The organism is Pseudomonas sp. D4002 (genome assembly GCF_013385665.1).
Classification (GTDB): domain Bacteria; phylum Pseudomonadota; class Gammaproteobacteria; order Pseudomonadales; family Pseudomonadaceae; genus Aquipseudomonas.
The window spans coordinates 44,419-100,517 of record NZ_JACAPN010000030.1 but is presented as its reverse complement, the minus strand read 5'-3'; the positions used below and the strand labels follow the sequence as shown (position 1 = coordinate 100,517).

The 56,099-nt window shown below is 61.3% G+C and carries 54 protein-coding genes (1 of these 54 running past the window's edge); 25 read left to right on the top strand and 29 right to left on the bottom strand.

What is annotated here, in order from left to right; translation table 11 throughout:
* The 3 genes in view from HX824_RS21945 to HX824_RS21935 are tightly spaced (at most 24 nt apart) and all read right to left on the bottom strand, a layout consistent with a single transcriptional unit that may run on beyond the window.
* On the bottom strand, positions 1–312 hold the 5' portion of the coding sequence (locus tag HX824_RS21945; RefSeq protein WP_177028429.1) for an aldo/keto reductase. The gene continues 681 nt to the left of window position 1, outside the view; 312 of the gene's 993 nt are visible here — the first part of the coding sequence; its start codon is at positions 310–312; its stop codon lies beyond the left edge, outside the window.
* 24 nt (positions 313–336) lie between these two features.
* A complete protein-coding gene (locus tag HX824_RS21940; RefSeq protein WP_102605912.1) occupies positions 337–927 on the bottom strand; it encodes a flavodoxin in 591 nt (196 codons plus the stop codon).
* Complete coding sequence (locus HX824_RS21935) at positions 924–1,913, bottom strand: aldo/keto reductase (RefSeq protein WP_003209745.1); 990 nt, start codon at positions 1,911–1,913, stop codon at positions 924–926. Before HX824_RS21935 ends, HX824_RS21940 begins: the two co-directional genes overlap by 4 nt.
* A gap of 316 nt (positions 1,914–2,229) precedes the next feature.
* On the opposite strand from HX824_RS21935, the gene HX824_RS21930 reads away from it, so the two are divergent.
* Complete coding sequence (locus tag HX824_RS21930) at positions 2,230–3,543, top strand: phospholipase D family protein (protein WP_102605913.1); 1,314 nt, start codon at positions 2,230–2,232, stop codon at positions 3,541–3,543.
* A gap of 217 nt (positions 3,544–3,760) precedes the next feature.
* On the opposite strand, the gene HX824_RS21925 is transcribed toward HX824_RS21930, so the two are convergent.
* Both HX824_RS21925 and HX824_RS21920 read right to left on the bottom strand, forming a co-directional pair.
* Positions 3,761–4,090 (bottom strand): DUF6124 family protein, encoded by a 330-nt coding sequence (locus HX824_RS21925; RefSeq protein ID WP_032899015.1) that lies wholly within the window; start codon positions 4,088–4,090, stop codon positions 3,761–3,763.
* A gap of 358 nt (positions 4,091–4,448) precedes the next feature.
* Entirely contained in the window at positions 4,449–5,675 is a 1,227-nt protein-coding gene (locus HX824_RS21920; protein ID WP_003209751.1) for an MFS transporter, read from the bottom strand.
* A gap of 354 nt (positions 5,676–6,029) precedes the next feature.
* Between HX824_RS21920 and HX824_RS21915 the strand changes: the two genes are divergently transcribed.
* Complete coding sequence (locus HX824_RS21915; RefSeq protein ID WP_177039828.1) at positions 6,030–6,725, top strand: hypothetical protein; 696 nt, start codon at positions 6,030–6,032, stop codon at positions 6,723–6,725.
* 245 nt (positions 6,726–6,970) lie between these two features.
* Positions 6,971–8,230 carry a serine hydrolase gene (locus tag HX824_RS21910; RefSeq protein WP_177055058.1) on the top strand — a complete coding sequence of 420 codons (1,260 nt, stop codon included), beginning with the start codon at positions 6,971–6,973 and terminating at the stop codon, positions 8,228–8,230.
* Positions 8,231–8,364: 134 nt separating this feature from the next.
* On the opposite strand, the gene HX824_RS21905 is transcribed toward HX824_RS21910, so the two are convergent.
* The 3 genes from HX824_RS21905 to HX824_RS21895 all read right to left on the bottom strand — a co-directional run bounded on the left by HX824_RS21905 (position 8,365) and on the right by HX824_RS21895 (position 10,684).
* A complete protein-coding gene (locus HX824_RS21905) occupies positions 8,365–9,174 on the bottom strand; it encodes an AraC family transcriptional regulator (protein WP_177055057.1) in 810 nt (269 codons plus the stop codon).
* A gap of 5 nt (positions 9,175–9,179) precedes the next feature.
* Entirely contained in the window at positions 9,180–9,719 is a 540-nt protein-coding gene (locus HX824_RS21900; RefSeq protein WP_177055056.1) for a YbhB/YbcL family Raf kinase inhibitor-like protein, read from the bottom strand.
* A 101-nt stretch (positions 9,720–9,820) separates the two neighbouring features.
* Entirely contained in the window at positions 9,821–10,684 is an 864-nt protein-coding gene (locus HX824_RS21895) for a LysR family transcriptional regulator (protein ID WP_177019879.1), read from the bottom strand.
* Between the two features lie 113 nt (positions 10,685–10,797).
* Between HX824_RS21895 and HX824_RS21890 the strand changes: the two genes are divergently transcribed.
* Positions 10,798–11,406, top strand: a complete 609-nt coding sequence (locus tag HX824_RS21890) for a LysE family translocator (protein ID WP_003215589.1) — start codon at positions 10,798–10,800, stop codon at positions 11,404–11,406.
* Positions 11,407–11,423: 17 nt separating this feature from the next.
* On the opposite strand, the gene HX824_RS21885 is transcribed toward HX824_RS21890, so the two are convergent.
* Positions 11,424–11,996, bottom strand: a complete 573-nt coding sequence (locus tag HX824_RS21885) for a helix-turn-helix domain-containing protein (RefSeq protein ID WP_177055055.1) — start codon at positions 11,994–11,996, stop codon at positions 11,424–11,426.
* A 309-nt stretch (positions 11,997–12,305) separates the two neighbouring features.
* Between HX824_RS21885 and HX824_RS21880 the strand changes: the two genes are divergently transcribed.
* A complete protein-coding gene (locus HX824_RS21880) occupies positions 12,306–13,169 on the top strand; it encodes a sensor domain-containing diguanylate cyclase (RefSeq protein ID WP_008434731.1) in 864 nt (287 codons plus the stop codon).
* On the opposite strand, the gene HX824_RS21875 is transcribed toward HX824_RS21880, so the two are convergent.
* Together HX824_RS21875 and HX824_RS21870 are read right to left on the bottom strand one after the other, a co-directional pair.
* Positions 13,166–13,792, bottom strand: a complete 627-nt coding sequence (locus tag HX824_RS21875; RefSeq protein ID WP_102605918.1) for a LysE family translocator — start codon at positions 13,790–13,792, stop codon at positions 13,166–13,168. The two genes, HX824_RS21880 and HX824_RS21875, sit on opposite strands and share 4 nt — an antisense overlap.
* Positions 13,793–13,887: 95 nt before the next feature.
* On the bottom strand, positions 13,888–14,514 hold the full coding sequence (locus tag HX824_RS21870; protein ID WP_177055054.1) for a glutathione S-transferase family protein: 627 nt from the start codon (positions 14,512–14,514) through the stop codon (positions 13,888–13,890).
* A gap of 145 nt (positions 14,515–14,659) precedes the next feature.
* Between HX824_RS21870 and HX824_RS21865 the strand changes: the two genes are divergently transcribed.
* Together HX824_RS21865 and HX824_RS21860 are read left to right on the top strand one after the other, a co-directional pair.
* Entirely contained in the window at positions 14,660–14,821 is a 162-nt protein-coding gene (locus HX824_RS21865) for a DUF2986 domain-containing protein (protein WP_081253170.1), read from the top strand.
* 46 nt (positions 14,822–14,867) lie between these two features.
* Positions 14,868–15,398, top strand: a complete 531-nt coding sequence (locus HX824_RS21860; protein ID WP_177049882.1) for a hypothetical protein — start codon at positions 14,868–14,870, stop codon at positions 15,396–15,398.
* 62 nt (positions 15,399–15,460) lie between these two features.
* Here HX824_RS21860 and HX824_RS21855 read toward each other — a convergent pair whose 3' ends face one another.
* The 6 genes from HX824_RS21855 to HX824_RS21830 all read right to left on the bottom strand — a co-directional run bounded on the left by HX824_RS21855 (position 15,461) and on the right by HX824_RS21830 (position 20,969).
* On the bottom strand, positions 15,461–15,877 hold the full coding sequence (locus tag HX824_RS21855; RefSeq protein WP_008434724.1) for an addiction module antidote protein: 417 nt from the start codon (positions 15,875–15,877) through the stop codon (positions 15,461–15,463).
* 1 nt (position 15,878) lies between these two features.
* Positions 15,879–16,196 (bottom strand): type II toxin-antitoxin system RelE/ParE family toxin, encoded by a 318-nt coding sequence (locus HX824_RS21850; RefSeq protein ID WP_008434722.1) that lies wholly within the window; start codon positions 16,194–16,196, stop codon positions 15,879–15,881.
* Positions 16,197–16,384: 188 nt separating this feature from the next.
* Positions 16,385–17,950, bottom strand: a complete 1,566-nt coding sequence (locus HX824_RS21845) for a DHA2 family efflux MFS transporter permease subunit (protein ID WP_177049885.1) — start codon at positions 17,948–17,950, stop codon at positions 16,385–16,387.
* Complete coding sequence (locus HX824_RS21840) at positions 17,947–19,056, bottom strand: HlyD family secretion protein (RefSeq protein ID WP_177049887.1); 1,110 nt, start codon at positions 19,054–19,056, stop codon at positions 17,947–17,949. The genes HX824_RS21845 and HX824_RS21840 overlap by 4 nt, the downstream gene beginning before the upstream one ends.
* 22 nt (positions 19,057–19,078) lie before the next feature.
* Positions 19,079–19,600: a helix-turn-helix domain-containing protein gene (locus HX824_RS21835; RefSeq protein ID WP_008434717.1), complete on the bottom strand. Its 522-nt coding sequence runs from the start codon at positions 19,598–19,600 to the stop codon at positions 19,079–19,081.
* Between the two features lie 184 nt (positions 19,601–19,784).
* Positions 19,785–20,969: an MFS transporter gene (locus HX824_RS21830; RefSeq protein WP_134326311.1), complete on the bottom strand. Its 1,185-nt coding sequence runs from the start codon at positions 20,967–20,969 to the stop codon at positions 19,785–19,787.
* 94 nt (positions 20,970–21,063) lie between these two features.
* Here HX824_RS21830 and HX824_RS21825 point away from each other — a divergent pair, with 94 nt between their 5' ends.
* The 4 genes from HX824_RS21825 to HX824_RS21810 all read left to right on the top strand — a co-directional run bounded on the left by HX824_RS21825 (position 21,064) and on the right by HX824_RS21810 (position 26,278).
* Positions 21,064–21,957 carry a LysR family transcriptional regulator gene (locus tag HX824_RS21825; protein ID WP_023658741.1) on the top strand — a complete coding sequence of 298 codons (894 nt, stop codon included), beginning with the start codon at positions 21,064–21,066 and terminating at the stop codon, positions 21,955–21,957.
* 252 nt (positions 21,958–22,209) lie between these two features.
* A complete protein-coding gene (locus tag HX824_RS21820) occupies positions 22,210–22,665 on the top strand; it encodes a (2Fe-2S)-binding protein (protein WP_008434715.1) in 456 nt (151 codons plus the stop codon).
* A complete protein-coding gene (locus HX824_RS21815) occupies positions 22,665–24,917 on the top strand; it encodes a molybdopterin cofactor-binding domain-containing protein (RefSeq protein WP_177008662.1) in 2,253 nt (750 codons plus the stop codon). Before HX824_RS21820 ends, HX824_RS21815 begins: the two co-directional genes overlap by 1 nt.
* 17 nt (positions 24,918–24,934) lie before the next feature.
* On the top strand, positions 24,935–26,278 hold the full coding sequence (locus tag HX824_RS21810; RefSeq protein ID WP_003215611.1) for a cytochrome c: 1,344 nt from the start codon (positions 24,935–24,937) through the stop codon (positions 26,276–26,278).
* A 139-nt stretch (positions 26,279–26,417) separates the two neighbouring features.
* On the opposite strand, the gene msrA is transcribed toward HX824_RS21810, so the two are convergent.
* The 7 genes from msrA to HX824_RS21775 all read right to left on the bottom strand — a co-directional run bounded on the left by msrA (position 26,418) and on the right by HX824_RS21775 (position 33,158).
* Positions 26,418–26,924: a peptide-methionine (S)-S-oxide reductase MsrA gene (gene msrA / locus HX824_RS21805; RefSeq protein ID WP_003215613.1), complete on the bottom strand. Its 507-nt coding sequence runs from the start codon at positions 26,922–26,924 to the stop codon at positions 26,418–26,420.
* A complete protein-coding gene (locus HX824_RS21800) occupies positions 26,921–28,408 on the bottom strand; it encodes an MFS transporter (protein ID WP_177055053.1) in 1,488 nt (495 codons plus the stop codon). The genes msrA and HX824_RS21800 overlap by 4 nt, the downstream gene beginning before the upstream one ends.
* A gap of 201 nt (positions 28,409–28,609) precedes the next feature.
* Entirely contained in the window at positions 28,610–29,080 is a 471-nt protein-coding gene (locus tag HX824_RS21795) for an Lrp/AsnC family transcriptional regulator (protein WP_003215617.1), read from the bottom strand.
* Between the two features lie 27 nt (positions 29,081–29,107).
* Entirely contained in the window at positions 29,108–30,415 is a 1,308-nt protein-coding gene (locus tag HX824_RS21790; protein WP_177036117.1) for an FAD-binding oxidoreductase, read from the bottom strand.
* Between the two features lie 83 nt (positions 30,416–30,498).
* Positions 30,499–31,338 (bottom strand): transporter substrate-binding domain-containing protein, encoded by an 840-nt coding sequence (locus HX824_RS21785; protein WP_003215621.1) that lies wholly within the window; start codon positions 31,336–31,338, stop codon positions 30,499–30,501.
* Positions 31,339–31,412: 74 nt separating this feature from the next.
* Positions 31,413–32,177 carry an amino acid ABC transporter ATP-binding protein gene (locus HX824_RS21780; protein ID WP_023658742.1) on the bottom strand — a complete coding sequence of 255 codons (765 nt, stop codon included), beginning with the start codon at positions 32,175–32,177 and terminating at the stop codon, positions 31,413–31,415.
* 15 nt (positions 32,178–32,192) lie between these two features.
* Positions 32,193–33,158 carry an amino acid ABC transporter permease gene (locus HX824_RS21775; protein WP_177055052.1) on the bottom strand — a complete coding sequence of 322 codons (966 nt, stop codon included), beginning with the start codon at positions 33,156–33,158 and terminating at the stop codon, positions 32,193–32,195.
* Between the two features lie 215 nt (positions 33,159–33,373).
* Here HX824_RS21775 and HX824_RS21770 point away from each other — a divergent pair, with 215 nt between their 5' ends.
* Entirely contained in the window at positions 33,374–33,781 is a 408-nt protein-coding gene (locus tag HX824_RS21770) for a VOC family protein (protein ID WP_003215625.1), read from the top strand.
* Positions 33,782–34,249: 468 nt separating this feature from the next.
* Here the strand turns inward: HX824_RS21770 and HX824_RS21765 are convergent, their stop codons facing one another.
* From HX824_RS21765 to HX824_RS21755, 3 genes are all read right to left on the bottom strand, one after another.
* A complete protein-coding gene (locus tag HX824_RS21765) occupies positions 34,250–35,500 on the bottom strand; it encodes an NAD(P)/FAD-dependent oxidoreductase (RefSeq protein ID WP_177055051.1) in 1,251 nt (416 codons plus the stop codon).
* A gap of 109 nt (positions 35,501–35,609) precedes the next feature.
* Positions 35,610–36,053, bottom strand: a complete 444-nt coding sequence (locus HX824_RS21760; RefSeq protein WP_023658744.1) for a type II 3-dehydroquinate dehydratase — start codon at positions 36,051–36,053, stop codon at positions 35,610–35,612.
* Between the two features lie 17 nt (positions 36,054–36,070).
* Complete coding sequence (locus tag HX824_RS21755; protein ID WP_003215629.1) at positions 36,071–36,505, bottom strand: RidA family protein; 435 nt, start codon at positions 36,503–36,505, stop codon at positions 36,071–36,073.
* A 217-nt stretch (positions 36,506–36,722) separates the two neighbouring features.
* On the opposite strand from HX824_RS21755, the gene HX824_RS21750 reads away from it, so the two are divergent.
* The 11 genes from HX824_RS21750 (at position 36,723) to HX824_RS21700 (ending at position 49,193) form a co-directional block, all read left to right on the top strand.
* The gene (locus tag HX824_RS21750) at positions 36,723–37,697 is read left to right on the top strand and encodes a LysR family transcriptional regulator (protein WP_008434694.1); all 975 of its coding nucleotides are present in this window, start codon (positions 36,723–36,725) and stop codon (positions 37,695–37,697) included.
* 380 nt (positions 37,698–38,077) lie between these two features.
* The gene (locus HX824_RS21745; protein WP_003215631.1) at positions 38,078–39,595 is read left to right on the top strand and encodes an amino acid ABC transporter permease/ATP-binding protein; all 1,518 of its coding nucleotides are present in this window, start codon (positions 38,078–38,080) and stop codon (positions 39,593–39,595) included.
* A 35-nt stretch (positions 39,596–39,630) separates the two neighbouring features.
* Complete coding sequence (locus HX824_RS21740) at positions 39,631–40,503, top strand: phytanoyl-CoA dioxygenase family protein (RefSeq protein ID WP_008434690.1); 873 nt, start codon at positions 39,631–39,633, stop codon at positions 40,501–40,503.
* Positions 40,504–40,531: 28 nt separating this feature from the next.
* Positions 40,532–41,365: an ABC transporter substrate-binding protein gene (locus tag HX824_RS21735; protein WP_023658745.1), complete on the top strand. Its 834-nt coding sequence runs from the start codon at positions 40,532–40,534 to the stop codon at positions 41,363–41,365.
* A 94-nt stretch (positions 41,366–41,459) separates the two neighbouring features.
* A complete protein-coding gene (locus HX824_RS21730; protein ID WP_008434687.1) occupies positions 41,460–42,191 on the top strand; it encodes a class II aldolase and adducin N-terminal domain-containing protein in 732 nt (243 codons plus the stop codon).
* 27 nt (positions 42,192–42,218) lie between these two features.
* On the top strand, positions 42,219–42,896 hold the full coding sequence (locus tag HX824_RS21725) for a DUF1028 domain-containing protein (RefSeq protein WP_177008656.1): 678 nt from the start codon (positions 42,219–42,221) through the stop codon (positions 42,894–42,896).
* Positions 42,893–44,050, top strand: a complete 1,158-nt coding sequence (gene argE / locus HX824_RS21720) for an acetylornithine deacetylase (RefSeq protein WP_003215645.1) — start codon at positions 42,893–42,895, stop codon at positions 44,048–44,050. The genes HX824_RS21725 and argE overlap by 4 nt, the downstream gene beginning before the upstream one ends.
* 402 nt (positions 44,051–44,452) lie before the next feature.
* Positions 44,453–46,510 carry a methyl-accepting chemotaxis protein gene (locus tag HX824_RS21715; RefSeq protein ID WP_177049897.1) on the top strand — a complete coding sequence of 686 codons (2,058 nt, stop codon included), beginning with the start codon at positions 44,453–44,455 and terminating at the stop codon, positions 46,508–46,510.
* 69 nt (positions 46,511–46,579) lie between these two features.
* Positions 46,580–47,485: a transcriptional regulator GcvA gene (gcvA, locus tag HX824_RS21710; protein WP_087693730.1), complete on the top strand. Its 906-nt coding sequence runs from the start codon at positions 46,580–46,582 to the stop codon at positions 47,483–47,485.
* 75 nt (positions 47,486–47,560) lie between these two features.
* Positions 47,561–48,388: a DMT family transporter gene (locus HX824_RS21705; protein WP_008434678.1), complete on the top strand. Its 828-nt coding sequence runs from the start codon at positions 47,561–47,563 to the stop codon at positions 48,386–48,388.
* Between the two features lie 43 nt (positions 48,389–48,431).
* The gene (locus tag HX824_RS21700) at positions 48,432–49,193 is read left to right on the top strand and encodes an SDR family oxidoreductase (protein WP_003215653.1); all 762 of its coding nucleotides are present in this window, start codon (positions 48,432–48,434) and stop codon (positions 49,191–49,193) included.
* Positions 49,194–49,254: 61 nt separating this feature from the next.
* On the opposite strand, the gene tkt is transcribed toward HX824_RS21700, so the two are convergent.
* Positions 49,255–51,315, bottom strand: a complete 2,061-nt coding sequence (tkt, locus tag HX824_RS21695) for a transketolase (RefSeq protein WP_177055050.1) — start codon at positions 51,313–51,315, stop codon at positions 49,255–49,257.
* Between the two features lie 189 nt (positions 51,316–51,504).
* On the opposite strand from tkt, the gene HX824_RS21690 reads away from it, so the two are divergent.
* Positions 51,505–51,744 (top strand): DUF465 domain-containing protein, encoded by a 240-nt coding sequence (locus tag HX824_RS21690; protein WP_003215657.1) that lies wholly within the window; start codon positions 51,505–51,507, stop codon positions 51,742–51,744.
* Positions 51,745–51,869: 125 nt separating this feature from the next.
* Here HX824_RS21690 and HX824_RS21685 read toward each other — a convergent pair whose 3' ends face one another.
* Complete coding sequence (locus HX824_RS21685; protein ID WP_177055049.1) at positions 51,870–53,237, bottom strand: VOC family protein; 1,368 nt, start codon at positions 53,235–53,237, stop codon at positions 51,870–51,872.
* Positions 53,238–53,432: 195 nt separating this feature from the next.
* Between HX824_RS21685 and HX824_RS21680 the strand changes: the two genes are divergently transcribed.
* Positions 53,433–56,069 carry a glucosidase gene (locus tag HX824_RS21680; RefSeq protein ID WP_177055048.1) on the top strand — a complete coding sequence of 879 codons (2,637 nt, stop codon included), beginning with the start codon at positions 53,433–53,435 and terminating at the stop codon, positions 56,067–56,069.
* Positions 56,070–56,099: the final 30 nt, after the last annotated feature.

Genomic DNA, 56,099 nt, shown 5'->3' with positions numbered 1-56,099 from the left:
TATATGCTCCGGGCGGCTGTTGGTGCCGCCGCCACGTGCGCCGGTGATCAAGTCGATATCGAAACCGAACTTGGTGGCGATGACGACCTGCTCGCGGATCGGCTGCAAGGCCTCCCCCAGCAGCTCTTCATTGGCGAACGGGCCATACGCTTCGGCGGTGTCGAACAAGGTGACGCCTTGCTCGTGGGCCGAACGAATCAGCTTGATCATGCTGGCTTGGTCGGCTGCCGGCCCGTAGGCCGACGTCATGCTCATGCAGCCAAGACCCAAGGCGGACACTTCCAGGCCATTACCCAACGTGCGGATTTTCATGGAGTTACTCCGTACAGAATTCGATTAGTGCGTGAGAGGGTGATCTTTCAGCCAGCCGTTCACGCGTTCCATGGTCTTGCGCTCCTGCTCACCCTCCATCACAAAACCTTCCAGCACTTTGGCCTTCGGCGCATGCTTGACCAGCACACGGCGGCTGTTGCCCAGGCCATATCCACCATGGGTGTTGAAGGGGATGAGGGTCTTGCCGGTCAGATCGTGGGCGCTGAGGAATGCGCGCACGATCGGCGGGGCGGTTTCACCCCAGATCGGAAAGCCGAGATAGATCGTGTCGTAGTCGCTGAGGGCGTGAACCGTGTTTTGCAGCTCGGGTTCGAAGCCACTGTCACGTTCCTGGCGCGCCTGTTCCACGGTTTGCAGATAGTCCTCGGGGTAGGCGTGGGCGGGGCGAATCTCGAACAGATCGGCACCCAGTCCACGCTGGATCAGCCCGGCGACCACGCGGGTATTGCCCGAGCGCGAGAAATACGCGACCAGAATCCGCGAGCCCGAACGCGGTGTTTCACTGGCGCCTTGCGCGTCGGCGAGCGACAGCAGCGGGGCGCTGGCCAGTGCGGCGATGACCGTGCGCCGCAGCGGATCGTGATCGGTACTCATCGACCGACGCGCGCCTTGAGAGCCTCGGGATAGCGCTCGCCTTCGATGCGGATCTGCGCCAGCGCGGTATCAATGGCCTTGAGTTCGGCAGCGTCGAGGGTGATGTTCGCGCCGCCGAGGTTTTCTTCCAGGCGATGCAGTTTGGTCGTGCCCGGAATCGGCACAATCCACGGTGCCTGCGCGAGCAGCCAGGCCAGCGCGATCTGGGCCGGTGTCGCTTGTTTCTGCGCAGCAATCTGACGGATCAACACCACCAGACCCTGATTTGCCTGCAGCGCCGACTGGCTGAAACGCGGGACGATGCTGCGGAAGTCGTCACTGCCATAAGTGGAATCGGCCGACACCGTGCCGGTGAGAAAGCCTTTACCCAATGGACTGAACGGTACGAAGCCGATGCCCAGCTCCCAAAGGGTCGGCAGGATTTCCAGCTCAGGCTCGCGCCACCACAGCGAGTATTCGCTTTGCAGCGCCGTGACCGGCTGTACCGCATGGGCGCGACGAATGGTTTGCGCGCCTGCCTCCGACAGGCCGAAGTGCTTGACCTTTCCTTCGCTAATCAGGTCTTTCACCGCCCCGGCAACGTCCTCAATCGGCACGTCCGGATCGACGCGGTGTTGGTAGAGCAAATCGATGTAATCGGTCTTCAGTCGACGCAACGAACCCTCGACGGCTATTCGAATACGTTCGGGCCGGCTGTCCAGAGCCTGTTTTGTATTGTCGGTGCCGACGGCGAAGCCGAATTTTGTAGCGATCACAACCTGGTCGCGAACTGGCGCCAGCGCCTCGCCGACTACTTGCTCATTGATATAGGGGCCGTAGAATTCGGCGGTATCGAAGAACGTGACGCCTCGTTCAACGGCTGAGCGGATCAGTGCGATGGCTTGCTCGGTATCCGTGGCCGGGCCATAGCCATGGCTCAGACCCATGCAGCCGAGGCCGAGGGCGGATACTTCGAGTGAACTGTTGCCGAGTGTGCGTTTGTGCATGTTGATCTCCCGTTGGGCGTGGGGAGACAGTAAGCGCGCTAACGACTGAGGACTAGACGGGTAAATCGGCAAGGCTTCATGAGGTTTGCTCATCAGTCCCGGAAGAGGGGCGGTGGCGACTGTCGAATGAAGGCTTGCCTCACGGTAGGCCATCACCGCTCGTACACAAAAAATCTGACACTCTCTTGATCGTTCGCTTTTGGCTGTTCTCTGCCGATCAAGGTTACAGCCTGTGATGGTCAGCTGCGCCGGCGGTATACTGGAGGGATTCCAATATACCCCGCGCCTCGCGCCCAGGCAGACCAGGGACGGTTGAATGATCCGCATCAGAACCAATTTGGCTCCTCGATGGAATCGGCAGATCCGAGAAGCCACCACGCCTCTGACAGTGCTGTCCCCCTACATCACAGAAAACAGCACGCTTAAGCTCTTGGCCAACAAGCAAGCAACGTTTTACACACGGTTCGAGGTAAGGGACTTCGTCTGTATGGCGTCAACAATCGCTGCCTTCAAGCTGTTGCTCATCAACAAGTGCACGATTTACGAGGTGAAGGACCTTCATGCGAAAGTCATCATGGACGAGGCTGACTTCGTCACACTTGGCAGCCAGAACCTTACCTTCAGGGGGGCCTCGAAAAATAAGGAGTTGAGTGTTTGTTTCGATAACAGTAAAGCCAATTCTTGTGAGCGAGTTCGGAGCGTGGTCAATGATTGGATTGACGACCCGGATCTGGAATTGATCGACTGGGCCAGGGTGTTGCGGATGGAGAAGGATGTTCGCTTAGCCAAAAAGGCTTTCGAAGAATTCAACGAAGCGATGTCCAAGATTCAGGGTAAAGCCGATACCTACCAAGCCAAGCGAGTCCAGGTTGCTCGGGATCAGCAGGAACAAGAGAGAGCTGCACGAAAGGCTAAGAACCTAGCTGCAATTGGTGCTGCCGTTCGGTCTGGCGCACCTTCCGGCACGAAATACACCGGAACAGTAAAGCCATCTGAGGGCTCTGCACGACTGAAATTTGATGCGAAGGTTGACCTGCTCCAGTGGACCAGGAAGAACGGCATCGTGCTCCCCCGGATGATTAAGTCGAGCCGTTGCCTATGCGTGCTCAATCAACAGAAGGTCGGCTGGGCAAGGCTTGCGAGCCAACAAATCACGAAATTCGCTCAAAGCATGACCATTGGTGGGATTCTGCCTAAACCGTTCGATCGGGTGGATGTGACACTCTCCGTCACCCCAAAAGATCTTGCTCGGGCGCCTTCCGACACGACTCTTGTTGCCATCTTGAAGAACGAGAACGGGACCGAACTGTGCATGGTCCCGGTTCTCTACTCAATCGACGAGATCAGCGTTCTCGACACGCTAGGACCCAAGCGAAAGCCGTCGGGTAAAAAGCTCAAGCCAATCGAGCAGCTCAGAACCGATCTGAAGAGGTGGATTGATAGCAATAGGGCTGACTTTGAAAGCCTACTGAGCCGCCACATCACCAGTACTACCCCTCTGAAGAAACGGCTCGATGGGGTCAACGCGGATGTGTTTTTTGAGGGAATGGATACGGTGGTCGATGTGACAATGGTCTTTAAAGGGCGCAACGGTACAAAGCCCATTCTTGTCGCGACCACCAGAAGCTGAAATCCCACACCTGCCTGACATCAGTGGAGTGTCCGTTTGGAGTCGAAAACGGCGTTTCGTAATGGCGGCAAATGGCCTGAAACCGCTATTGAGCGCAGCATGAGCGGCGACTTACTCAACTAAAGCGGCATCGTCGTCGCTGAGCCGCCGTAGATGCCTACAGCGCCTCGGCGATCAGTCGATTGAGCTAGTTGAGTAGCCTGGACAGCGTCCGGTTTCAGCTAGACGGCACCTCCCGATCCATCAACTTACCCATCAACAGCACCCCCAACTCACTGAGTTGATGAATAGCCAACGCCACATCACGGTCTTTCCCGCTCAGCTCGTCCGACAGATCAAGCAGCAACGCGCTGACCGAGGCAAAGGTTTCATAGCTATTGGTAATCAGACTTTCACTGCTGGCATCAGCAGCCACACTGAACAGCGCACCCGACGGCGGGGCGGTTTTGGCGGAGGAGGGATTGAGATAGTGATCCAAGGCACGTTGCGCGGCTTGGTTGAGTTTCAAATCGGGAGATCCCGGAGGATTCGGCGTTACCTTGAACATCGTTAAGTTCCTTGCTCGGGCTTCCACTCCGTTGCTACTAAACGAGGGGGTGGCAGCTGTACGCAGGTTAGTAGACCGGGGGAACCTAACAAAAACCGGCGCGCCCGAGGGCGCCCTACGCACAGCCACCATCAAGCACAGACAAGGACGTCCGACAGATGAAGCTCATGCACACGTTAGGTTGAACCTCGGGCTACTAAACCCGATCACTGAGGTTTCAGCGACCGAGCAACCTTAGAGACCCCAACCCAGGTGCACAAGCCGGCGGATTCTGACGCAACTGTAGGCAATGGAGCAAGGTGCGGCGCTCACTGCCTCCAGCCACGGGACTGAATTCAATCAGTCCCGTTTTCCTCGATTAAGCAGGCTGAGCCGCCAGGCTATTACTCACCTTGCGCCCCAACACCAGCACCGTCACAAACCCGGCGCCCACCAACGCGGTCGCCAAACTCAACAGCACCGAAGTGCCCATCTTGTCGACAATCTGCCCGCCAAAGAACGAGCCCACGGCAATGATCACCTGAAACAACGCCACGAACAGCGGCATGCCACGCTCCACATCCTTGGGCGCAACCACAAACATCCAGATACTCGCGCAGGCCGGGAAGGCACCGAAGGCGAAGCCCCACAGTGCGATCAGCATTACTGCGCCGCTCATGCCGGTGGCGAAGTAGGGGAACAGGGCGGTGCTGGTGCCGATCATCAGCGCCACCAGCAGCAAGGTGTGGCGCACGCTGCGGTTGGCGGCAAAGCCGGCGAAGACGTTGCCCATTACGCCGGCCACGCCGTAGAGCAGCAGCAGGGAGCCAATGGTCGGGCCGTCGAAGCCGGAGCTGTTTTTGAAGAACGGCGCGACGTAGGTGTACGCGGCAAAGTGGGCCAGGCCGATCAGCAATACGGCGATCAAGCCAACCCGTGCTTGTGGGTTGATGAACAGGGCCGGCAGGTCGGCGATGCGAATGGCTTTTTCCGGTTCGAGGCGGGGCAGCAGGAACATCTGTGCCAGCAGTACCGGTATGCCCACCAGTGCGGTGACGAGGAAGGTCATGCGCCAGCCCATCAGGCCGCTCAGCCAGGTGCCGACGGGTACGCCGAGGACGGTGGCCAGGGTCACGCCCATCATGATGATCGAGGTGGCTTTCGCTACGCCCACGCCCTTGGGCGCCAGGCGGCCGCTGAGGGCGATGGCGGTGGCCCAGAAGCCGCCGATGCTGATGCCCAGCAGGACGCGGCCGAACAGCAGCAGGCTGAAGTCGCTGGCGTAGGCCACCACCATGTTGGCGATGATCATGATCAGGGTCAGGCCGATCAGCAGGTAGCGACGGTCCATGGCTCCAATGCCCACCGACAGCAACGGGGCGGCGAGGGCGGCCATGATGCCGGGCAGGGTGACCATCAGGCCGGCATGGCCGGCGCTGATGCCGAGATCGGCGGCGACGTCGTTGAGTACGCCTACCGGCAGGAACTCGCTGGTGACCAGGGCGAAGGCGCCTACGGCCACCGAGAGAATCGCCAGCCACTGCTGCAGGACGGTTTGTTGGTTATGTTCGGGGAGGCCGCTAGGGGCCCGGCTTGCGCTTGGCATGGTGTCGGGTTCCGGGAGGAGATTTCGCCTGCGGGCAGACGGGAGGGAGAAAGTGGAGGCGATTATAGGAATGGGTTTTGGTAAGCCAATAGGCGACCGGTTCGATAGTAATCATCAACCTCATCGATTAGACGGCCTCCTAAGCAGAGCCTTCGCTCTGACCTATAGCAATCATCGAGTAATGCAGGGAAACCCCAGAGAGAGTTGTGAACTGCGTGGCTTTCTAGCTCAGATGCTCGGAATGCCAGATCGACCGGGCGATTTTGCGGTATGAGTGTTTTTGATTAAAGGTTTCAACGCATCTGTCGATATTGGCTTGTTGGTGCTACGCAAAATTATGATAGGGAGAGCTTTTTGAAAGCTGGAGATGTTGTCGGGCTATCGTCCAATATTATTATTAAAGTGGCGACACTTGATAACTGTACTCATGTTGCTATTGCAATAAATGAGTCTGAAGTAGTTGAAATTTTAACGAGTGGCCTGCGAAGGGTTAGCCTGGAGAAATGTGTTGAGGGTTGTAGTGGCGCTTTTTTGTATGAGCGGCCTGATAATTTGCCAAAGCTGGAGGCTGAGGTCCTAGAGAGTGAGTATAAAAGGCTTAAAGCTGATGAGGTGAAGTATTCCTTTCCTAGAATGCTTTACTCCGGATATCTGCCTATTTCACGTAATTTTTTCTATGGTGCCGCACTGGTTTGGTTAGTGCTTATGTATTTTCTCGGGGCTATAAACTACATGCCTCTTGCTGCAATGTTTTTGCTGTACCCTCTGACACTTTATCTTCTGCCGCATCTTCGCCCTAAAATCAAAGCGCTTGAGCGTTTCAGGTGTCTTAAGTGGTTTGTTAAGGATTTTCCGGGCGAGTTTTGCTCCAGCTTAGTAGTCTATCTTGATTCAAAAGCTGGAGGTACTATCTCTACCCAGATAAAAAGAAGTCACGAGCCGCGTCCCAATGATGTTGTTCGTGCATGTAAAGCACTTGATTATAAGGTGGTGTCACTGAAATCCGCGCGGCTGGCGGGGTCGGTAACGCGTATAGAAGATTGCTCATAGGGCAAAATAAGGGGGCGGGTCTATTTGATTAAAAACGATCTGTCCCCCTTTTTTGTCAGCAAATCACACAGCCAGTCCTGGCCTGTTAAACCCTCCGAAGCCCCCATGGCCCGACTCCGCGCGTAATCCGGCCCGATCCCGCGCGCCAGAAAAAATCCCCCGCTGCATCCTGAGCCTCGGCATGTCGGTTTTGCTGACGTGCCGAAGCGTTTCAAGGCCGATCAAACAATAATAAAGAGGTGCTTATGCCCGTGCTTCATCGCCCTTCATCCCCGGTTGAACGCAGCGCGCTTCATGTGTTGGTGTGTGCGTCGACACTTGCGCTGTCGTTGACCGCCTGCGCGGCCACCCCGGATCCCGCGAAGCCTTATCCCCATGCACAGGAACCGATCGGCGACGTGCAGGCCATCTATGACGGCAGGCTCAGCGAGGACTTGGCCGTCACTACCTTCCGTAATACCGACCGGTTGTTCCCGACGCGCACGATCAAGGCGGGCGGTCATCCGTTCCCGTTACCCCGCAGCAGCCAGCCACTTGGGCCGGTTGCCTTTGACTACAAAGGCAAGCATTACAGCCTCGATGACTACGTGGCGATCAACCGGGTAACCGGGCTGTTGGTGCTCAAGGACGGCAAGATCGTCGATGAGCGTTATGAAAAAGGCAACACCGCCGACACCCGGTGGATGTCGATGTCGGTGGCCAAGTCCATCACCTCGACGCTGGTGGGCGCGGCGCTACAGGACGGCGCCATCAAGAGCCTGGATGACAAGGTCACCCGTTATTTACCCGCGTTGGCCGGTAGCGGTTACGACCAGGTCACCGTGCGCCAGATCCTGTCCATGCGCTCCGGGATCAAGTGGAACGAGCAATACACGGACCCTACCTCGGACGAGCGCCACTTGATCAAACTGCGTAGTGAACAAGTGCCCGGGTCGCTCCTCAAGTTCATGGCCAGCCTGCCCACCGCCGCGCCGCCTGGCACTCGCACCAACTACAGCACCGGTGAAACTCAAGTGTTGGGGCAACTGGTGAGCGCTGCGGTGGGCAAGCCACTGACGCAATACCTGAGCGAGAAGATCTGGGCGCCTTACGGCATGCAAACCGATGCCAAGTGGTGGCTGGATGGTCTTAATGGCAATGAAGTGGGCGGCAGCGGTATCAGCGCGACGCTTGAGGATTACGGGCGTTTTGGGCAGTTCGTGCTTAGCGGTGGCAAGGCCGGTGGGCAGCAAGTGTTGCCTGAAGGCTGGTTGAGTTTTGCCAGCGCGACTACGGGTTCAGATGCGGCGTACGGTGACTTTGCGTCCATGTGGTGGCCAGGTTGGACCGACGCCTCCAAAGCGGATAAAGCCTTTACGGCGGCCGGTACGTTTGGTCAGTACCTCTACATCAATCCGACCAGGAATGTGGTGATTGTGGTGTGGCAGGCGCAGACCAAACCCACGGGTGGCAAGGTGATCGACGATATGTTTGCCTTTGATGCGGTTGCCAAAGCGCTTCAATAACCGCGAAGTACCTGTGGCGAGGGAGCTTGCTCCCGCTGGGGCGCGCAGCGGCCCCAAAAAATGGGCCTGCTGCGCAGTCCAGCGGGAGCAAGCTCCCTCGCCACAGGTTATGGGCTACTCAGGTAGTGTGTACCTCACATCGCCGCCCGCAACGACCGCGGTGAAAGCCCATAATGTGACTTGAACCTCACCGCAAACCGCGACGCCGACGCATACCCGCACGCACTGGAAATCTCCCCGATGGAATCCCTGGAGGTTTGCAGCTGTTGCAACGCCGCCCCCAGCCGAACATTTTCCAGGATGGCCCTGAAGCTCGCATCCTCATTGGCCAGCTGCCGACGCAACGTCGATTCCCCCAGATTCAGCTGCTGCGCAACCGTGGCAACGGTCCAGTCCCTGGACAGGTTGCTGCCGATCAACCGCTGCACGCGTTCACTCAAGGGGTCGTTGCGATCCATCAGCAACGGTCCCGCCTGGCCGGCCAGGCACAGGCAGAGCAACACGGCCTCGCCATAGTGGGTGCACAGGGCCGACGGGGCGCCGGTGCTCAGTGCGGTCAGCAGTTGGTCCCAGGCTTGTCGGGTCTGTTTGTCCAGGCGTACGCACAGGTCGGCATGCATGCTGCCCTTGAACTGCGCGCCATACCGGGCAACGAAGTTACGCAACACCGTCACCGGAAACGACACCACATCAGCGATGTAGTCACCCTGGGCACCGGGAAAGTTGGTCACCCCAAGCTCGCGGCCCGCCGGCAGTAGAATCAGGTGCTGTGGGCCGGCACGCATTTCGCGCTCATCCCACTGCATCAGTTTTTGCCCCTGTCGCACGCGGCACAGGGCGGTCATGAAGATCGGCACGCGTTGCAGGGTATGGTGTTGCCGGGCCCTGATCACGCAGCTTTCGATGATGCTTTCCCGGTGCCGCAGACCTTCGTGAACATCCATCGTGACTAGCGTCCGTAAGGGGCCGTGATTGTGGCCTTGGCCAAGCTGTTGGCATTGAGCATGTAGCCGACCAGGGCGCCGCTGGATTGATTGTCGATCGGCAGGGTGTCGACTTTCAACGCCCACACGGTGAATTGATAGCGATGCGGTTTATCACCCACGGGCGGGCAGGCGCCGCCGAAGCCGGGTTGGCCGTAGTCCGTGCGGCCTTGCACCGCCCCGGCTGGCAGGTGGGTGCCCACATTGCTCGGCAGGCTGGAGACGGTGTCGGGCAGGTTCACCACCGTCCAGTGCCACCAGCCGCTGCCGGTCGGTGCGTCGGGATCGTAGACGGTGATGGCGAAGCTTTTGGTGCCCGCCGGGGCGTTGGCCCAGGACAGGGCAGGGGAGGTGTTGCCGCCGCTGCAGCCGAAGCCGTTGAATTCCTGCAGGTGCGTCAGCGGGCGTTGGTCGGCAATGTCCGGGCTGTTGAGTGAGAAGCTGGCGGCGTGTCCGCTGGCGGCCATGATCAGGGTGATCGCGGGGGCAAGTGCTTTGAGTTTCATTGCGGTGATGTCCAGGCGTGGTTTGAGCCTTGATCCTAAACAGCGCGTAGGCACGGCACTGCGCCGAAGCGCTCGATGATTGTGCCGAAACGCTCTGCCCACTAAGGCTGAGCCCTCAGCGTTCGGATGATGAACGCATGCAGGCTATTGACCGCCTTGGACCCGCGGGACGCCCGGCTACGCAGAATCGAAACCTCCATGGGCTCAATACTGCCCAAACCGTGCTCGTCACCGAGTACCTGAAGCGAATCCTGCACGGTGCATTGGGTGATCGCGGCAATCGCGAGCCCGCCCTCGACGGCGGCCACCTGGCCGGCAAGGCTGGAGCTGTTGTACACCACCTTGAATTCGCGGCCTTGCTGGGTGAGTGCGTTCACCGCATACCGCCGGGCGAGGCTTGCGCTTTCGTAGACGGCGATGGGGATCGGGTCGCGACGCCACAGTTCGAACTGCGGTGAACCTACCCAAACCATGGGCTCCTTGAACAGGAAGGTGCCGCTTTGGGGCGAGTCCCGAGACACCAGCGCCAGGTCAAGATCGCCGCTGCGCAACTGCGGGATCAGCGTGGTCGACTGTTCACAGGTCAGTTCGATTTCCACACCGGCGTAGCGCGGCGAATAGCGCTTGAGCAGCGGCGTGAGGTACCGGGCCGCGTAGTCTTCGGCAACGCCAAGGCGGATGCGCCCGGTCAGCTCTTCACCATGAAACGCCGCCTGGGTTTCAGCGTGCAGGGCGAGCATGCGCCGGGCGTAGCTCAGCAGCGTCTGGCCATCGGCAGTCAATTGCAGGTGCCTCGGGCCGCGACTCAAGAGCTGTCGCCCAAGGGCGGCTTCGAGTTTCTTCATCTGCATGCTGACGGCGGACTGCGAGCGGTTGACCTCGTGGGCGGCGCCAGACAACGAGCCGGCATCCACCACGGCCACAAAGCATTTGAGCCAATCGAGTTGCAAATCGCTGGCGGGCATCGCGCTGACCTCTATTCGTTAATCGAATGGCTAAGGCCTGAATTATGCGCTTTTCATGGACGCTTGTTCACCCGCAACATTCTGCCTCGAATCAACACCATTCGGATCGGATCATGCCCTTTGATACCTGGTTGCTTTACCTGGTTACCTGCTTCGGCATCTCGGTGGTGCCAGGGCCCAATGCGTTATTGGCGCTGACCCACGGTGCGCTTCACGGCAGCCGCAAAACGCTGTTCACCATCAGCGGTGGCGTGCTCGGTTTTGCGATTGTGCTGGCGCTGTGTGCGTTGGGGTTGGGTGCACTGATCCAGGCGTCGGCCAGCCTGTTCACGGCCTTGAAGGTGGCGGGTGGGCTGTACCTGATCTGGCTGGGCTTCGGGCTGTGGCGGGCGGCACCGGTCAGCCTTGAGGCGACCGGCACTACCAGCTCGCGGAGCTGGCCGCTGTTCCGCCAGGGGCTGGTATCGGCGATCTCGAACCCCAAGGCCTTGCTGCTGTTCACCGCGTTTATTCCACCGTTCCTGGACCCGCACCGGAGCATCGTTGCGCAGACGCTCACCATCGCCCTGACCTACGCCGTGGTGGAGTTCATCGTCGAGTACCTGGTGGCCAGCGCCGCGCACCGGGTACGGCCCTGGCTGGCGCGAACCGGGCGCCGATTCAATAAAGTCTGCGGCGGTTTTTTTGTGCTGTTCGGGTTGGCCCTGCCTATCCATGCCTGAGGGCACATCCCCGCGGCTTAGGGATGTTCGATCACCATCACCGCCGTGGTATCCGCCTCAAGTGCTTCGAACACATGGGGCGCATTTGCCAGGTAGCTGATGTAGTCGCCGGCGTGCAGCAGCACAGGCTCACCCGCCGGGCCGATATTCGCGCTGCCGCTGCACAGCAGCACGTGCTCGACGGTGCCGGCAGGGTGGGGCTGCGACAGGCGCACTTCGCCCGGCTGTACCTTGAGCCGGTAGATATCGCGACGCACGCCCGCCGGGCAATCCGCAAGCAGTGTGGCCGCGTAGTGGCCGGTTTCGGTATGGGTGGTCAGGCCCTCGTTGGCGCGAATTACCCGCAGGTGTTGCTGGGGTTGTTCGAAGAACCGGGTCACCTGCAAGCCCATCGCCGTGGCCAACGACCACAGGGTCTCGATGCTGGGGTTGCCGATGCCGGACTCCAGCTGGGACAAGGTCGACTTCGCCACGCCTGCGCGTTTTGCCAGTTCAGTCAATGAAAGCCCCCCAGCCTGGCGTTCGCGCTTGATCGACAGGGCCAGCAGGTCGATTCGGCTTGGATTGAGATTGTTCGTTATGTCGGTCATTTGTTCTTCAAATCATCCATAAATGGGTTGACGCTTTGTTGCCGGGTGTTCAGCATAGCAATCATTCGTTCATTATAAAAACCGAGTGTCGAATGATCTGGTGCGTGTTCCACCTCTGCGACTATTGGCCGTGGCTGCTCTGGCGGGCGCTCTCCTACGACCTTGAAGGGTGGCGCAGCCTGCTGGTGGCGACGCAGTTAGCGCAGCAACATTGCCGGGGGCTATTCTGCGGGCCGCTATGATTCCTTTTCGCCATCCTTCGGGATCGGGCTATGATCGCCCAATCCGAACCAGACGCTCCCCAGACCTATGCCCGTTGACCTGCAAGCCCTCTATCCCAAACTGATCCACTTGATGCTGGATACGGTGTTCGTGGTCGACAGTGAAAACCAGATCGTGTTTGTGAGTGATGCCTGCGAAGCGCTGCTGGGGTACCGCGCCGAGGAACTGACCGGCACCCTGATCACCCACTACATGCACCCTGAAGACCTGGCCCGCACCCGGGCGTCGATTGTGCGGGTCATGAATGGCAAGCCCCACGTCGACTTCCGCAACCGCTATATCCGCAAGGATGGCAGTGTGGTGCACATTCTGTGGGCGGCCTTCTGGTCCGAGGAAGTGGGGGCGCGGATCGGTGTTGCGCGGGACGTAACCGCCCTGACGCAGGCGGAAGAAGAGCTGCGTTTCCTCGCCCATCACGACCCGTTGACGGCCCTCACCAATCGCTCGCTGTTCAATGACCGGTTGGACGAGGCCCTGCAAGCCGCTCACCACCACAAAAGTCCTCTGGCCTTGCTGTTTCTGGACGTGAATGACTTCAAGGCCATCAATGATGTGCACGGGCATGCCGTGGGCGACCGCGTGCTTTGCGTGATTGCACGACGGTTGGAAGGGTGTGTGCGTGAGAGCGACCTGGTGGCCCGGATGGGCGGGGATGAATTCACCGTGCTGCTGACGGATATTCAGTCACCGGAAGCCGTGTCGGCCAAAGTGCAGCAGATAGTTGCGGTGATGACCCAGCCCCTGAGCGCTGAGTTTGGCGCGGTCAAGATGCCGTCCTGCAGTATCGGCGTAGCGTTTTACCCGGCGGATGGAGCAGATGCCGACAGCCTGCTCAGCCACGCGGATGGTGAGATGTACCGGGTTAAAAGGCAGCGGTTTGCAACCGATTAACGCTGCTGGAAAGCAATCTTCAGCCCCAATCCCATGAACAACGTCCCAATGATCTTCCCCTCCCAACGGCGCAGCCTTGAAAGGCCCACCATCCATTGGCTCAACGGACGAATCGCCACCGAAATCAGCGTCGTGTACACCGCACTGAGCCCCGAGAAGATCAACCCCAACACCGCGAACTGCGCCAGGGAAGAACCGGATTCCGGGTGAATAAACTGCGGCAGGAAGGCCAGGAAGAAAATCGCGGTTTTCGGGTTCAGCACTTCGGCACCCACCGCCTGGAAATACGCCTGGGTCGAGGTCACGGTGGGCAGGTCTTTGCGCGTGGTTGCGCCAGGCTTGGCCATGAAGGCGCGTACGCCCAGGTAGATCAGGTAACAGGCGCCGACGATTTTGACCACGTTAAACGCCACGGCCGAGGTCATCAGGATGGCCGACAGGCCGAGCGCCGCGCACAGCGTATGGATCAGGTCGCCCGAGGCCACCCCCAGCCCGGTGGCAATCCCGACCTTGCGCCCACCCTGGAGGGTGCGAGTGATCACCAGCAGCACGGCTGGGCCGGGAATCAGGAAAAGGCCGATGACCACGGCGACATACGTCAGGATGGGGGCGAGTTCGAACATGCTGTGTTATCTCAATGCCGGATGCGTCCTACAGTAATCCTCATCCCGGGGATTAACGCAATACAGATGAACACCCGCCGGAACCGCCTGGCCTTTTACTTCGCGAACGCGTATGCGCCACCCTGTTCCAGCGCCTTGCGATACGCCGGCCGTTCCTGAAAGCGTTGCACCCACGCCGCCACATTCGGGTAGGCCTGCAGCTTGCCCTGGGCCCGGGCGATTTCACCGATGAAGCTCATCTGGATATCCGCGCCGGTCAATTCGTCACCCACCAGGTACGGTGCGAGCCCCAGTGCGTTGTCCAGATAACCCAGGTAGTTCGCCACCTCGGATTCGATACGTGGGTGCAATGGCGCACCCGCGTCACCCAGGCGCCCGACGTACAGGTTGAGCATCAGTGGCAGCATGGCCGAACCTTCGGCGAAGTGCAGCCATTGCACGTATTCGTCATAGGTTGCAGTGGCCGGATCCGGTTGCAGGCGGCCGTTACCATGGCGGCGAATCAAGTAGTCGATGATGGCGCCGGACTCGATCACCACGTGGGGACCGTCTTGAATCACCGGTGATTTGCCCAGGGCATTGATCGCCTTGAGTTCAGGGGGCGCGAGGTTGGTTTTCGCGTCGCGCTGGTAGCGCTTGAGCTCGTAGGGCAGGCCGAGTTCTTCGAGCAGCCACAGGATGCGTTGCGAACGGGAGTTGTTGAGGTGGTGGACGATGATCATGGTGGCTCCGCTGGGCGAGAATAGAGGCGTATAGGGACAGACCGCGGTGGCGCTGTGGAGTGCCGTGAATTAAATCTGCTTCGATAAAGGCATGAAAGATGGATAATCACCGCGGCAAGCACTGATTACAAACCGGATAAACCACATGAATCGTCAAAAGAAACTACAGCAGCTGTTCAAGGCCAAGGCCAAAAAGGCCAGCGCCAAATTGGCACCCGCCCGCAAGGACAAGTACATCAGTAAAGCAGACCGATTGAAACTGGCTGCTGAATCCGCTGATGAGCCAGCTGTTTCTTCTGAGAGTTGATCCAGAAGGCCTAAGCATCATCCGATAGGGAATCGACGGAAAAACCATGAACACTGCTCAACTTGCGATTCAGCACTACATACTCGCCAAGGACGGCAACCGTCCGCATTTGCTCAGCCGGGCGTTTGTTCCGGAGGCGACCCTGGACATGGTAGTGCGCACCGGTTCCATCTCGTTCCCGCCCCACGTTGAAGGGGTTGCCGGCATCGGCGACGTGCTGGTACGGCGATTCGGGCAGACCTTTGAAAACGTCTATACGTTTTGCCTGGGGCAGCCGCCTGAAGAGGGGGCCAAAACCTATCAGTGCAAATGGCTGGTGGGGATGTCCGACAAAAACTCCGGCGAAGCCCGGGTTGGGTGTGGGGTGTATGAGTGGCAGTTCAGTGTTGAGTCGGGGCTTGTTGAAAAGCTCACCATCACTATCGAGCATATGAAGACGCTGCCCGCTGCGGATTTGGGGAGCGTCATGAAGTGGGTGTCAGGTCTGAGTTACCCATGGTGCAACTCGGAAGCAGCAGTGAGCGATGCTCCCGATATTGACGCGATGGGCGAGGTGATCCAGTACCTCACTGTCTGACGGCGACTCAATGCGCATCAACGGCACCAGCAACACGGCCACAACAAAACACACAGTGATGATCACGAGCGCGTCTTCGCTGCAGGCTTGGCGGCTGAAACGGGCTTGCCAGCCCTTGGATCAACGGGTTTTGAAGTGACAGCCAGCGCTGTTACCGGTTGTACGGTGAGTTCGACACCGATTGCGGTCATCAGCTTCCTTATGGTCTCAAATCGCGTTTTCGAGCCGGCTTTCAGCACCTTATAAAGGCTTTCACGATTGACCCCCGCATCCTTGGCGACCTTATTTACGCCTTTGGCTTTTGCGACCTCGGCCAACGCATGAATAAGGCCCTCGGTATCACCGGTTTTCAGACTTTCAGCCAAATAGGCCGCCATTGCTTCCGGGCTATCGAGAAAGCGCGAGGCTTCGTAATGAGTCGTACCCGTCGTGTCGAGGCTGAGGATTGGCATCTCCTCGGGATTGAATTTATCGCTCATATCATTTACCTCTCAGGCCAGCGAGTATTGCTTTAGCTTTTTGTATGCCCCGTTTTTGATCCGTTTTATCGCTCCCGCTGAGCATCAAGTACTCTGCGATTCCCGAGCGCACATAGTAAATTCTGTAGCCCGGGCCAACAAAAACACGCATTTCGCTCATCCCATCGCCAACCGATTCGCAATCACCAAAGTTGCCCGCTCCGGCACGATCCAGTCGGGTCAGAATTGCCGCTTTTCCCTGAGTGTCCTTCATACGTTTAAGCCAGCTCTCGAACTCGGGTGTTTGGTGGATCTCGTATATTTTTTTCTTGTTGATCATAGTTCCATTTGTAGCTAGATGGCTACATCTTGTCGACGCGAGGTTGAGTACAGGTAAAGGGGTATTCAGCGCCTGGGCAACCTTAGAGAGGTGCCTCCCAGATGCACAAGCTAGCAAATTCCGACGCGACTGTAGGCAATGGAGCCGGGTGCTGTACTCACAGCCTCAAACGTTGTGACAAGTCCTCTCTAATGCGCATCCGCCGTCGGCTGCTTCGGCGGTTGCACCTTGCGCATCAACGGCACCAGCAACACGGCGACGACGAAGCACACCATGATCATCAGGAATGCGTCCGCATAGGTCAGCGTTTGCGCCTCGCGCCAGGTCAGCGCCCACAGCTGACTCAGCGCGAACTGGCTCGAATCCAGGCTGTTTTGCCCCAGCAACTGGGCATTCCCTGAAAGCTGGTCAAGCCAGACATTCATCGATTCGTTCCGGATGTTCAGGTGTTCAGCCAGGCGCAGGAAGTGCAGGTTGGTGCGGTCATTGAGCACCGTGGCGCAGGCGGCGATGCCGATGGCGCCGCCGAGGTTGCGCATCAGGTTGAACAGGCCCGAGGCGAGCTTCAGGCGGTCGGGGGCCAGTGCGCCGAGGGTCAGGGTGACCACCGGCGGCACTGCCATTTGTTGAGCAAACCCGCGTATGGCTTGAGGCAGCAGCAGCTCCTTGGCGCCCCAGTCGTGGGTGATGGGGGAGAAGTCCCACATCGACAGGGCGAATAACGACAACCCGAACATCAAAATCCAGCGCAGGTCGAAACGATTGGCCAGCAAGGCGTACACCGGGATCGCCAGCAACTGGAACACCCCCGTGGAAAACACCGCCAGGCCGATATCCAGCGAGCCGTACCCGCGCACCCGCCCGAGAAACAGCGGCGTGAGGTAGATGGTGGCGAAAATGCCGATGCCGGTGATAAATGAAAACAGGCAGCCCAGGGCGAAGTTCCTGTCCCGAAGCGCGCGCAGGTCGACGATCGGCTCCTTGATTTCCAGGCAGCGCCAGATAAACACCCCGCCGCTGATGGCGGCTATCCAGGCCGTGGTCGAGATGGTGCTGTCGCTGAACCAGTTCCAGCGCGGGCCTTCTTCGAGGGTGTATTCCAGGCAGCCGAGAAACACCGCCATCAACGCCATGCCGATATAGTCGGCGCCCTTGAGCAATGACGGGTTGGGGCGGTCGACCTTGACCAGCATCGGCACCGCAAAGGTCACGAAGAGGCCGGGCAGCAGGTTGATGTAGAACAGCCAGTGCCAGGAGGAGATGTCGGTGATCCAACCGCCCACGGCCGGGCCCAATGTGGGTGCCAGGGACGCGATGGCGCCGATGGTGGAGGCGGCGATCACCCGCTGCTTGCCGTTGAAGTACATGAACGCGGTGGTGAACACCAACGGAATCATCGAGCCCCCCAGAAACCCCTGCAAGGCGCGAAACGCGATCATGCTCTGGATGTTCCAGGCCATCGCGCACAGCAGGCTGGTCAAGGTGAACCCGGCCGCCGACGCCGCGAACAGCCAGCGCGTGCTCATCACCCGGGAGAGCCAGCCTGACATGGGGATCACGATGATTTCCGCGATCAGGTAGGCGGTCTGCACCCACGCCGTATCGTCCGCGCCGGCAGACAACCCGCCGCCGATGTCCTTGAGGGAGGCGGAGACGATCTGGATGTCGATCAAGGCGATGAACATGCCCACGCACATGGTGGCGAAGGCCGCGACTTTTTGTGCGGTGCTGAGGGCGGGCAACGGGCTGTTCATAGCTGGGCCTTGAGGGCGCTGGCCTGGTCCTCGAACGCCTCATCGGTGTTGACCTTCGCCATCACCGACAGGCCCGGACGCAGGGCGCCGAAGTCGGCATCGTTGCTGTCGAGGCGCACGCGCACCGGCACTCGCTGCACGATCTTGGTGAAGTTGCCGGTGGCGTTTTCCGGCGGCAGCACACTGAATTGCGCCCCGGTGGCAGGGGCCAGGCTCTCGATGTGCCCGTGGAATTCACGGCCGGGGAGGATGTCGGCGCGGATGCTCACGCTTTGCCCGACCTGCAGGCGCCCCAATTGGTCTTCCTTGAAGTTGGCATCCACCCACAATCCTTTCGCGGGCACCACCGAGATCAGTTGGCTGCCGGCCGCGGCGTAGGCACCGACCCGGGCGCGGCGATTGCCCACGTAGCCGTCCACTGGGGCCCGCAGTTCGGTGTAGCTGATGTTCAACTGCGCCTGGTCGCGTTCGGCTTGGGCCTGTTGCAGCGCTGCGCGGGCCTGGTCGCGCTGGGTTTCAATCACGTCGATTTGCCGACGCGCCGCCATCAGCCCGGCTTGCGCTCGGGAGTGGTCGGCGCGGGCGGTCTTCCATACGGCGCTGACCCGCTGTGCGCTTTCGACCGATACGGCCTGGCTGCGCACCAGGTTCTGGTAACGCGTTTGATCGTCGCCGGCCCGTTGTGCTTCGGCATCGGTGGCGTCGATCTGTGCCTTGGCCTGGTTGATCACCGCCAGTTGCAGTTGTTCGGTGGCGTCGAGGTTGGCGAGCGTCGCCTGTTGCGCGGCCACGGCGCCGTCGGCTTTGGCCAGGGCCGTGCGGTAGTCGCGCACATCGATGCGCGCCAGCACGTCGCCGGCCCGTACGAACTGGTTGTCCTGCACCGTCACTTCGCTGATATAGCCCGGCACTTTGGCGCTGATCACCGTCACATCGGCCCCGACATAGGCGTCGTCGGTGTCTTCGATAAACCGGCTGACCAGCCACCAGTGGCTGGCGTACCACACGCCGCCAGCCACGGCCAGGGTCAACAGCCCCAGGCGCAAAACCTGTTTGCGCCGGGATGGTTGGGTGGGTTCGGGCACAGCGCTGACTGGAGCGTCCATGACGAAATGACCTCGTTGAGTATTAGTGGGGGAAGGGGCTGACCAACTGGTCTTTTTCGGCGTAGGCCCGGCCGGTTCGTGCGCGCCACAGGGTCAGCGGTTCGGCATCGGCGCTGACATGTACGCGGTGGCCCGCACGGGTGATGGGGTTGCCGGTGTTGGCATCCATCAACGCCAGCACCACCGGGCGCCCGGTGGACTCGTCGGCGAGAAACACCTTGGTCGATCCCTCGGCATGCCGCGCGCCCCAGGCCATCAGCGTGAGGATGACCTGGCGCAAGTCCCGGCCCGCTTCGGTGAGGTGGTACTCATGGCGCGGCGGGTTGTCCTGGTACGGGCGCCGTTCCAGCAAGCCGCCGGCCACCAACGCATTCAGGCGGCGGGTCAGGGTGTTCGAGGCGATCCCGAGGCTCTGCAGGAACTCGTCGAAACGGCGCAGCCCGTAGAACGCATCACGCAGGATCAACAGGCTCCAACCATCACCGATGTGCTCCAGGGCACGGGCGACCGGGCAGGACATGGGTTGGAAGCTGGCTTTCTTCATGAGGGACTCCGGGAACTGTTGCTAAATATTACGCAAGTAATATTGCACAGTGGATTTCATAATGAAAGTCACTAGTTGAAATTTTTTGCAGCGCTGGATGGCGGCCAGGCAGACGCAAAAAAGCCCCGGGATTCGGGGCTTTTCAGAGGGGAGGGTGTAGGGGGGCGTTTAAGCGCGGCTGTCTTTATGCCTGCGCCGGTTCCTGGCAGATACGTGAACCTGCGCGCCGCGAGCGCCAGCCAAGGCCCAGCACCATCAGCAAACCCAGGGCCGCCATGATCGCGCCAGCCAGCGAAATGGCCGGGTAGCCCAGCCCTGCGTTGATCACTGCTCCCCCCAGCGCCGCGCCAATGGCGTTACCGAAGTTGAACGCACCGATGTTCATCGCCGAGGCCAGGTTGGGTGCATCCTTGGCGGCTTCCATCACGCGCATCTGCAGGGGAGGTACCAGCGCAAAGCTGGCGGCGCCCCACAGCAGGATCGACAAGGCGGCGGGCAGCGGCCATTGCATGAGCACAGAGAACGCCAGCAGCACGGCAATCAGGACCACGAGCGACGTTATCAGGGTGCGGTCCACCGAACGGTCCGCAGACTTGCCGCCCCAGACGTTGCCGAGGGTCAGGCCGATCCCGAACAGCACGAGCATTGCGGTGACGAAGTTGGTCGAGGCGTGGGTGACATCCCGCAGAATCGGCGCGATATAGGTAAACACCGTGAACATGGCGCTGGACCCCACCACGGTCAACGCCAGCGCTGCCAGTACCGGCCCGCGGCCCAGTACGCGGATTTCGGCCATCAGGCTTGCCCCTTTTGGAGCGGGCGTATTCGGTAGCGCCCACCACAGGGCCACCATCACGAACGCCCCGAGCCCGCTGATGCCCCAGAACGCCGTACGCCAGCCGAAGTTCTCGCCGAACCAGGTTGCCAGGGGCACGCCACCGATGGTCGCCAGGGTCAGCCCGAGGAACATCGCGGCGACGGCCCCCGCGCGTTTGTCGGGCGCTACCACACTCGCTGCCACGATGGAGCCGATGCCGAAGAATGCCCCGTGATTCAGCGATGTCACCAACCGGGCGACCATCAGGGTCTGGTAGTCGGTGGCCAGGGCGGACAGCAGATTACCCAGGGTGAAAATGGCCATCAGGCCCACCAGCAGATACCGGCGCGCCACCCTGGCTGTCGCGAGGGTCATGATCGGGGCGCCGATCAGCACGCCCATGGCATAGGCGCTGACAAGCAGCCCGGCGGCGGGAATGGAAACACCGAGGTCGGCGGCGATCCCGGGCAACATGCCCATGGGGGCAAACTCGGTGACCCCGATGCCGAAGGCGCCGATGGACAGTGCTACAAGGGGTGGGTTGATACGCATAGGTGACTCCTCATCTTTGTATCAAATGCTACAATCACGACTTTTCAGGCGGTAGCCCTCGGCAGGGCACTACAGCTTTGCGTGGAGATCACAAGTGGACATAGGCGGTCGGTCGGGGGAGATGGCGGTGTTCGCCATGGTCGCGGAGCAGGGTAGCCTCTCGGGGGCGGCTCGGGTGCTGGGCCTCACGCCGTCATCCATCAGCCGCATCATCACCCGCATCGAGGGGCGCATAGGCACCCGCCTGCTGCTGCGCACCACCCGGGCGATCACGCTCACGGCCGAAGGCGAAGCGTATTTGCGCGGCGCCCGGCGGATCCTGGCGGACATGGCCGAAGTCGAGGATGCGATCACCGACCAGGGCGCGCCACGGGGGCGGCTGAGGGTCAGCGCGGCGCTCGCACACGGGCGGCTGTCGATCGTGCCGCTGGTTGCCGCGTTCAGCGCGCGCTACCCGGCCATCGTGGTTGAGTTGCGGCTGGAGGATGAGGTGGTGGATATCCTGGGCGGGCAAGCGGACGTTGCAATCCGCTTCGGTCAATTGGCCGACAGCCCCTTGACCGCTCGCCTTATCGGCTCCATCGGCGAGGTCATAGTCGCTTCCCCGGACTACCTGGCGCGTCATGGCACACCGCAGGTGCCGCAGGATTTGCTCAACCACAACTGCCTGCGTTTCAACTTCCGCCGGGCAGCGCCCGACTGGCCGTTTCGCGTGGACGGGCGCGATTTTTCGCTGCAGGTGTCGGGTACGATCGAGGGTAACAGCGGGGAGGTATTGTCCCAGTTGGCCAAGCTGGGTGCCGGCATCGCGCGCATTGGCGCATTCAGCGTGGCAGATGACCTGGCCAGCGGTGATCTGGTGCCGTTGCTTGAAGCGTACAACCCCGGAGACCAGGAGCCGATTCACGCGGTGTTCGTCGGCGGCGCGGCGATGCCTGCGCGGGTCAGGGCATTTGTCGACTTTCTGGTGGAACACCACCCGGCGTGACCGCCACTGACACCACAGGCCGCTCCCCCCCTGACGCAATCCTCTTGAATACTTGCCTAATCCTGCGATCTTGCCCACCCCTGCATAGCGCCTTGATGAACCAGGGTCTAAAGTCATTCCCATCGCCCGCTAGACTAGTCAAACCACGCGCGCGCGAACCAGACGGGCCATCGATGCCCAGCGGCGAGGCCCCGTCTTGCCGTCTAAAAATACTAAAAAATGCAACACCAACCGATGATCAGCGGGTGAGCCATGGAATTACGAATTAACCAGCAGACCCACCAAGTCGACGCCGAACCCGACACGCCCCTGCTCTGGGTCATCCGCGACAACCTGGACATGACCGGCACCAAATACGGCTGCGGCCTGGCGCAATGCGGTGCGTGTTCGGTGCTTGTGGACGGCAATGTCGTGCGTTCCTGCGTCACGCCCGTTTCCGGCGTGGTCGGCCGCGAAATCACCACCATCGAAGCCATCGAGTCCGATGACGTCGGCAAGCGGGTCGTTGCCACCTGGGTCGAATACCAGGTCGCCCAATGCGGCTACTGCCAATCCGGCCAGGTAATGGCGGCCACCGCGCTGCTCAAGCACACGCCCAAGCCCAGTGATGCGCAGATCGAGGCCGCCATGGTCAACCTCTGTCGCTGTGGCACCTATAACGCCATTCATGCCGCCGTGCATGACCTTGCGCAGAAGGGAGAGGCCTGATGAACATTCGCATTGATCCCACTGCGCTGCCCTTGGTCGCGGCGCTGACTGACCCGGTGAACCTGTCCCGCCGTCGTTTCCTGGCCAGTACGGCCGTGGGCGCGCTGGTGATTGGTTTTGGCCTGCCGCTGGGGTCTGGCCGAGTGCAGGCGGCCACCGCTGCGGCCACGGCCGAACGCGGTACGCAGGTGCCGGCCTTCCTGGAGATTCGCCCGGACAACACGATTCGTTTGCTCAGCCCGTTTATCGAAGGCGGCCAGGGCACGTTCACCGCGATGGCGCAGATTGTCGGCGAGGAGTTGGACGCCGACCCGGCCACGTTCCTGGTTGAGTGTGCCCCGCCCGGTGAAGCCTTTGTGGTGATGGAGAACGGCATGCGCATCACTGGCGGCAGTATGTCGGTGCGGATGAGTTACCCCACGATGCGCCGGCTGGGTGCGCTGGCCCGGGCGATGTTGCTGGAGGCCGGGGCGCAGGCGCTGAAGGTACCGGTGAGCGAGCTGTCGACCGAGCCGGGCAAGGTCGTACACGCGGCGTCCGGGCGTTCCCTTGCGTATGGCGAATTGGCCGGGCGGGCGATGGACCTGCCGGTACCGGATGTGGCCAGTGTGAAGCTGCGCGACCCAAGCCAGTTCCGTTGGATCGGCAAGCCGGTGAAGCGTCTCGATGCGTATGACAAGTCCACCGGCAAGGCGCTGTACAGCATAGATATGAAGGTCGACGGCATGCTCCATGCCGCCGTGCAGCATGCGCCCCGGCTCGGCATGACCGTGGGCAGCCTGCGCAACGAAGACCAGGTCAAGGCCATGCCGGGCGTGCATTCGGTGCATCGCCTGCCCGGTGCGGTGGCGGTGGTGGCCGAGCGTTGGTGGCATGCCAAGCGTGCGGTGGAGTCGATTCAGGTCGACTGGCTGGAGCCGACGGCTGATTCCAAGGTGCGCGGGATGCCGAAGGACTTTTCCAGCGACGAGCATTTCAAGCGCCTGGCCGCAGAAACCGGCCCGGCCCGTGATGATGAGAACGAGGGCGACGTGGCCGGCACGCTGGCCAATGCCAAGACCAAGGTCGAGGCCACTTACCACAACCAGTACCTGCACCATGCCCAGTTGGAGCCGCCTTCGGCGCTGGCGCGCTTCAACCCTGACGGTTCGCTGGAGATCTGGCTGCCGAATCAGGCGCAGGACATGTTCCTGGCCGATATCGCCAAGCGCACCGGCCTGGCCCCGGAGCGGATTACCCTGCATTCGCCGTTGTTGGGTGGTTTTTTCGGGCGGCACTTCCTGTATGACTCGGCCAGTCCTTACCCGCAGGCCATCGAGTTGGCCAAGGCGGTGGGGCGCCCGGTGAAGTTGATCTGGAGCCGCGAAGAAGAATTCCTGCGGGATGTGCTGCGCCCGGTCGCAGCGGTGAATTTCCGTGGGGCGCTGGACAGCGACGGCTGGCCGGTGGCGATTGAAGCGGTGAGCGCCACGGAGGGACCGACCGAGGCCCTGGCGGGCAAGCAGGGCGAGAAGCTCGACCCGACGGCCCTTGAGGGACTGTCCGGCAAGTCCTATGCGATTCCCAACAAGCGTATCGCGCAGATCTATGTGAAGGGCCCGGTGATGCTGGGCTACTGGCGTTCGGTGGGCAATTCGCTGAATGACTTTTTCTACGAATCCTTCCTGGATGAACTGGCCGACAAGGGTGGCAAGGACCCGTTCGAGTTGCGCCTGCATCTGTTGCGGGATAACCAGCGGCTGACCACCCTGCTGAAGGCGGTGGGCGAGTTGTCGGGTGGCTGGAAACGTGGGCCGTTTGTTGCCGAGGACGGCAGCAAGCGCGCACGCGGGGTGGCGATGGCGTCACCGTTCGGCACCCAGACGGCGGTGATTGCCGAGGTGTCGATCGAGAACGGCCAGGTCAAGGTGCACGACATCTGGCAGGCAATCGACCCGGGCAGCATCGTCAACCCGGCGATTGTCGAGGCGCAGGTGAATGGGGCAGTGTCGCTGGGCTTGTCCCAGGTGCTGTTGGAGGAAGCGGTGTATGTGGACGGCTTGCCTCGGGCGCGTAACTACGATTTGTACCCGGTGCTGCCGCCTTCGCGGATGGCCCGGGTGCACGTGCGCGTGATCGAGAGCGGGGAAAAAATGGGCGGTATTGGCGAACCGCCGCTGCCCGCCGTGGCGCCTGCCGTGGCCAACGCCGTCGCGGCGTTGACCGGGCAGCGCGTTCGCAGCATGCCGTTAAGCCGCCACTCCTTCACCTGACCGGGGCCTGAGCACTTATGAACAACCGTCGATTCGCAAGAACCGTTGGCTGGCTGGCGCTGCCGTGCCTGGTCGCCGCAGGCCTGCTGGCCTGGTATGTCACCCGCGAGCCTGTCTCGCCGCTGGGGGCCGAGCCCGTCGCCACGGACCCGGCGCTGGTCGCCCGAGGCGAGTATGTCGCCCGGCTCAGCGACTGTGTGGCGTGCCACAGCGTGCCCAACGGCAAGCCCTTTGCCGGTGGCCTGGAAATGGCCACGCCGCTGGGGGCGATCCACGCCACCAACGTCACGCCAGACCCGGAAACCGGTATTGGCAGCTACAGCCTCGCCGACTTCGACCGCGCGGTGCGCCAGGGTGTCGCGCCGGGTGGGCGCCGCCTGTATCCGGCGATGCCGTATCCGTCCTATGCCAAGCTCAGCGATGATGATGTGCGCGCCCTGTACGCGTTCTTCATGAAGGGCGTGGCGCCGGTGCAGCAGGCCAATATCAAGAGTTCGATCCCGTGGCCATTGAATATGCGGTGGCCGATCGCGCTGTGGAATGGCGTGTTTACCGACAGCAAGCCGTATGTCGCGAAGGCCGGGAAGGATGAACTGTGGAACCGGGGCGCCTACATCGTGCAGGGCCCGGGGCATTGCGGCAGTTGCCACACGCCACGGGGCCTGGCCTTCAACGAAAAGGCTCTGGATGAAAGTGGCAAGCCGTACTTGGCCGGTGGCTTGCTCGACGGCTGGTACGCACCGAGCCTGCGGGACGATCCCAACACCGGCCTGGGGCGCTGGAGCGAGCCGGAAGTGGTGCAGTTCCTCAAGACCGGTCGCAACAAACATGCGGTGGTTTATGGCTCGATGACCGAGGCGTTCAACAACTCCACGCAGTTCATGAGCGACGATGACCTGGCGGCGATTGCACGCTATCTGCGGTCGTTGCCGGGCGACGAGCAGCGCGATGGTGCGGCCTGGCAGTATCAGGCGGTATCGGCTGCGCAACGCCTGGATGCGCCGGGTGCGCATACCTATGTGACCCGCTGCGCCTCGTGCCATGGGCTGGAAGGCAAAGGGCAACCGGACTGGATGCCGCCGCTGGCGGGCGCCACCTCCGCACTGGCCAAGGAGGACGCCTCGGCGATCAACATCACCCTCAATGGCTCGCAGCGCGTAGTGGCGGCCAATGTGGCGGACGCTTATCGCATGCCGGCGTTCCGTGAGCAGTTGTCGGACCAGGAGATTGCTGAAGTGCTGACGTTTGTGCGCGGCACCTGGGGCAATCAGGGTGGGGCGGTGGATGCCAAGGCGGTGGGCAAGTTGCGTGAGCACACGGGCCCGGCGAGCAGCAGCCCGATCATTCTGCAAATGCGCTGAGGGAAATGCGCCTTGTGAGGGAGGCGCTTTGTGTAGGAACTGCTTTATGTGGGAGCGGGCTTGCTCGCGAAGGCGGTGGGTCAGTGAAGAACTTGCTGACTGACACACCGCTTTCGCGGGCAAGCCCGCTCCCACATTTTCAACCGCGTTTCGGCAGTTTCCAGTTGGGTCGGATGAAGTGGCAGGTATAGCCATTCGGAATCCGCTCCAGGTAATCCTGATGCTCCGGCTCCGCCTCCCAGAACGGCCCCGCCGGTTCGATCTCGGTGACGACACGGCCCGGCCACAGTTTTGAGGCGTCGACGTCGGCGGCGGTGTCTTCAGCGATGTCGCGTTGCTGTTCGCTCAGGTAATAAATTGCCGAACGGTAGCTGGGGCCCAGGTCGTTGCCCTGGCGGTTGGGCGTGCTGGGGTCGTGGATCTGGAAAAAGAACTCGAGGATCTGCCGGTAAGTGATCACCGTCGGGTCGAAGACGATCTCGATGGCTTCGGCATGGTTGCCGTGGTTGCGATACGTGGCATTCGGCACATCGCCGCCGGTGTAACCGACCCGCGTGTGCAGCACGCCGGGGTAGCGGCGCAGCAGGTCTTGCATGCCCCAGAAGCAGCCGCCGGCGAGCAGGGCGGTTTCGGTCGGGTTGGTCATGGTCTGTGCTTCCCCTTGTTGGATACCTCGCTAGTTATGGGGGCAGGTTGGACGATTCCAAGGTTGAGGGGCGCGCCTTCGATCGGCTTTGTCCGCGTTGCCCGCAGCGCCATCAACAGCGCCAACACGGGTGCCAGGGTAAACAGCGCGAACAGCCAGCGCGCGGCATGGGCGATGCCGCCATTGCCCGCCACTTCATTGATGCCCGCCATGTTCGAGATCACCCCAGCCAGCGCCGCGCCCATGGCCATGGCGAACAGTTGCAGGGTGGTGATCGACGAAGCGGCCGTGTCCTTGTCCTGTTCCGAAGCCACTTGCAGGATGCGCGTCAGCAGGTGCGGCCAACCCAGGCCGATGCCGAACCCCACCAGGAACAGCCCCAGGCAGATAGGGGCCAGCAATGTCCATTCGCCCTGGCTGGCGATGGGCGTAGTGATCGCCAGCATCATCAAGCCCGCCACGATAAACAATGGCCCCGCGATGATGGCGCGATGTGGGCCGCGGCCGGTCCAGCCGGAGCTGATGATTTCCGAGACCGTCCAGCCGGCCGCCATCAGCGCGGCCATGTAACCGGCGATCAGCGGTGACTGGCCATGCAAGTGCTGCAGAAAGTACGGCATGAAGATCTCGCTGCTCATGCCGATCACCAACAGGCAGGTGGTCGCATAAAGCGCGCAGAGCGGGGTGCTGAACTTCAATGCATCCCGGGGCAAAAGACGCACGGTGGCGCTGGACTCCTTGCGGATCAACAGCACCACCAGCACGACGCAGGTGGCGATACCCAACAGGTTCCAGCTCGGCAGCGCCGAGACGCTGCCGGCACACACCGCCAGCACCGCGCCCGCCAGCAGCACCAGTTGCGGCACCGGCAAACGGGCGGTGGCGGTCGCCGTGGTGTCGCGCGGGGGCAGGGCGCGGCTGGTGAGTACCATGTACGCCAGGCTCACCGGCACCATCGAGCCGAAGGCCAGGCGCCACGCGTCCATCTCGGCAAACACACCACCCACCGCCGGCCCGACGAGCGTCGCCACGCCCCACATCCCCGACACCAGTGCCATTGCGCGCGGCCACAGGCGCTCTTCGAACACCAGTTGGATCATCGAGTAACACAGGGCCAGCAAGACCCCGCCGCCCAACCCCTGGATGGAGCGCCCCGCGAGCATCACCGGCATGTTCGGCGCCAGGGCACAGATCAGCACACCCACCATGAACACCAGTGTGGCCAGCGCATACGCCAGCCGTGGACCGGTGCGTTGCAACAGCTTGGAGGTGAGGGCGGAACCGAGGATCGAGGCCACCACGTACAGTGTGGTGCTCCACGCATAAAGCGCCAGGCCGCCGATTTCGGCCACCACCGACGGCAGGATGGTGGTGGCGATGTAGGTGTTGGTGGCATACAGCGCGATGCCGCCTGAAAGGGCAATGGAGCGGGTGGCGTTCTTGCCGCTAAGCAACTCGCCCCAACTGCTGTCTTGGGTTTGCATCAACGATTCCTTGTAATGCGTTCGCGGTATGGAAGCCGGCGAAGGGCATAAGCGTCAGGCTTGAGGTAATTAACCAAGCAATTGCTTTTAATATTGCGTTGAGGCGAATTATTTTGCAAGGAATGACTTGTCAGGTGGCTGAGTCGCTATGGCAGTCGAGGCGGAGCGTGAGACGCGCGGTTTCCCACGGCCGGCAGCACTTCACACCATCAGTTTCCGGCTGAACTTGGTTTCCATCACGATATGCGAAGCGGTGTGCGCCACCCCTTTGATCATGTTGATCCTGATGAGCTCGGCATTGAGTTCACTCAGGGTGGCGGTGGCCAGGTGAATGATGAAATCGGACTCCCCCGAGACCGCGTAAACGGCCTGCACCGCTTCCATCCTGCGCAGCGAGGTCATCACATCGGTGTAGCTCTTGTTGGTGCAGGAGGTCATGGTAAAGCAGGTCACCGTCTGCTGAAGCCGGTCCTGGTCGATGCGCACGCTGTAGCCGGTGATGACGCCGGCCTTTTCCAGGCGGGTAATCCGCTCCTGCACCGCAGAGCGCGAGACCCCGAGCTTGCGGGCCAATGACGCGGTGGGTTCGCGTGCGTTGGCTTGCAGCAGGCCAAGCAATTGCCTGTCCTTGTCGGTGAGGTTAAACAGTGGACCGGGATTCTGCGTATCCATGGACACGTCCTTGACCCTCGCTGGGGTTCAGTTTTTATGAGTCGCCCTGTGTTGCGAGCGCTTTTCCTGAAACATATCCATCATTTTCAGGCCGGCGTAAACCGTTTGTGCGGCCGCCGGGCCCAGGGGGCCGCCATTCCATTCCAGGCCGTAGGCATCGAACAGGCGGTAGCGATCGGTTTCGCCGCAGATCGCCTCGGCGATGACGCGTGCGCCGATCGGCGCGGTGTTCATACCATGGCCACCAAATGATGTACACGCCCACAATCCCTGCCCCAGCGGGCCAATGTGCGGCATCTTGTGCCGCGCATAACCCATCAACCCGGACCAGGCCTTGTCGATCCTGATGCCGCGCAATTGCGGATAAACGTCGAGGATATCCTGCGTCAGCAATTGCCCCAGGCGTTTCTCATCCTGCAGGTTGCGCGTGGTAATGCGGCCGCCCCAGAGCAGGCGGTCGCCCTCGACGATGCGGTAATAGTCCGAGGCCCGGCGGTTATCGCCCACGGCATCGGAGGTACAGACCGCCTCGGCCAGGCGATCGCCCAGGTGCTCGGTCAGCACTGCATAGGTCGCGATCGGCAGGAAGGCGCGGCGTAATTTGCCGAACTCAGGCCCCCCATAGCCGCCGCAGCAGTACACCACGTGGGCACAATCGACAGTGCCCTGATCGGTGATGACCCGGTGTCGCCCGTTGCGGCTTTCGACGGCGGTCATGGGCGAGCGTTCATGGATTTTGCCACCACTTTGCTCGATCAGTCGGGCCAGGCCGAGGCAATAGTTCAAGGGGTGGAAGTGAAAGCCATGGTTGTCGCGCAGCGCCTGGAAATACCGCTCGGTCTTGAGCTTTTCGCGCACCGCCTGGCGATCCAGGTAGTCGAGGTGAAAGTCGAAATCCGCGGCCATTTTGTCCCGCACGCGCTGCAGGTTGTCGCCATCTTCGTAGCGCACCACACTCAGTTTTCCCGGGGTTGGCGTGCAGCCGGGCAACTGATGATGGGCGATCATGCCCCGAACAATCTCGACGCCTTCAAGCGACAGTTTGAACAGCGCGGCGGCCGTCGGTTTGCCGCAGCGTCGCTCGATGGCGGCCAACCCTTCGGACCAGCCCTGGAGCACGAAGCCACCGTTGCGCCCCGACGCTCCCCAGGCCACGCGACCGGCATCCAGCAGCACCACCGACTGCCCGCGGGAGACCAGCTCCCACGCCGTGCTCAGCCCCGCCAGCCCGGCGCCGATCACGCACACATCGGCCCGGGCGTTGCCACACAGCGCCTGGCGTTCAGTCGTGTCGCGCATCGTGGCGGTGTAGTAATTGTTGTTATAGGTGAACATGAAGTCGGCCGTCCTTTTTTCGCGGCGCAGGCATACAGCGCGCCGCGTCGAGGACGGGGCGCCTGTACGGCCTGTGGGGTTTTTTACTGCACCTGGGTGAGGTCGGCGCCGTACCATTTCTCTGACAATTGCTTGAGCGTGCCGTCGGCTTTCATGTCGGCGACGATCTTGGTCAGCGCGCTGTTGAACGCCTCATCGCCCTTGTCCACGGCGATGGCCAGGGGTTCGTAGTAGGCGGGTTTGCCTTCCACCCTGACGATGGGGTAGCCATTCTTGACGGCGGCGACGATGGTGGGCAGGGCGGACAGGGTTGCGTTCAGGCGCACCCCGTCCCCCATGCGCAGGTCATCCAGCGGGCCCATGCTGTCGCCGTACGTGCGAACCTCGCCGGGGGTGACTTCGTAAGTGAAAGGCGGCACATCGGCGGCGTCGATCTTGAGGCGGCGGTTGATATAGTCCTCCGAAGTCGTACCGGCTTCGACGCCGATGATCTTGCCGTTCAGGTCCGCCACTTTGGTCTCGGCCGCGTCCTTGTGCACCGCGAATACATACGGCGTGTAGTAGTAGATCGCGGGGAAGTCGAGCACCCGGGTGCGCTCGGTGGTCGGGGTCATGGAGCCGACCGACAGGTCCCAGCGGCTCGACCAGCGCCCGGCGGTGATGATCCCGTATTCGGGCGTCACGAAGTCGACTTTGCTGCCCAGGCGTTTGCCGATTTCGCTGGCGACGTCGATATCGAAGCCTTGCAGCTTATTGTCCGGGCCCAGGAACGATTGCGGTGGCCAGTTGGCCGAGGTGGCCACCTTGATCACCTTGGTTTCATGGATGCGGTCGAGGGTCGAGCCCGCCCAGGCCGCGCCTGTGAGGCTGGTGAGGGCGGTGGCGACAGCGGCTGCGGTGAAGAAGCGAGTGAACGAGATCATGGGTAAGCCTCCAGTATCTTGAGTGCGGTGCCTGTTGTTTTTATCGGTGACTTCGCAAGGTTCGACGGTGCTGCTCAGTGGCTGAGAATCTGCGACAGGAATTCCCGGGCACGCTCGTGCTGCGGGTTGTCAAAAAACTCGGTGGGTTTGGCTTGCTCGATGATGCAGCCCTGGTCCATGAAGATGATCCGGTCGGCCACCCGCCGGGCGAATCCCATCTCGTGGGTGACGCAGACCATGGTGATGCCGTCCTGGGCCAGTTCGCCCATCACGTCCAGCACTTCCTTGACCATCTCGGGGTCAAGGGCCGACGTGGGCTCGTCGAACAGCATGATGCGCGGGCGCATGCACAAGGCCCGGGCAATGGCGACGCGCTGCTGCTGGCCGCCCGAGAGCTGGCTGGGGTATTTGTCGGCCTGGTTCCCGATGCGCACTCGGTCCAGGTATTCATAGGCCAGCTCGCGGGCCTGGGGCTCGCTGAGCTTGCTCACCAGACGCGGTCCTACCATGAGGTTCTCCAGCACCGTCATGTGCGGGAACAGGTTGAACTGCTGGAACACCATGCCGACCTGGCGCCGTATGCCCGCCACGCAGGCGGCATCACGGGTCAACTCGGTGCCCTCGATGAACACGTGGCCTTTCTGGAAGTCTTCCAGCAGGTTCAGGCAGCGAATCAACGTGGACTTGCCGGAGCCCGACGGCCCGCAGACCACCACGATTTCACCGCTGGCAATGTGCAGGTCGATGCCCTTGAGCACATAAAAATCGCCATACCATTTGTGCATGTCCTGGATCGATATTGCAGGGTATGGAGCAGGGACTATTGAGGGCTGATTCATCGTCATGCTCCTGGTTCAGCGATGGGCGCGGTTGAAGTGCTTTTCCAGGCGGGCCTGGACGGTTTCCAGCATGATCGACAGCAGCCAATACAGCACGGCGGCGGTGATCAGCATTTCCAGGTGCCGGAACTCGGCGCGTCCCTGGGTTCGTGCCAGGAACATCAGCTCCCAGACGCCGATCACCGACACCAGCGAACTGTCCTTGAGCATCGAGATGAACTGGTTGCCCGTTGGCGGAATGATCAAGCGCATGGACTGCGGGAGAATCACCCGGGTCATCGTCTGGAACGGGTTCAGGCCAATCGCCCGCGAGGCTTCCCACTGGCCCCGCGAGATGCTGCTGATACCGGCGCGGAAGATCTCCGTCATGTAGGCGCCATAACACAGCGAGAGCGCCAGGATCCCGGCTGGAACCGCCCCGACGACATAGCCGAGCTGGGGAATGCCCAGGTAAATCAGATAGATCTGGATCAGCAGCGGAACGCCGCGGAAAAACGAGGTGTAGAAGCTCGCAATCGCAATCGCGAAGCCGTTGGAAGACAAGCGCGCGGTGGCGCCCAGCAGCGCCAGGACGAACGCAATCGCAATCGAAATCGCCGACACGTAGACGGTGGTGAACACCCCCTGGGTGATCATGAAGCCGATTTTGGTCGCGATGAAACTGTAGGAAAGGTTGAAGGTGTCGAAGAACAACAGGAACAGCACCAGCAACTCGCACCAGACCGTGATGATCTGCGCGCGCAAGGGAAAGCGGCCAAGGATGAACAGGTTCAGCACCACCGTCAGGGTGAGCGTGCCGCCCACTGCAATGTCACGCGCCAGTGGTGCCTTCAGGTCGAGAACGATGGGGCCCATCAAGTGGGAGAGGCGGCCTTCACCGACGCCGCAGGCGAGCGTGATGATGAAAATCACCACGGCCACCGCGCCCATGAATACCGCGCTGTCCGTCATGCGGGTCTTGACGATATGGTCTCTGTACATGGCTTACGCGCCCCGGGGTGAGCCCCTTTATTGTTGTCAGCCCATTATGGGTTGACGAAATGCCGGGCGGCACCCTGCGGATTGTTGGGATTTGCGGTTTTTATTGGCGTATGAGGGGATGGGAGCCGTACATATGCCGGGCGGAGTCATCAAGCTTTCGCCAGCAATCATTTCGCGCCAGACTCATGGGCATTCATTGCCCCAGGGTAGCCACCATGATTTCCCATGTGTTTTTAGGTACAGGTGATTTTGATCGGGCTTTTGCTTTCTATTCGAAGGTGATGGCTGAGTTGGGCCTCAGGTTGAAATTTTGCGATGCGGATAAACCGTGGGCCGGTTGGGTGGCTGAAACCGCACCTCGTCCGATCTTCGTCATTGGGGCGCCATTTGATGGCAACCCGAGTGCACCCGGGAATGGGCAGATGGTGGGGCTACTTGCGCCCAGTCGGGAAGCGGTTAGAAGAAGTTATACAGCGGCGTTGGCGCTCGGCGGGATATGTGAAGGAGAGCCTGGATTAAGGCCTCACTACCACCCCGATTATTACGGCGCGTATTTTCGAGATACTGATGGCAACAAGCTGTGCGTGTGCTGCCATGATCCACAAGCAAATTACCCTCGGTGAGGGTGAGTTGAACGAGTAAAAGCTGAGGCTGGGAACGCTGAACAGGGCTGAGGGCGTTGGGGCGGGTTTGGAACTGGGATTGAGGTAGTGATCCATGGCGCGCTGGGCGGCCTGGTGGAGTTTTGGATCGGAAGTTCCCGTAGGATTAGGGGTAACCTTGAACATTGTCTGGATGCTCCATTTTGGTCCCCGCCTTATCGCTACTAAACGAAAGGTGGCAGCTGTGTGCAGGTTAGTAGAGCGGATATTCCAGACAAAACCGGCGCGCCCGAGGGCGCCCTGCACACAGCCACCATTAAGCACAGACAAAGACGTCTGACAGATGATGCTTATGCACATTGCCTAGAATACTTCGGGCTACTAAACCCGATCACTGAGGTTTCAGCGACCGAGCAACCTTAGAGCCCCATCCCCAAGCGCACAAGCCGGCGGATTCTGACGCAACTGTAGGCAATGGAGCAAGGCACCTCACGGCTTGCTATAGGCCATGTACTCATTCTGCAAGACAATATGGTCGGCCAAGTACTTCGCATCATGCCAAACCCCGTAGATAAACGAAGACGCGCGGTTCACCAGGTTCGGCAAACCCAAAAAGTAAATCCCGCTTTCCGCCGAAATCCCGCGCTTATGGAAAGGCTCACCTTTCTCGTCGAACGCATGCACTTTCAACCAACTGAAATCAAAACTGAAACCCGTGGCCCACAGAATCGTGGTCACACCGGCCTCAGCCAAATCCAGGCTCAGGATCGGATTCACCAGGCACTCCGGGTCAGCCAACAATTCCCACGCCTCAGGCTCCGGCGCAAACGGCAGGCCGTTCTGCTCGATATAGGCGTCGGCATCCCGCAGTACATCAAAGTAGGCACGGTCACCTTCAGCCACATTAGCCGCCAGGCCGGGCTCAAACTCCATCACGCCTTCATTCCACGACCGAGTAACACCCACCAGCGTAATGCCCATGTGCGCCAGGCGGCGGAAGTCGACGGTCTTGCCGCCTTCATAGCCACTGACGGCAAACGCCACATGCTTCTTCTTCGGCTGGATTTTGACCTCGTCCCACAAGCCCAGCGCGCCCAGCCACCAGCAGTAATCACGGCCACGATACGAGCGAGGAGGGCGATAGTGTTCGCCCACCGAGAGGTACACGGTCTTGCCGGCCTTTTGCAGTTCCTCGGCAATTTGTGAACCCGATGCGCCAGCGCCCACCACCAACACAGCACCCTCGGCCAACTGGCCGGGATTCTTGTAGGCCGAGGAGTGCAGCTGTTGAACCGTGGCGTGTGCGGGCACCAGATTCGGAATGGACGGACGTTGAAACGGGCCTGTCGCCGCAACAACGTTGGTGGCCTCGATCACACCCGCCGAGGTGGTCACCTTGAACCCGGGGCGACCCACGTGGCGTTCCACTTGCTGCACTTCAACCCCGGTGCGCACCGGAGCCTTCAGCATGTTCACGTACTCTTCAAAGTAGGCCGCCATGCGCTCTTTCGGCGGGAAGCTCTCGGGGGAAATGCCTTCGAATTTCATGCCGGGAAAACGGTCGTGCCAGGCCGGGCCGTTGGCGACCAGCGAGTCCCAGCGCTCGGACCGCCAGCGCTCGGCGATGCGGTTACGCTCCAGCACGATGTGCGGCACGCCCATGAGTGACAGATGCTCGCTCATGGCGACCCCCGCCTGGCCTGCGCCCACCACCAGGGTGTTGATCTTTTCAACTGACATGTGAGCTTCCTAAAGATAAGCGACCATCGACCGGTATCAGTGTGATCAAGCAACCGCCAGCCGGAAATTATGCTTTTTGAACGTAGAGGTTAGGCAAAACCAAAGCCCTTCAATCGGCCTCCAGCAGCTCGGCCACCGCCGTCAGGGCCAGGCGGTAGCCCAGCGCGCCGAGGCCTGCGATCACGCCGGTGGCGGCTTTGGACACATAGGAGTGATGACGGAAAGCCTCGCGCTTCCAGATGTTGCTCATGTGCGCTTCGATGATCGGGCCGTCGAACGCCAGCAGCGCATCGAGAATCGGCACCGAGCTGTAGGTCAGGCCGGCGGCGTTGATGATCACCGCGTCGGCGTTGAGCCGGGCCTCCTGAATCCAGTCCACCAGCACCCCTTCATGGTTGCTCTGGCGAAAATCCAGGGTCAGGCCCAGTTCGATCGCGTGGCGCTGGCAGCACGCTTCGATGCTGGCGAAGCTTTCGCTGCCGTAGGTGCCGTTCTTGTCCAGACCGTACAGGTTGGCGTTGGGGCCGTTGAGGAAATACACAGTGCGGGGCATGGCAAGCTCCAGGTGGCTCATGGTTGCTGGTTGGGGTTCCAGTCATCCGGCACCACCGCAATCACATCGATCTCCATCAACCACTCCGGCTGGCCCAGACCCGAAATCACCAGGCCGGTGGAGATCGGGAACACGCCCTTGAGCCATTTGCCGACCTCCTGGTACACCGGTTCGCGGTAGCGCGGGTCGATCAGGTAGGTGGTGGTCTTCACGATGTGCGACAAATCGGAACCGGCTTCCTCCAGCAGTTGCTTGACGTTTTTCATTGCCTGTTCGGCTTGCGCGCGCGGGTCTCCGAGGCCGATCAGGTTGCCGTCGAAGTCCGTGCCGATCTGGCCACGTACATAAATGGTATTGCCGGCGCGCACGGCCTGGCACAGGTCGTTGTCCAGCGCCTGGTTGGGGTAGGTCTGCTTGGTGTTGAACATGCGGATACGGGTATGGGTGGGCATTGCTGGCAACTCATGAGGCGCGGAATAAATCCAGCTTCACATTGGCCTCGCCCGCGCGAAACCAGCATTTGCGCGAGGTAATGCTTAGGCAAAACCGAAGCGCCATCCGCCGGCGTCAGCGTCGGGCTAAAACAGCAATCGGCATGAACCATGCAACGCTGTGTTTGAGGCAGGCGGCGCCGGCTTGGCGTCAGCTTATTGATGATGTGGAGGCGTGATGCTCAGTCGTATTACCCAGCGCCAACTGGAATATTTCGTGGCTTCCGGTGAGGCAGGCAGCATCAGTGCGGCGTCTGAGCGCATTCATGTGTCGTCGCCGTCTATCTCGGCTGCGATCACCCACATGGAGGCCGAGTTGGGCATCCAGCTGTTTGTGCGGCATCACGCCCAGGGCATTTCCCTCACGGCAGTGGGGCGCCAGGTGATGCAGGAGGCCAAGCTGATCCTGGAGCAGATGACCAACCTCTACACCATCGCTTCCGAGTCGCTGAACACCGTGCGCGGACCGCTGCGGGTGGGTTGCCTGGAGTGGCTGGCGCCGATGATCACCCCTGAGCTGGTGTTTGGTTTTGGCCGCGCGTTTCCAGGTGTACGCCTCACGCAAGTGGAGGGCAACCACGAGGAAATGCTGGAAAAACTGCGCAGCGCCGAGATCGATATCGCCCTGACCTACGACCTGGTGACCAGTGACGACATCGACTTCCAGCCGCTGGCGCAATTACCGCCGTATGTGATGGTGGGTGAGTACCACCCGCTCGCAAGCCTGTCGGCGGTGAGCATGCTCGACCTTGAGGATTACCCGGTGGTGCTGCTGGACACGCCCTGGAGTCGGGAATATTTCCTCAGCTTCTTTATGCAGGCCGGTACCACACCGAACATCATCATGCGCTCCAGCAACCTTGAAACCGTGCGCTCGATGGTTGCCAATGGCATCGGCTATTCCTTCGCGAATGCCCGGCCCAAAGCCAATCTTTCCCAGGACGGCAAGCGCTTGATCCGCCTGCGCTTGTCCGGCCCGCACCGGCCCATGCAGCTGGGCTATGCCACGGCGAGCAATACCCAATTGTCCCGCGTGGTGTCGGCGTTTGCCGAGCGTTGCCGCATGTTCGTTTCAGACCAGTACATCCCGGGCATGGCGGCCCCGAGCTTTTTTGATGCCCATGCGGTGCGCACCCTGAACGGCGCGGGCTGAGCCGCGTGCTTTCCTGCTTTTCTGTGGGAGCTGGCTTGCCTGCGATGCAGGCACCTCGGTCTTCCAGGTACACCGGGGCGATGCTATCGCAGGCAAGCCAGCTCCCACAGGGGATCGCGTTTGCTTCGCACCAAGATGTGGCGCTGATTGCCTGATGGGCGAGGTGTCGCCCCATTAAGAGACAGGCTGTTTTACCAGTCCAGTCGTCACCCAGGGAACGGTGACGCTGCGTAGGTTCTCCCTACCCAATAGGCCGGCTTTTACGAATTGACCCCAAGGGCCTCTCCCCACGAATCTCAGTCCATCGGTGCAGATCAGGGTTCGACCTTCACGTTGAGCATTCGGTGGGCATTTTCATTTTTTTGTCGAGCACAGTGACGATGACTTTCAACTGGAATTACATGTTTGGTTTGCTGGCCGATGCCGAGTTCTGGCGGGCGACATGGACGGTCATCCAGCTCAGTTCGTTGACATGGGTCCTGAGTATCGCGCTGGGCTTCCTGCTGGCCCTGGCCAAGCAGTCAAAGCACGCGCTGATTAGCCTGCCGGCGCGTGGCTATATCTGGTTGTTCCGCAGCCTGCCGCTGCTGGTGCTGCTGATCTTCATCTACAACCTGCCACAGGCGATTCCCGCCACGTCGGTGATTCTGGCGGACCCGTTCTGGGCCGGCCTGCTGGCGCTGGTGATCTGCGAAACCGCCTATGTCGCTGAGATTCACCGGGGCGGCCTGCTGTCGATTCCCAAAGGTCAGGGCGAGGCCGCGCGGGCACTGGGGCTGAAGTTTTTCGGGATCCAGTGGCGGGTGGTGATCCCGCAGGCATTGCGGGTGGCGCTGCCGTCGCTGGCCAACGAATACATCTCCATCGTCAAGCTGACCTCGTTGGTGTCGGTGATTTCGCTGACCGAGATCCTGATGGTCGGCCAGCGCCTGTATTCGCAGAATTTCCTGGTGATCGAGACGATGGCGGCGGTGGCTTTTTTCTACGTGTTCATCGTCACGGTGTTCGACTTCCTGCTCAAACGGCTCGAGCGTTTTCTCGACGTCAATCAACGCAACGTGTCCCGGGTACCTGATGCCGAGGTGCTGGCGCTGGCGACCCGACAGCACGTCGCCCTGCAACGCCCTGTCAGTACCGAAGGCCCGGCGCTGCAGGCCAGCCGGCTGCACAAGGCCTACAACGATGTAGAGGTACTGGGCTCGGTCAACCTGCAGATCCAGCCCGGCGAAGTAGTGTCGGTGATCGGGCCTTCGGGCTCCGGAAAAACCACCCTGATTCGCCTGCTCAACGGTCTTGAGCAACTGGACAACGGCGAGATCCAGATCAACGGCCAACCCTTTATTCACCTGAACAAAGTCGGCGCGCAGAAGCCGCAGTATGTCGAGCACGCCGAGCATCGCCTGAACATCGGCATGGTGTTCCAGAGCTTCAATCTATTCCCGCATCTGAGCGTGCTCGACAACTTGCTGATGGCGCCGAAGTACCACCACCTCGGCAAGCTGGATGAGCTGAAGCAACAAGCCTACGCGCTGCTGCACAAGGTCGGCATGCTCGATCACGCCTGGAAGTACCCGCATCAGCTTTCCGGTGGCCAACAGCAGCGCGTGGCCATCGCCCGCGCCCTGATGATGCGCCCGCAAATCATGCTGTTTGACGAGCCCACCTCGGCCCTGGACCCGGAAAAAGTCAACGAAGTCCTGCAGGTCATCGAGGCCCTGGCCCAGGAAGGCATCACCATGGTGATCGTCACCCATGAGATGAATTTCGCGTTCAAGGTCTCCGACCGGATCGTGTTCATGGAGAGAGGCCGTGTGGTGTGCGACGACACGCCGCAGGCGCTGCGCAGCGGCGAAAACCCACGTGTGGAGGCGTTCCTCAAGGACGTCTCGCTGGCGTAACTCCTTTAACGTTCGAGCGACAAGAGAGCCACAACATGATCGAGCAAGCGCAAATTGAACAGTTTCACCGGGACGGTTTTCTGGTGGTGCAAGACGTGCTGTCGGCTGAAGAAGTCGCCGCGTTGCAGCACGACTTCGACCAGTGGGTAGAAGACAGCCGCAGCCACGAACAGGGCTGGGGTGAAACGGCAGATGGCCGTGCGCGTTTCGACCTGGAAGGCGACCATCGCCCGGATCATCCCTCGCTGCGCCGAGTGAGTTCGCCCACCGAAATTTCGCCGGCATACCAGCGTGTGGCGTTGCATTCGCGGATGGCAGCGATCTCCGCGCAACTGATCGGGGGCGGCGGCACGCGTTTTCATCACAGCAAGATCAACTCGAAACTGCCCCACACCGCCACGCAGGTGAAGTGGCACCAGGACTTCCTGTTCACGCCCCACAGCAATGACGACATCGTCACGGCCTTGCTGATGGTCAGTGAAGTCACACCGCAGAATGGCCCGTTGAATGTGATTCCCGGCAGCCACAAAGGCCCGTTGTGGTCCCACTGGCGCGACCAGCGTTTCACCGGTTCGGTGGACGACACGGTGGTCGACGACCTGTGCCACGACCCGGTCGCCTGTTATGGCCCGGCCGGTTCCGTGTGCTTCATGCACACCCGTCTTTTGCACGCTTCAAGCCCTAACGAGACCGAACTGCCGCGCACCCTGTTCATCAGCGTCTACGCCGCTGAAGACGCGCTTCCATTCGGCGAAAACCCGCTGCCCAGCGCGCACGCCGGCCTGATAGTGGCCGGTGAAGAAAGTGGGCTGGTGCGTTCCACGGAAAACCACCTGCGCTTGCCGCAGAAGCCCCGTGGCGCCTCTTTCTTTGTGCAACAGGCCGGCCAGGATTCAGTCACTGCCTAACCTTCTTCTCACCTTGCAGGGTATTACCATGACAGCGTTTCAGATGATTGCTCGCCCTATTGCCGTGTGCCTGCTGGGCGCTGCGGTTGCAATGACGTCGTTGGCGGCTTCGGCTTTCCAGAAAGACGGGAAAATCGTCGCAGGTTCCGATGTGACCTTCTTTCCCTATGAATACATGGATAACAACAAGCCCGCCGGCTTTGATATCGAATTCATGGATGGCCTGGCCAAGACCATGGGGCGCACCGTCGAGACCCTCGACACGCGCTTTCCCAACCTGATCACCGGCCTGCAGGCGGGGCGATTCGACGTGACCAACTCTTCGATGTACATCACCGCCGAACGGGTGAAAGTCATCGATATGATTCCCTACCTGAAAAGCGGTGAGTCGATCCTGACGCTCAAGGGCAGCGACTTCCAGCCCAAGACCCCTGAAGAGTTCTGCGGCCACAAGATCGGCTCTATGGGCGCCACCTCCTGGCTGGCGCAGATGCACAAGCTGTCGGATGAGTACTGTGTGAAGAAAGGGCTGAAGCCGATCGCGATCAGCGAGTACAGTACCGACCCGCAAACCACCCAGGCCTTGCTGGCTCATGCTGTTGAAGCGCAGATCACCGATGCGGCCGTGGCCCGTGGCGCAGTGGAAAAACTCGGCGGGCGCGTGGTGATTTCTTCCGATACCTTGATCTACCCGGTGTTGAACGGCTTTGGTGTGAAGAAGGGCAATGACGAGGTCAAGAACGCCTTGATCGAAGGCATCAAGAAGTTCAGCGCCACCCCTGAATACGCCGCCTTGCTCAAGAAATACAACTTCCAGGCGCCTACCGATGCCGACATCGCCGAGCTGATGCCGAAGTCCTGACCGGAAACTGTTCACTTAAGGAACACGCCATACCTGTGGCGAGCGAGCTTGCTCACTACAGATTATGGGGTACTTGTCCTGCGGAGAAAGCTACATGGCGTTATCACTTGAAGAGCAAACCCGCATCGACCTGGCGGCAACTTTCCGCATCGTTGCGCACCTTGGCATGCATGAGGCAGTGGCCAACCATTTCAGCGCGGCGGTGTCGGCCGACGGCAAACAGTTCCTGCTCAACCCGAAGTGGAAGCACTTCTCGCGTATCCGCGCCAGTGACATGCTGCTGTTGAATGCCGACGACGCCGGCGGTGCCGATCATCCGGAGGTAGACGCTACCGCCTGGTCGATCCACGGGCAGATTCACCGGCTGTTGCCGCAAACCCGCGCCGTGCTGCACCTGCACCCGGTGTACACCACGGCGGTAGCCTGCCTGGCCAAGCCGCATATCCCTGCGATCGACCAGAACACCGCGCGCTATTTCAATCGCGTGGCGGTGGACGAGCTGTACGGTGGCATGGCCGACACCGAGGCCGAGGGCGAGCGCCTCGCCGGTTTGCTGGATGGCAAGAGCCGCTTGTTGATGGGCAACCATGGGGTGATGGTCACAGCCACCTCCATCGGCGAGGCATTCGATGATATCTGGACCCTGGAGCGCGCCTGCCAGATCCTCGTCACGGCGTGGTCCACCGGCCAGCCGCTGCGGATACTGTCTGACGAAGTGGCTGAAAAGACCGCGCGGGGATGGGAAGGCATCACGGATTTCTCGCAACGGCATTTTGAAGAAATGAAGCAGTTGATGATCGACGCCGACCCTTCGTTGCTCGACTGATTTCACCCCTCACAGGCAGGAACTCCCATGACCTTTTCGGTTGTCGCCCGCTGTGCCGAAACCGGCCAGTTGGGTATCGCTATCAGCTCGTCGAGCATTGCCGTGGGCGCCCGTTGCCCGTGGCTGCGCCCCGGCGTGGGCGCGGTGGCGTCGCAGAACATCACGTTGCCGGCCCTCGGCCCGCAAACCCTGGACCTTTTGGCCCAGGGCATGGCCCCGAGCGAGGCGCTGGCCACCGCGCTCACCCCGCAGAGCTGTAGCGAATATCGCCAGGTGACAGTGATCGATAGCACTGGCCGAACCGCACACTTCAGCGGCGCGCAGACCCTGGGCATCCACCACGCGGTCAGCGGCGAGCAATGCGTGGCGGCAGGGAACATGCTGGCGAATACCGGTGTGATCGAAGCCATGGTGCGCGCCTTCGAAGATACGCCCGGGCATCTCGCCGACCGGTTGCTCGCCTCCATGCAGGCGGGGGCGGCGGGAGGCGGCGAGGCGGGGCCAGTACATTCTGCCGCGCTGGTGGTGGTCGGTGACCACCTGTGGCCCATCGTCAACCTGCGGGTGGACTGGGCCGACGTGGATCCGATCGGCACCCTGGACCAACTCTGGCAGGCCTATCGCGGGCAAATGCAGGACTATATCGACCGCGCCATCAACCCGCAAAGCGCCCCTGGCTACGCGGTGCCGGGAGATGACCGATGAGCCGCAGCCGTGACCTGCTGGCGCACCTGGTCAGCTTTGACACCACCAGCCGCGAATCCAACCTCGCCCTGATCGACTTCGTGCGCAACTACTTGCAGCACCATGGCGTGAGCTGTGAATTGTTGTTCAACGAGCAAAAGAGCAAAGCCAATCTGTTGGCCACCATAGGTCCGGCGGAGGTGCCCGGTATCGTGCTTTCGGGCCATACCGACGTCGTACCTGTAGACGGTCAGTGCTGGAGCGTTGCGCCGTTTGAACTGACCGAGAAGGATGGCAAGCTGTACGGGCGTGGCACCGCCGACATGAAGGGCTACCTCGCCTGCGTGCTGGCCAGCGTACCGGCGCTGGTGCAGGCACCGCTGCGCATGCCGGTGCATATCGCGCTGTCTTACGATGAAGAGGTGGGCTGCCTGGGCGTGGGATCGCTGATCGAAGCGTTCCATGCAAAAACCGTCAAGCCGTTACTGTGCGTGATCGGCGAACCGACCGAACTCAAGCCGGTGCTGGGCCACAAGGGCAAGCTGGCGATGCGTTGCGAGGTACATGGCGCGGCGTGCCATTCGGCGTATGCGCCGTCGGGTGTGAACGCCATCGAATATGCCGCGCTGTTGATCATCGAACTGGGCCGGCTCGGTGAAGAACTCAAGGCGCCGCAACATCACGACGGGAGTTTTGATCCGCCGTTCTCCACCGTGCAAACCGGCATGATTGCCGGTGGCAACGCCCTGAATATCGTCCCGCAAAACTGCAGCTTCGACTTCGAAGTGCGCTCACTGCCCGCACAGAATCTCTGGCACGTCGCGGACCAACTGCGGGGTTACGCCGAGCACACCTTATTGCCCGCGATGCAGGCGGTGAGCGGGCAGTGTGCAATCCACTTCAGTGAGCTGTCGAGTTACCCAGGGTTGTCGACATCAGCGCAGAGCCAGGCGGCTGAATGGGTTGCCGACTTCTGTGGCTCTCAGGCATACGGCACAGTGGCGTTCGGCAGCGAAGGCGGGCTGTTTGATCAGGCGGGCATTCCCACCGTGGTATGTGGACCGGGCAGCATGGACCAGGGGCACAAGCCTGACGAGTTCATCAGCGTTGCGCAGCTTGAGGCCTGTGACCGGATGCTGGAGAAAGTGTTGGTGTTTGCCAGTCGGCAATCCTGATTCAGCAAGCACCCATCCTGTGGCGAAGGAACTTGTTCCCGTTGGGCTTCGAAGCAGCCCTAGACCCTGCAATCGATATCGACCTGACGGAACACCAGTGCCTGCTTTGGGGCCGCTTCGCAGCCCAGCGGGAGCAAGCTCCCTCGCCACAGGTTGTCGGCCGCCCTCACGCTTGCGGTATTGGTCAGACGGTTACCGTTCTGCCACCTGCGCTGAGTGCTTTCGCCCCATTTTCGCGCACGGCACAGCGTGTTTTGCACGACGTCCCGCCTATCCAGAGGGCCCGACAACAGCGGTCCGTTTCTTGCTAGAGCCAGCTTAATCAATGACATGGCATTTTGCCGTCAATCATTTCAAAGCTTGATTCGCCGCACAGGCGAGTGATTCTAGGAGTAGTCGGACATGCAAAGTGTGTTGTCGCCAGGTATCCGCCTGCTCGGACGTTTTGGATTCGCGCGCAAGTTCCAGATCCTGTTTTTCCTGTTCATGCTGCCCCTGGCGGGCAGCCTGTGGATGATCGCGCAGGAGTACCGCACCAAGCTGACGGTGATTTCCAATGAGCAATCCGGGGTACGCGAACTGTTGGCGCTGGATGCCCTGGACGCCCAACTGACCGCCCAGCGCAACCTGGCGGCGCGCTGGAAAGCCGCCGACATCCTCCACGACCAGACACCCGCGGCCAAGGCGGCCATGACTGCGGTCGATACCAATTTCCCGCTGATCCTGCAAAGCGTGCAGGCCCTGGGCGAGGCCCTCAAAGCCCAGAACGCCCGCCCGGATACCCTTGCACGTTTTGAGGCATTGCAAGCCTCGGTCACGGGCATGGATTCCCAATCCCTGCGCACCGTGGGCTGGTGGCCGGATGGTTATGACCGCTTCACGTCTGCGCTGAGCGCGATGCAAACCCTGCGCGAACAGATCACCATGGACACCGGGTTGATCCTCGATCCGTGGCTTGAAACCTATTTGCTGATGCAGATTTCCACCCAGCAAACCCCCGACCTGATCGAGCGTATCGGGCGTATGGCGAGCGTCGGGCAGTCATCCATCGCATCGGGGCAGTTCACCCTGCAAAGCCGTTTGCAGATGCGTGATTTGCGCGGTCGCATCGGCGACGCAAGGGACCAGTTGGTCAAGGCCGCCGCATCCCTCAAGGCCAAGCAATACCCGGGGCTGCAAACCTGGATCGCGCCATACGACGACAGCTTGCAACTGCTGGACAACGAACTGAAGACCCTGGACGAAGGCGTGTTCGGCGGCACCATCAAGCTCGATACCACCGGCTTCGAACGCAGTGTGGATGGCATGCTTGGCGCCCTCGGCGCGTTGCGTAAACAGTCGCTGACCTCGCTGGACGCGCGCCTGGGTTACTACCGCGACAGCTCGCTCAAGCAATTCATCCCGGTGGCGGTGACGTTCAGCGTGCTGGCCCTGGCAGCCCTGTACCTGTTCGTGTGCTTGCAGGCATCGATTCGCCGCAGTGCCAGCGGCATCACCACCCTGGCCGAATCCCTGCGCGACGGTAATCTGTGCGTTGAAGTGGCGGTGGAAGGGCGCGATGAACTGGCGGCCATCAGCACGGCGCTCAACGTGGCGGTGGTGCAGTTGCGCACCAGCCTGCTGGGGGTCAATCACGAGACGCAGCAGTTGGGCTCTGCGGTGCTGACACTCAATTCGCAATCGGGCAGCACGCTGACCGAAGTGGAAGACCAGCAACAGCAGATCAGCCAGATTGCAGCGGCCGCCACACAGTTGGCCGCGACCTCCATGGGCGTCGCCAAGAGCTGCGAGCAGGCCTCCGGCAGCGCGCAGAAAACCCGGCAGATTGCCGAAGACAGCAGCCGCGACAGCCAGCGCACCACCGCGAGTATCCAGCAACTCAACCAGCGCTTGACCGACACCTCCGATGCATTGGAGCGCGTCAGCCAGCAGGGCCAGCAGATCCAGTCGGTGGTTGACACCATTCGGGGTATCGCCGAGCAGACCAACCTGCTGGCGCTGAACGCTGCCATCGAGGCTGCGCGGGCTGGTGAACAGGGGCGGGGTTTTGCGGTGGTGGCCGATGAGGTGCGCAGCCTCTCGCAACGGACCCAGGCCTCCACGGCGCAGATCGCCGGCACGGTCGACAGTTTGCGCGCGACGGTGAGCCAGGCGGTCACCCTGATGGGCGTGGCCTGTGAGCAGGCGGTGACCGATGCCGAGTCCGTCACGGGCCTGGGCCATCGCCTGGGGGAGATCGCCAGCGCGGTGCAGAGCGTCACTGACACCCTGGCGCAGATCGCCACGGCGGTTGAGGAACAGGCAGCGACGGCGGATGAAGTGAGCGGCAATATCCAGCAGGTTGACCAGGCCGCCGGGCGCTTGCTCGACGGCGCGCGGGCGGTGAACCAGGCGGCGGATAGGTTGAGCAAGGGCAGCCGGGCGTTGAGCGACAACACGGCGCGGTTCCAGCTGGGTTGAGGGCGGCCTACAGCGCAATGGATAGATGTTCTATCATGAGCATTTATTCATAAACGGTGAAGCAATGCCATGAGAGACCTGCCACCCACCTCGACATTGCGCGCCTTTGAGGTTGCCACACGCCACGCAACCTTCACCTCGGCTTCAGAAGAGTTGCATGTCACCCAGAGTGCCGTCAGCCATCAGCTCAAGCACCTTGAAGAACTCTGGGGATTGCAGTTGTTCCAGCGGGGCAAGTCACTCAGCCTGACGCCTGCCGGAGCAGCCCTTGCGCCGATCGTGCGCGAGTTTTTCATGAACCTTGAGGCGACACTCGCGGACCTGCGCGAGCAAAAGGGCAGGGTCCGGCTCAAGGTCAGTACCACCTATTCCTTCGCGCTGAAATGGCTGCTGCCCCGATTGCCGAGCCTGGCCCAACGGCACCCTGAAATATTGGTCACCCTGGACTCCAGCGACAAGATCATCAACTTTTCAAGCGCGGAGGCTGATGTTGCGATCCGCCTGGGCAACGGGAATTACCCGGCGCTGTACTCGGAGTTCCTGTTCCGCGAGCAGATTTTTCCGGTGGCCAGTCCCGATCTGTTGAAACGCTTTGGCCGGCCACACACACCCGCCGAATTGCTGCGCTATCCCTTGCTGATGCGCGACGGCGCCGACCTGGTGCCGAAGTGGGAAGTCTGGTTCCAGCACGTCGGGCTGGCGATTGCGCCGCTCAAGGAAAGTGTCAGGTTTGCGGATACCAACATGACGATAGAGGCGGCCTTGCTCGGCCAGGGCATTGCATTGGCGCGCAGTGGGCATGTGGAGTCAGAGCTGAGCGATGGCAGCCTGGTGAGGCTGTTCGATGTGCCGTTCCCGTCACCGGTCGCTTATTACTTTGTCTGCCCCAAAGGCATCGAGTCCCAGCCGCATATCGTCAGTTTTCGTGATTGGCTGATGCAGGAAGCCGTAAACGCCGGGCTGGCTTACGAATAAAGCATGAGGATTTGCTCATTCTTCAATGAGCAGACTTCGCTTCAGTTAAGGCGCCGGTTTGCTTAGGATGGGCGCATGCCTTATCCCATTATTCTCCTGGTCCTCTTCGCTGCCTTACTGCACGCCAGTTGGAATGCGCTGCTGCGTGGCGGCGCCGACCGGCTCTGGTCGATGACGGTCATGTGCCTGGCGGTCGCTATCGCCAGTGGCGGCGTTGCGGTGTTCCTGGACCCTCCGGCGCCAGCCAGCTGGTTTTATGTGGTGCTGTCAGCGGTGCTGCACGTGGGCTACAACCTGTTCCTGGTGCGCAGCTACAAAGTCGGAGACCTGGGGCAGACCTATCCGATTTCACGCGGCTCCTCGCCGGTGCTGATCACCCTGGGTGCCGCCGTGTTTGCCGGGGAGAGTGTCTCGGCCAGCTCGCTTCTGGGCATTGCCCTGGTGTCGGGCGGCATCATTTCCCTGGCGTTCAGGGGGCGCCGGCTCGCCGTTCCCAGCCTGCCATACGCCCTGGGCACCGGCTGTTTCATTGCCGCCTACAGCGTGACAGACGGCATCGGCGCGCGCCTGTCGGGTGCGCCGATGGCCTACACGGTGTGGATGTGCGCCTTGTGGGGCGTGTTGATGCCGGCGGTGTATATCGGCCTGCGGGGCCCGAAAAGTCTGTTCAGCCTGCGGCCCGGGTTTTTCACGGCCTTCGCCGGTGGGCTGGTGTCGCTCCTGGCCTACGGAATCATTATCTATGCCATGGCCGGTGCGCCCATGGGCGCGGTCTCGGCCTTGCGCGAGACCAGCGTGCTGTTTGCGGCACTGATCGGCTATTTCTTCCTGGGCGAGACACTGACGGTCCGCAAGGTGCTGGCGTGCGTGGTGATTGCCACCGGCACCATCCTGATCGGCTGACAGCAGGCAAAGCATTTTCCACCACCACATGAAGGTTCGCGCAATGGATACCGTCCCGCAGGCACCGCTGATTCTGATAACAGGTGGAAGTCGTGGCGTTGGCGCCGCCACCGCGCGGCTGGCCGCCGCACAAGGTTATGACGTGGCGATCAGCTTCGTTTCCGATGAGTCTGCCGCACTCGCGGTGGTGGCGGATGTAGAAGCGGCAGGGCGCCGGGCGTTGGCCGTACGCGCGGACAGCGCAGACCCGGAGCAGGTCGTCCAGTTATTTGCGGCGATAGATCGGACGTTCGGGCGCATCGATGTGCTGGTTAACAACGCCGGGATCAACGCATTGCAGTCCCGGGTCGAAGACTTGCCGTTCGAGCGGATGCAGCGGATTTTCGCGGTCAACGCGATCGGGCCGATGCTGTGTGCCCAGCAAGCGGTGAAGCGCATGTCGTTTCGTCACCAGGGGCGGGGTGGTGCCGTGATCAATATCTCGTCGGCATCCGCCCGGCTGGGCAGCCCCAACGAATATGTCGACTACGCCGCATCAAAGGGGGCTCTCGAGACCTTCACCATCGGGTTTGCCAAGGAAGTGGCCAGGGAGGGAATACGCGTCAACTGCATCCGCCCCGGGCATATCTACACCGACATTCACGCCAGTGGCGGGGAGCCAGGGCGGGTTGATCGCGTAAAGGATTCGATTCCCATGGGCCGCGGCGGCCAGCCTGAAGAAGTGGCTCGGGCGATCCTGTGGCTGGCAGGCGCCGAGGCGTCCTTCATCACCGGTACGTTCCTGGATGTCACCGGCGGGAAATGAGCAGCAGGGCGTGGCACCGAGTTTTCCCTCGGTAGGCCACGCCCGGCATGCATGCACTGGCTCAGCTGTTGAGCCTGACTTGCTCCTTCGCCAGCTTCACCACATTGTCCAGGGTAAAGCCGAACTTGGCCTGCAACTTGGACAGCGGTGCCGAGGCGCCAAAGCTGTTCATCACCACCTTGGCCCCGGTCTGCCCGACGTAGCGGTCCCAACCCAACGGGCCGGCCTGTTCCACCACCAGGCGTGCCTTCACTGCGGGTGGCAGCACGCTGTCGCGGTAGGCCTGGTCCTGTTCTTCGAACAGTTCCCAGCTCGGCATCGACACCACTTGCGCCGCCACGCCTTCAGTCTTCAGTTGCTCATAGGCTTCCACGGCCAGGCTGACTTCACTGCCGGTGGCCATCAGGATCACCTGGGGCTTATCGGCGCCGGCCAGCACATAAGCACCACGGGATGTACCCGTCGCCGCTGCGTATTTCGTGCGGTCCAGGGTCGGCAGGTTCTGCCGCGACAGCACCACGCAGGTTGGCCGATGGGTCTGGGCCAGGGCGATCTTCCAGGCTTCCAGGGTTTCATTCGCGTCGCCCGGGCGCAGGGTCAGCAAGCCCGGCGTCGCCCGCAGTTGGGTCAGGTGTTCGATGGGCTGGTGAGTGGGGCCGTCTTCGCCGACACCAATCGAGTCATGGGTAAACACGAACACCACCGGCAGTTCCATGATCGCCGCGAGACGAATCGGCGGTTTCATGTAGTCGCTGAACACCAGGAAGGTCGAGGTGTAAGGCCGCAGGTACGACAGCGCCATGCCGTTGGCAATCGCGCCCATGGCATGTTCACGAATGCCGAAGTGCAGGTTGCGCCCGCCGTAGTTCTCGGCGCTGAAGCGCCCGGCGTCGTCGAACGTCAGGTTGGTCTTGGTGGACGGCGACAAGTCTGCCGAGCCCCCCAGCAGCCACGGGATCTGCTTGGCAAACGCATTCAACACCTCGCCCCCGGCGGCACGGCTGGCGACGCCCTTGGCATCCGCGTCGAAGCTCGGCAGTTGCTCCTGCCAATGCTCGGGCATCTCGCCGGCACGCATGCGGCGCAGTTCATCGGCCAGTTCCGGTTCGTACTGTTCGAGGTGGGACAGGGTCTCAGTCCATTGCTCATACAGCGGCTTGCTGCGCTTGAGCAGTGCATCCCGCAGGACCGTGCGCGCTTCATCCGGCACCAGGAAGCTTGAGTCTTCGGGCCAGCCGTACGCGGCTTTGGTCAGGCGGATTTCTTCATCGCCCAAAGGCTCGCCATGGGCCGACGCGGTGTTGTGCTTGTGAGGCGAGCCATAGCCAATCACGCTGTCGACCACGATCAGGGTCGGTGCCCCGGTGTTTTTCTGGAACGTGCTCAGCGCGTCGCTCAGGGCCAGCAGGTTGTTCGCATCGGTGACGTGCAAGGTGTGCCAGCCATAAGCCTGGAAACGCTTGATCACGTCTTCGCTGAAGGCCAGTTCAGTGTGGCCTTCGATGCTGATGGTGTTGTTGTCGTAGATCCAGCACAGGTTCTCCAGCTTCAAGTGCCCGGCGATGGACGCGGCTTCGCTGCTGATGCCTTCCATCATGTCGCCGTCGCCGCACAGGGTGTAGACGTTGTAGTCGAACAGCACCTGGTCGTCACGGTTGAAACGTTTGGCCAGCCAACGCTCGGCCATGGCCATGCCGACGCTGTTGGCGCACCCCTGGCCGAGGGGGCCGGTGGTGGTTTCTACGCCGGTGGTCATGCGGTATTCGGGGTGGCCGGGAGTTTTGGAGCTCATCTGCCGGAACTGCTTGATGTCGTCCAGGCTGATGGCCGGTTGGCCGGAGCGCTTGCCGTGGGCGTCAATCTCCACCACGCCCGCCAGGTGCAACAGCGAATACAACAGCATCGAGGCATGGCCCACCGACAATACGAAACGGTCACGGTTGGGCCAGTCGGGGTGCTCGGGGTGATAGCGCAGGAAGCAGCTCCACAAGGTGTAACCGACGGGCGCCAGGCCCATGGGCGTGCCGGGGTGGCCGGAGTTGGCCTTCTGCACAGCGTCCATGGCGAGGGTACGAATGGTGTTGATGCACTGGGTGTCGACAGCGTTGGCAGCGTGATTCATGGAACCTGTTCTCCATCGGGTGACGATCTACAGTGGAGGGCAGCGTGCGCCAAAGGTTTTATGAAATCGTCTGCCCCGCGACGAACGGGGACGCAAACGCGACAGGTTGATCTCAAACATGACAAGAGCCCGCCGGATGGGCTAGCTTCAAGGGGCATTCAGTCAATGATCAACTTGCGGAGGTACTCCATGCCAGTGAAACACGACCTGTATCAGGACCTGGGTTTGAGCAAGGAAGCTATTCATGAACGCAGGGCGAGCGATAACCGATTGGATTCGCTGCTCCACCAATACGACAGCGCCGACAAGGAGGTGCTGGAGCTTGAGTCCTCAAGCGGCGGTGACGAGGAGCTGGAGAAGCTGAAGAAGAAACGCCTGTTGATCAAAGACAAGATCGTCGAGCAACTGGAGAAAGCGACGGCCAAGTAGAAGATTTGTTCAGAATTGCCCGAAAGACAGCAGCACCGCCGCTGCCTATCATGCCAACCGTTCGCCCGGCACTGGGGCTCTTAGACGGCGCATGGAATGCGCTGTGGCCGGGCGAACTCTCTCTTTCAAGCCAGCAGCGCGCGCTTGCATTCGTCAATCGAGCGCTGCTGGGTTTCACCGTACAACTTCAACTCGTCGATAGTCTGGCGACCCAAGGCCTTTTCAAACTCGGCCTGGTTGGAGTTGGCCGCGTAGTGACTCTGCGCCGCATCCCCCAGGTTCGACTGGAAAATCCCCGCCGCACTCACCGGCAGAAAATCTTCGTACACCAACGGCTCCACGTCCACGTGGCCGGCGGCGATCAGTTCGTCCAAGGTTTTAACTTTGTCCTGGGCGGCCAAGCCTTTCTCGGTTACGAAGTAGCGGAAGTACGCCAGCTCCTGTTCGCGCATCTCGCGGTGATTGTCGGGGAACGCCTGGAAGTGTTGCTCCATCAATTCGGTGTAGCGCCCGGCATTGGCCTCATTCGGAAACGCGCCCAATTCATCCCGTGCGGCATTCAGCAATTGGTCGTACAGCGCGCGGCCCTTGGGGGTCAGCGCCACGCCGCGTTGTTCGATTTCACCAAAGCGCGCGCTGTGGCTGCCCTTGGCATCGGTAAAGGCGATTGCCTCGTCGAGGGCCTTGAAGCTGGTCTGGCGCAGCAGTATCGGGCACTGGCGGCGGGGCGGGCCTTCGATCACCGCCTTGGGGGTGATGCCTTTGCCGGGCATTGCGGCCTGCACCTGGTCAATGTCCAGGGTGCGCGGTGTCAGGTGGTTGATGTGCGGGCCCTTGAAGGCGACCACGTCGGCGATCAGCCGGTGCTGGTCGCTCAGTTGCTGGTATTGCGCGGCAGTGACGGTGGCGGTGTGGTGCCAGCGGAAGGTTTCCAGGGCTTGCTGGATAAACTCTTCGGCATGGGCGGCATCGAGGCCGCCGTCGGCTTCGGCTTGCTGGATCAACTCTAGGGCGCGTGGGGTGAAGATCGAACGCTTGGCCAGGGCTGACTGGGCGAAGGCTCGCAGTTCCGGGTTTTCGATCAGTTCCAGGCGCAGCAGTGAAGTGAACACTCGGAACGGGCTGGTTTGCAGGGCGCTTTCATGCACGGCGCGAAAGGCGGTGGAGTGCACCGGCACCCCGGCAGGCGTGAGGTCGTAATAGCCCACCGGCTGCATGCCCATCACCGCAAACAGGCGGCTGATGGTCGCCAGTTCTTCAGCGGTGCCCAGGCGGATGGCGCCGTGGCGCTCCCTGTCCAGACGCTGGATTTCCCCGGTGCGTTGCAGTTGATGAGCCAGCGCGGTGTCGGTTTCCAGCACCCGGGCATTGGTCTCGGCCACCAGTTCCATCAGTGCGCCATACAGCGGCACTTCATCGCGGTACATGTCGGACATGGCCTTGGAGAAGCCTTTGCGAATCTCGTCAGGGCTGACTGGGCGGGCGGCGGGCATAGAAAAATTCCTGGCGGCTATAGAGAGGAAAGGCACGGTTGCCTGATTTTGTTGGGCCTGCCGACGCCTTGCAAACGAAGATTCCTCTGGACTTCATTCTGCAAATGAATGAGCTGGATGACGTCAGCTTCACGTGCATCTCACCGTCGAAGGGCTCTACACTGGCCGTCACCTCTGAACGCGACGGAAGACTCGATGACGGCACAGCCTGCGACGAACATTCTGGAAACGATTGAAGGCCAGCGCCTGGCCAAGCCTGACGGCGAGCGCTGGCGTGACTGGGGCCCCTACCTGAGCGAGCGGCAATGGGGCACGGTGCGCGAAGACTACAGCGCCGACGGCGATGCCTGGCGCTACTTCCCCCACGAACATGCCCGCAGCCGCGCCTACCGCTGGGGCGAGGATGGCCTGGCGGGCTTCAGCGACAAGGCCCAGCGCTGGTGCCTGGGCCTGGCGCTGTGGAACGAGCGCGACGCGATCATCAAGGAACGCCTGTTCGGCCTGAACAACGCCGAGGGCAACCACGGCGAAGACGTCAAGGAACTGTACTTTTTCGTCGATGGCGTGCCGAGCCATGCCTACATGCGCATGCTCTACAAATACCCTCACGCGGCCTTTCCCTACGATGACCTGATCACCGAGAACGCCCGCCGTGGCCTTGGAGATGCCGAATACGAGATCCTCGATACCGGGGTTTTCGAAGACAACCGCTATTGCGATGTCACCGTCGAATACGCCAAGCACCAGCCCGATGATGTGTTCATGCGCATTACCGTGCACAACCGTTCGGACCAATCCACACGCCTGCAGGTGTTGCCGCACCTGTGGGCGCGCAACGACTGGAGTTGGACCCACGATGCGCCCAGGCCCGAGTTGCGCCTGGAGGGCGAACAGGTGGTGGCGCGGCACCATGAGCTGTTCGATCGCCACCTGAGTGCCTGGGGCCAGGACGGGGTGGAATGGCTGTTCTGCGAGAACGAAACCAACTACCCCAGGCTGGACGGGCAACCGGCGCCGGGGCCGTTCAAGGACGGGATCAACGACTATGTGACTACGGGCCTGGAATCGGCGATTCGCCGGGATTCGGGCACGAAAGTGGCCGCGCGTTTCATCCTGGAACTGGCGGGCCAGGAAAGCAAAACCCTGTACCTGCGCTTCGCCCCGGCGGAGGCGCCGTGGATCAATGCGCGCAAGCTGTTCGAAGAACGCCGTCAGGAGACTGATGATTTCTACGCGGCGCTGCAGCAGGGCATCGCCGATGAAGACGCACGCAACGTGCAGCGCCAGGCTCTGGCGGGGTTGTTGTGGTCCAAGCAGCTGTATTACTTCGACGTGAATCAATGGCTCGACGGCGACCCGGCCCAGCCCGCGCCGCCGCCCGAGCGTTTGCATATCCGTAATACCCATTGGCGGCACTTGTCGAATTTCGACATTCTCTCGATGCCCGACACTTGGGAATATCCGTGGTATGCCTCCTGGGACCAGGGGTTCCAGGCGGTGGCCGTTGCCCTGATCGACCCCGGTTATGCCAAGCAGCAACTGTTGCTGTTGGTGAAAGACCGCTTCATGCACCCCAACGGTCAGTTGCCGGCCTACGAGTGGCGTTTCGACGACGCCAACCCGCCGGTGCATGCCTGGGCCAGTTGGCGGGTGTATCAGCAGGACAAGGCGCTGAATGGCGTGGGCGACATGGATTTCCTGGAGCGGATCTTCCACAAGCTGCTGCTGAATTTTTCCTGGTGGGTCAACCGCAAGGACGCCGAGGGCCGCAACCTGTTCCAGGGTGGGTTTCTCGGGCTGGACAACATTGCGCTGTTTGATCGCTCGGCTGATTTGCCGCCGGGTTATCAGCTGGATCAAGCCGATGGCACGGCGTGGGTGGCGGCGTATGCGCTGGACCTGATGCGCATCGGCCTGGAGCTGGCCAAGCGTAACGTGGTGTATGTGGATATTGCGGTGAAATTCTTCGAGCACTTCCTGTACATCGCCGGGGCGATCAACCGCGTCGACAATGGCGATGAAGGCTTGTGGGATGAGCAGGACCAGTTTTTCTATGACGTGCTGCATCGGCCTGGCGGTGAAAGCGAACCGGTGCGCCTGCGCTCCATCGTCGGCCTGATGCCGCTGTTTGCGGTGCTGGTGCTGGAGCAGCGCGAGCACGAAGGGCTGGAGGGGTTGCGCGAGCGATTGCTGGGTTTTATGAAACACCGGCCGGACCTGGCCAAGCTGGTGTCGCGCTGGAACGAGCCGGGGCAGGGTAATCGCCTGCTGCTGGCGCTGTTGCGGGGGGAGCGGACCAAGGATTTGCTGCGGCGGATGCTGGATGAGTCGGAGTTTCTCTCCACCTTTGGGGTGCGGTCGCTGTCGAAAGCGTTCGCCGAGGAACCGCTGGCGCTGAAGATGAATGGCAATACCCTGTGTGCCCGCTATGAGCCGGCGGAGTCCGATTCGCGGCTGTACGGCGGTAACTCCAACTGGCGCGGGCCGTTGTGGATGCCGGTCAACTACATGCTGATTGAGTCGCTGCGGGAGTTTCACCGCTACTACGCGGATAATTTCTCGGTGGAGTATCCGGCGGGGAGTGGGTATCTGGCGTCGCTGGAGGAGGTTGCGCAGGGGCTGAGCCAGCGGTTGACGAGCCTGTTTCTGAGGGATGAGAACGGTTCAAGGCCGTCGATGGTGGGGTATACACAGTTGGAGGCGGACCCGGCGAGCCGCGACCTGGTGTTGTTCCATGAGTATTTTCATGGCGAGACCGGGCGGGGGTTGGGGGCTTCGCATCAGACAGGGTGGAGTGCGTTGGTGGCGCTGTTGTTGCAGCCAAAAACCTGAAAACAGCACAATCAAAATGTGGGAGCGGGC

What these genes read in the sequence shown, in the direction of transcription:
- HX824_RS21940 (WP_102605912.1), bottom strand. Translation starts at nt 927, where the DNA reads ATGAGTACCGATCACGATCCGCTGCGGCGCACGGTCATCGCCGCACTG.
- HX824_RS21935 (WP_003209745.1), bottom strand. Translation starts at nt 1,913, where the DNA reads ATGCACAAACGCACACTCGGCAACAGTTCACTCGAAGTATCCGCCCTC.
- HX824_RS21930 (WP_102605913.1), top strand. Translation starts at nt 2,230, where the DNA reads ATGATCCGCATCAGAACCAATTTGGCTCCTCGATGGAATCGGCAGATC.
- HX824_RS21925 (WP_032899015.1), bottom strand. Translation starts at nt 4,090, where the DNA reads ATGTTCAAGGTAACGCCGAATCCTCCGGGATCTCCCGATTTGAAACTC.
- HX824_RS21920 (WP_003209751.1), bottom strand. Translation starts at nt 5,675, where the DNA reads ATGCCAAGCGCAAGCCGGGCCCCTAGCGGCCTCCCCGAACATAACCAA.
- HX824_RS21910 (WP_177055058.1), top strand. Translation starts at nt 6,971, where the DNA reads ATGCCCGTGCTTCATCGCCCTTCATCCCCGGTTGAACGCAGCGCGCTT.
- HX824_RS21905 (WP_177055057.1), bottom strand. Translation starts at nt 9,174, where the DNA reads ATGGATGTTCACGAAGGTCTGCGGCACCGGGAAAGCATCATCGAAAGC.
- HX824_RS21900 (WP_177055056.1), bottom strand. Translation starts at nt 9,719, where the DNA reads ATGAAACTCAAAGCACTTGCCCCCGCGATCACCCTGATCATGGCCGCC.
- HX824_RS21895 (WP_177019879.1), bottom strand. Translation starts at nt 10,684, where the DNA reads ATGCCCGCCAGCGATTTGCAACTCGATTGGCTCAAATGCTTTGTGGCC.
- HX824_RS21890 (WP_003215589.1), top strand. Translation starts at nt 10,798, where the DNA reads ATGCCCTTTGATACCTGGTTGCTTTACCTGGTTACCTGCTTCGGCATC.
- HX824_RS21885 (WP_177055055.1), bottom strand. Translation starts at nt 11,996, where the DNA reads ATGACCGACATAACGAACAATCTCAATCCAAGCCGAATCGACCTGCTG.
- HX824_RS21880 (WP_008434731.1), top strand. Translation starts at nt 12,306, where the DNA reads ATGCCCGTTGACCTGCAAGCCCTCTATCCCAAACTGATCCACTTGATG.
- HX824_RS21875 (WP_102605918.1), bottom strand. Translation starts at nt 13,792, where the DNA reads ATGTTCGAACTCGCCCCCATCCTGACGTATGTCGCCGTGGTCATCGGC.
- HX824_RS21870 (WP_177055054.1), bottom strand. Translation starts at nt 14,514, where the DNA reads ATGATCATCGTCCACCACCTCAACAACTCCCGTTCGCAACGCATCCTG.
- HX824_RS21865 (WP_081253170.1), top strand. Translation starts at nt 14,660, where the DNA reads ATGAATCGTCAAAAGAAACTACAGCAGCTGTTCAAGGCCAAGGCCAAA.
- HX824_RS21860 (WP_177049882.1), top strand. Translation starts at nt 14,868, where the DNA reads ATGAACACTGCTCAACTTGCGATTCAGCACTACATACTCGCCAAGGAC.
- HX824_RS21855 (WP_008434724.1), bottom strand. Translation starts at nt 15,877, where the DNA reads ATGAGCGATAAATTCAATCCCGAGGAGATGCCAATCCTCAGCCTCGAC.
- HX824_RS21850 (WP_008434722.1), bottom strand. Translation starts at nt 16,196, where the DNA reads ATGATCAACAAGAAAAAAATATACGAGATCCACCAAACACCCGAGTTC.
- HX824_RS21845 (WP_177049885.1), bottom strand. Translation starts at nt 17,950, where the DNA reads ATGAACAGCCCGTTGCCCGCCCTCAGCACCGCACAAAAAGTCGCGGCC.
- HX824_RS21840 (WP_177049887.1), bottom strand. Translation starts at nt 19,056, where the DNA reads ATGGACGCTCCAGTCAGCGCTGTGCCCGAACCCACCCAACCATCCCGG.
- HX824_RS21835 (WP_008434717.1), bottom strand. Translation starts at nt 19,600, where the DNA reads ATGAAGAAAGCCAGCTTCCAACCCATGTCCTGCCCGGTCGCCCGTGCC.
- HX824_RS21830 (WP_134326311.1), bottom strand. Translation starts at nt 20,969, where the DNA reads ATGCGTATCAACCCACCCCTTGTAGCACTGTCCATCGGCGCCTTCGGC.
- HX824_RS21820 (WP_008434715.1), top strand. Translation starts at nt 22,210, where the DNA reads ATGGAATTACGAATTAACCAGCAGACCCACCAAGTCGACGCCGAACCC.
- HX824_RS21815 (WP_177008662.1), top strand. Translation starts at nt 22,665, where the DNA reads ATGAACATTCGCATTGATCCCACTGCGCTGCCCTTGGTCGCGGCGCTG.
- HX824_RS21810 (WP_003215611.1), top strand. Translation starts at nt 24,935, where the DNA reads ATGAACAACCGTCGATTCGCAAGAACCGTTGGCTGGCTGGCGCTGCCG.
- msrA (WP_003215613.1), bottom strand. Translation starts at nt 26,924, where the DNA reads ATGACCAACCCGACCGAAACCGCCCTGCTCGCCGGCGGCTGCTTCTGG.
- HX824_RS21800 (WP_177055053.1), bottom strand. Translation starts at nt 28,408, where the DNA reads ATGCAAACCCAAGACAGCAGTTGGGGCGAGTTGCTTAGCGGCAAGAAC.
- HX824_RS21795 (WP_003215617.1), bottom strand. Translation starts at nt 29,080, where the DNA reads ATGGATACGCAGAATCCCGGTCCACTGTTTAACCTCACCGACAAGGAC.
- HX824_RS21790 (WP_177036117.1), bottom strand. Translation starts at nt 30,415, where the DNA reads ATGTTCACCTATAACAACAATTACTACACCGCCACGATGCGCGACACG.
- HX824_RS21785 (WP_003215621.1), bottom strand. Translation starts at nt 31,338, where the DNA reads ATGATCTCGTTCACTCGCTTCTTCACCGCAGCCGCTGTCGCCACCGCC.
- HX824_RS21780 (WP_023658742.1), bottom strand. Translation starts at nt 32,177, where the DNA reads ATGAATCAGCCCTCAATAGTCCCTGCTCCATACCCTGCAATATCGATC.
- HX824_RS21775 (WP_177055052.1), bottom strand. Translation starts at nt 33,158, where the DNA reads ATGTACAGAGACCATATCGTCAAGACCCGCATGACGGACAGCGCGGTA.
- HX824_RS21770 (WP_003215625.1), top strand. Translation starts at nt 33,374, where the DNA reads ATGATTTCCCATGTGTTTTTAGGTACAGGTGATTTTGATCGGGCTTTT.
- HX824_RS21765 (WP_177055051.1), bottom strand. Translation starts at nt 35,500, where the DNA reads ATGTCAGTTGAAAAGATCAACACCCTGGTGGTGGGCGCAGGCCAGGCG.
- HX824_RS21760 (WP_023658744.1), bottom strand. Translation starts at nt 36,053, where the DNA reads ATGCCCCGCACTGTGTATTTCCTCAACGGCCCCAACGCCAACCTGTAC.
- HX824_RS21755 (WP_003215629.1), bottom strand. Translation starts at nt 36,505, where the DNA reads ATGCCCACCCATACCCGTATCCGCATGTTCAACACCAAGCAGACCTAC.
- HX824_RS21750 (WP_008434694.1), top strand. Translation starts at nt 36,723, where the DNA reads ATGCTCAGTCGTATTACCCAGCGCCAACTGGAATATTTCGTGGCTTCC.
- HX824_RS21745 (WP_003215631.1), top strand. Translation starts at nt 38,078, where the DNA reads ATGACTTTCAACTGGAATTACATGTTTGGTTTGCTGGCCGATGCCGAG.
- HX824_RS21740 (WP_008434690.1), top strand. Translation starts at nt 39,631, where the DNA reads ATGATCGAGCAAGCGCAAATTGAACAGTTTCACCGGGACGGTTTTCTG.
- HX824_RS21735 (WP_023658745.1), top strand. Translation starts at nt 40,532, where the DNA reads ATGACAGCGTTTCAGATGATTGCTCGCCCTATTGCCGTGTGCCTGCTG.
- HX824_RS21730 (WP_008434687.1), top strand. Translation starts at nt 41,460, where the DNA reads ATGGCGTTATCACTTGAAGAGCAAACCCGCATCGACCTGGCGGCAACT.
- HX824_RS21725 (WP_177008656.1), top strand. Translation starts at nt 42,219, where the DNA reads ATGACCTTTTCGGTTGTCGCCCGCTGTGCCGAAACCGGCCAGTTGGGT.
- argE (WP_003215645.1), top strand. Translation starts at nt 42,893, where the DNA reads ATGAGCCGCAGCCGTGACCTGCTGGCGCACCTGGTCAGCTTTGACACC.
- HX824_RS21715 (WP_177049897.1), top strand. Translation starts at nt 44,453, where the DNA reads ATGCAAAGTGTGTTGTCGCCAGGTATCCGCCTGCTCGGACGTTTTGGA.
- gcvA (WP_087693730.1), top strand. Translation starts at nt 46,580, where the DNA reads ATGAGAGACCTGCCACCCACCTCGACATTGCGCGCCTTTGAGGTTGCC.
- HX824_RS21705 (WP_008434678.1), top strand. Translation starts at nt 47,561, where the DNA reads ATGCCTTATCCCATTATTCTCCTGGTCCTCTTCGCTGCCTTACTGCAC.
- HX824_RS21700 (WP_003215653.1), top strand. Translation starts at nt 48,432, where the DNA reads ATGGATACCGTCCCGCAGGCACCGCTGATTCTGATAACAGGTGGAAGT.
- tkt (WP_177055050.1), bottom strand. Translation starts at nt 51,315, where the DNA reads ATGAATCACGCTGCCAACGCTGTCGACACCCAGTGCATCAACACCATT.
- HX824_RS21690 (WP_003215657.1), top strand. Translation starts at nt 51,505, where the DNA reads ATGCCAGTGAAACACGACCTGTATCAGGACCTGGGTTTGAGCAAGGAA.
- HX824_RS21685 (WP_177055049.1), bottom strand. Translation starts at nt 53,237, where the DNA reads ATGCCCGCCGCCCGCCCAGTCAGCCCTGACGAGATTCGCAAAGGCTTC.
- HX824_RS21680 (WP_177055048.1), top strand. Translation starts at nt 53,433, where the DNA reads ATGACGGCACAGCCTGCGACGAACATTCTGGAAACGATTGAAGGCCAG.